60 protein-coding genes and 2 tRNA genes (1 of these 62 cut by a window edge) are annotated in these 56797 nt (G+C 59.2%); 57 read left to right on the forward strand and 5 right to left on the reverse strand.

Annotation, left to right across the window (positions count from 1 at the left end; all coding sequences use genetic code 11):
• The 44 genes from tuf (LU684_RS18450) to bfr all read left to right on the forward strand — a co-directional run.
• Nucleotides 1-1125, forward strand: a 1125-nt coding sequence (gene tuf / locus LU684_RS18450; RefSeq protein WP_232894891.1) for an elongation factor Tu, incomplete at its 5' end; no start/stop codon positions are given.
• A gap of 54 nt (nt 1126-1179) precedes the next feature.
• Nucleotides 1180-1255 (forward strand) — tRNA-Trp (locus LU684_RS18455).
• 44 nt (nt 1256-1299) lie between these two features.
• Nucleotides 1300-1668 (forward strand): preprotein translocase subunit SecE, encoded by a 369-nt coding sequence (secE, locus tag LU684_RS18460; protein ID WP_016484648.1) that lies wholly within the window; start codon nt 1300-1302, stop codon nt 1666-1668.
• A gap of 9 nt (nt 1669-1677) precedes the next feature.
• Nucleotides 1678-2211 carry a transcription termination/antitermination protein NusG gene (nusG, locus tag LU684_RS18465; RefSeq protein ID WP_003255501.1) on the forward strand — a complete coding sequence of 178 codons (534 nt, stop codon included), beginning with the start codon at nt 1678-1680 and terminating at the stop codon, nt 2209-2211.
• Nucleotides 2212-2330: 119 nt separating this feature from the next.
• Nucleotides 2331-2762, forward strand: coding sequence for a 50S ribosomal protein L11 (gene rplK, locus LU684_RS18470; RefSeq protein WP_003255500.1), 432 nt, complete (start codon nt 2331-2333; stop codon nt 2760-2762).
• On the forward strand, nt 2762-3457 hold the full coding sequence (rplA, locus tag LU684_RS18475) for a 50S ribosomal protein L1 (protein WP_016392127.1): 696 nt from the start codon (nt 2762-2764) through the stop codon (nt 3455-3457). The genes rplK and rplA overlap by 1 nt, the downstream gene beginning before the upstream one ends.
• Before the next feature lie 197 nt (nt 3458-3654).
• Complete coding sequence (rplJ, locus tag LU684_RS18480; RefSeq protein WP_016484649.1) at nt 3655-4155, forward strand: 50S ribosomal protein L10; 501 nt, start codon at nt 3655-3657, stop codon at nt 4153-4155.
• Nucleotides 4156-4232: 77 nt separating this feature from the next.
• Nucleotides 4233-4598: a 50S ribosomal protein L7/L12 gene (gene rplL, locus LU684_RS18485; protein ID WP_007957596.1), complete on the forward strand. Its 366-nt coding sequence runs from the start codon at nt 4233-4235 to the stop codon at nt 4596-4598.
• 220 nt (nt 4599-4818) lie between these two features.
• Nucleotides 4819-8892 (forward strand): DNA-directed RNA polymerase subunit beta, encoded by a 4074-nt coding sequence (gene rpoB, locus LU684_RS18490; RefSeq protein ID WP_016484650.1) that lies wholly within the window; start codon nt 4819-4821, stop codon nt 8890-8892.
• A gap of 64 nt (nt 8893-8956) precedes the next feature.
• A complete protein-coding gene (gene rpoC / locus LU684_RS18495) occupies nt 8957-13156 on the forward strand; it encodes a DNA-directed RNA polymerase subunit beta' (protein ID WP_016484651.1) in 4200 nt (1399 codons plus the stop codon).
• A gap of 211 nt (nt 13157-13367) precedes the next feature.
• Complete coding sequence (gene rpsL, locus LU684_RS18500; protein WP_003255492.1) at nt 13368-13739, forward strand: 30S ribosomal protein S12; 372 nt, start codon at nt 13368-13370, stop codon at nt 13737-13739.
• Between the two features lie 106 nt (nt 13740-13845).
• Nucleotides 13846-14316, forward strand: a complete 471-nt coding sequence (gene rpsG, locus LU684_RS18505) for a 30S ribosomal protein S7 (RefSeq protein WP_003246741.1) — start codon at nt 13846-13848, stop codon at nt 14314-14316.
• 30 nt (nt 14317-14346) lie between these two features.
• Nucleotides 14347-16491 (forward strand): elongation factor G, encoded by a 2145-nt coding sequence (fusA, locus tag LU684_RS18510; protein ID WP_016484652.1) that lies wholly within the window; start codon nt 14347-14349, stop codon nt 16489-16491.
• Nucleotides 16492-16518: 27 nt separating this feature from the next.
• On the forward strand, nt 16519-17712 hold the full coding sequence (gene tuf, locus LU684_RS18515) for an elongation factor Tu (RefSeq protein WP_232894892.1): 1194 nt from the start codon (nt 16519-16521) through the stop codon (nt 17710-17712).
• A gap of 142 nt (nt 17713-17854) precedes the next feature.
• Nucleotides 17855-18166 carry a 30S ribosomal protein S10 gene (gene rpsJ, locus LU684_RS18520; RefSeq protein WP_003186070.1) on the forward strand — a complete coding sequence of 104 codons (312 nt, stop codon included), beginning with the start codon at nt 17855-17857 and terminating at the stop codon, nt 18164-18166.
• 80 nt (nt 18167-18246) lie between these two features.
• The gene (gene rplC / locus LU684_RS18525; protein WP_003257089.1) at nt 18247-18882 is read left to right on the forward strand and encodes a 50S ribosomal protein L3; all 636 of its coding nucleotides are present in this window, start codon (nt 18247-18249) and stop codon (nt 18880-18882) included.
• A gap of 12 nt (nt 18883-18894) precedes the next feature.
• Entirely contained in the window at nt 18895-19497 is a 603-nt protein-coding gene (gene rplD, locus LU684_RS18530; protein ID WP_003255485.1) for a 50S ribosomal protein L4, read from the forward strand.
• The gene (gene rplW, locus LU684_RS18535) at nt 19494-19793 is read left to right on the forward strand and encodes a 50S ribosomal protein L23 (protein ID WP_003255484.1); all 300 of its coding nucleotides are present in this window, start codon (nt 19494-19496) and stop codon (nt 19791-19793) included. The genes rplD and rplW overlap by 4 nt, the downstream gene beginning before the upstream one ends.
• Before the next feature lie 14 nt (nt 19794-19807).
• Complete coding sequence (gene rplB, locus LU684_RS18540) at nt 19808-20632, forward strand: 50S ribosomal protein L2 (protein WP_008089816.1); 825 nt, start codon at nt 19808-19810, stop codon at nt 20630-20632.
• Nucleotides 20633-20648: 16 nt separating this feature from the next.
• Nucleotides 20649-20924, forward strand: coding sequence for a 30S ribosomal protein S19 (gene rpsS, locus LU684_RS18545; protein WP_003255482.1), 276 nt, complete (start codon nt 20649-20651; stop codon nt 20922-20924).
• Between the two features lie 11 nt (nt 20925-20935).
• On the forward strand, nt 20936-21268 hold the full coding sequence (gene rplV / locus LU684_RS18550; protein ID WP_003103908.1) for a 50S ribosomal protein L22: 333 nt from the start codon (nt 20936-20938) through the stop codon (nt 21266-21268).
• A gap of 13 nt (nt 21269-21281) precedes the next feature.
• Nucleotides 21282-21968 carry a 30S ribosomal protein S3 gene (gene rpsC, locus LU684_RS18555; RefSeq protein WP_003255481.1) on the forward strand — a complete coding sequence of 229 codons (687 nt, stop codon included), beginning with the start codon at nt 21282-21284 and terminating at the stop codon, nt 21966-21968.
• 12 nt (nt 21969-21980) lie between these two features.
• The gene (gene rplP / locus LU684_RS18560) at nt 21981-22394 is read left to right on the forward strand and encodes a 50S ribosomal protein L16 (protein WP_003255479.1); all 414 of its coding nucleotides are present in this window, start codon (nt 21981-21983) and stop codon (nt 22392-22394) included.
• On the forward strand, nt 22394-22585 hold the full coding sequence (rpmC, locus tag LU684_RS18565; RefSeq protein WP_002555481.1) for a 50S ribosomal protein L29: 192 nt from the start codon (nt 22394-22396) through the stop codon (nt 22583-22585). Before rplP ends, rpmC begins: the two co-directional genes overlap by 1 nt.
• A gap of 2 nt (nt 22586-22587) precedes the next feature.
• Nucleotides 22588-22854, forward strand: coding sequence for a 30S ribosomal protein S17 (gene rpsQ / locus LU684_RS18570; RefSeq protein WP_023534981.1), 267 nt, complete (start codon nt 22588-22590; stop codon nt 22852-22854).
• 23 nt (nt 22855-22877) lie between these two features.
• Entirely contained in the window at nt 22878-23246 is a 369-nt protein-coding gene (gene rplN / locus LU684_RS18575; protein ID WP_002555479.1) for a 50S ribosomal protein L14, read from the forward strand.
• Between the two features lie 11 nt (nt 23247-23257).
• The gene (rplX, locus tag LU684_RS18580; RefSeq protein WP_003255476.1) at nt 23258-23572 is read left to right on the forward strand and encodes a 50S ribosomal protein L24; all 315 of its coding nucleotides are present in this window, start codon (nt 23258-23260) and stop codon (nt 23570-23572) included.
• 20 nt (nt 23573-23592) lie between these two features.
• Nucleotides 23593-24132, forward strand: a complete 540-nt coding sequence (gene rplE, locus LU684_RS18585; protein ID WP_003255474.1) for a 50S ribosomal protein L5 — start codon at nt 23593-23595, stop codon at nt 24130-24132.
• 13 nt (nt 24133-24145) lie between these two features.
• Nucleotides 24146-24451, forward strand: coding sequence for a 30S ribosomal protein S14 (gene rpsN / locus LU684_RS18590; protein ID WP_009681970.1), 306 nt, complete (start codon nt 24146-24148; stop codon nt 24449-24451).
• Between the two features lie 209 nt (nt 24452-24660).
• Nucleotides 24661-25053 carry a 30S ribosomal protein S8 gene (gene rpsH, locus LU684_RS18595; RefSeq protein ID WP_003255471.1) on the forward strand — a complete coding sequence of 131 codons (393 nt, stop codon included), beginning with the start codon at nt 24661-24663 and terminating at the stop codon, nt 25051-25053.
• A gap of 12 nt (nt 25054-25065) precedes the next feature.
• Nucleotides 25066-25599 (forward strand): 50S ribosomal protein L6, encoded by a 534-nt coding sequence (rplF, locus tag LU684_RS18600; RefSeq protein WP_003255469.1) that lies wholly within the window; start codon nt 25066-25068, stop codon nt 25597-25599.
• A 10-nt stretch (nt 25600-25609) separates the two neighbouring features.
• Nucleotides 25610-25960 carry a 50S ribosomal protein L18 gene (rplR, locus tag LU684_RS18605; RefSeq protein WP_003255467.1) on the forward strand — a complete coding sequence of 117 codons (351 nt, stop codon included), beginning with the start codon at nt 25610-25612 and terminating at the stop codon, nt 25958-25960.
• A gap of 3 nt (nt 25961-25963) precedes the next feature.
• Nucleotides 25964-26464: a 30S ribosomal protein S5 gene (rpsE, locus tag LU684_RS18610; RefSeq protein ID WP_003255465.1), complete on the forward strand. Its 501-nt coding sequence runs from the start codon at nt 25964-25966 to the stop codon at nt 26462-26464.
• Nucleotides 26465-26466: 2 nt separating this feature from the next.
• Entirely contained in the window at nt 26467-26643 is a 177-nt protein-coding gene (gene rpmD / locus LU684_RS18615; RefSeq protein WP_016393393.1) for a 50S ribosomal protein L30, read from the forward strand.
• Nucleotides 26644-26646: 3 nt separating this feature from the next.
• Nucleotides 26647-27081 carry a 50S ribosomal protein L15 gene (gene rplO / locus LU684_RS18620; RefSeq protein ID WP_003255461.1) on the forward strand — a complete coding sequence of 145 codons (435 nt, stop codon included), beginning with the start codon at nt 26647-26649 and terminating at the stop codon, nt 27079-27081.
• Nucleotides 27082-28413, forward strand: a complete 1332-nt coding sequence (gene secY / locus LU684_RS18625; protein WP_003257108.1) for a preprotein translocase subunit SecY — start codon at nt 27082-27084, stop codon at nt 28411-28413.
• A 28-nt stretch (nt 28414-28441) separates the two neighbouring features.
• Entirely contained in the window at nt 28442-28558 is a 117-nt protein-coding gene (gene rpmJ / locus LU684_RS18630) for a 50S ribosomal protein L36 (protein ID WP_002555468.1), read from the forward strand.
• A 131-nt stretch (nt 28559-28689) separates the two neighbouring features.
• Nucleotides 28690-29046 (forward strand): 30S ribosomal protein S13, encoded by a 357-nt coding sequence (gene rpsM, locus LU684_RS18635; RefSeq protein WP_003255457.1) that lies wholly within the window; start codon nt 28690-28692, stop codon nt 29044-29046.
• 18 nt (nt 29047-29064) lie between these two features.
• Complete coding sequence (gene rpsK, locus LU684_RS18640) at nt 29065-29454, forward strand: 30S ribosomal protein S11 (RefSeq protein ID WP_003255454.1); 390 nt, start codon at nt 29065-29067, stop codon at nt 29452-29454.
• 15 nt (nt 29455-29469) lie between these two features.
• Nucleotides 29470-30090, forward strand: coding sequence for a 30S ribosomal protein S4 (gene rpsD / locus LU684_RS18645; protein WP_012270238.1), 621 nt, complete (start codon nt 29470-29472; stop codon nt 30088-30090).
• A gap of 22 nt (nt 30091-30112) precedes the next feature.
• Nucleotides 30113-31114 carry a DNA-directed RNA polymerase subunit alpha gene (locus LU684_RS18650; protein WP_232894893.1) on the forward strand — a complete coding sequence of 334 codons (1002 nt, stop codon included), beginning with the start codon at nt 30113-30115 and terminating at the stop codon, nt 31112-31114.
• Between the two features lie 42 nt (nt 31115-31156).
• Complete coding sequence (rplQ, locus tag LU684_RS18655; protein WP_003255451.1) at nt 31157-31543, forward strand: 50S ribosomal protein L17; 387 nt, start codon at nt 31157-31159, stop codon at nt 31541-31543.
• A 171-nt stretch (nt 31544-31714) separates the two neighbouring features.
• Entirely contained in the window at nt 31715-33154 is a 1440-nt protein-coding gene (locus LU684_RS18660) for a catalase (RefSeq protein WP_145913432.1), read from the forward strand.
• A gap of 163 nt (nt 33155-33317) precedes the next feature.
• Nucleotides 33318-33782, forward strand: coding sequence for a bacterioferritin (gene bfr, locus LU684_RS18665; protein ID WP_003255449.1), 465 nt, complete (start codon nt 33318-33320; stop codon nt 33780-33782).
• 74 nt (nt 33783-33856) lie between these two features.
• Here the strand turns inward: bfr and uvrA are convergent, their stop codons facing one another.
• Nucleotides 33857-36691 (reverse strand): excinuclease ABC subunit UvrA, encoded by a 2835-nt coding sequence (gene uvrA, locus LU684_RS18670; protein ID WP_232894894.1) that lies wholly within the window; start codon nt 36689-36691, stop codon nt 33857-33859.
• 129 nt (nt 36692-36820) lie between these two features.
• On the opposite strand from uvrA, the gene LU684_RS18675 reads away from it, so the two are divergent.
• A complete protein-coding gene (locus LU684_RS18675) occupies nt 36821-38215 on the forward strand; it encodes an MFS transporter (protein ID WP_232894895.1) in 1395 nt (464 codons plus the stop codon).
• 9 nt (nt 38216-38224) lie between these two features.
• Nucleotides 38225-38773, forward strand: a complete 549-nt coding sequence (locus LU684_RS18680; protein ID WP_016484656.1) for a single-stranded DNA-binding protein — start codon at nt 38225-38227, stop codon at nt 38771-38773.
• Between the two features lie 201 nt (nt 38774-38974).
• Here the strand turns inward: LU684_RS18680 and LU684_RS18685 are convergent, their stop codons facing one another.
• Nucleotides 38975-40369 carry an aminotransferase-like domain-containing protein gene (locus LU684_RS18685; RefSeq protein ID WP_060519293.1) on the reverse strand — a complete coding sequence of 465 codons (1395 nt, stop codon included), beginning with the start codon at nt 40367-40369 and terminating at the stop codon, nt 38975-38977.
• Between the two features lie 410 nt (nt 40370-40779).
• Here LU684_RS18685 and LU684_RS18690 point away from each other — a divergent pair, with 410 nt between their 5' ends.
• From LU684_RS18690 to LU684_RS18735, 10 genes are all read left to right on the forward strand, one after another.
• The gene (locus LU684_RS18690; protein WP_060519291.1) at nt 40780-41805 is read left to right on the forward strand and encodes a TauD/TfdA family dioxygenase; all 1026 of its coding nucleotides are present in this window, start codon (nt 40780-40782) and stop codon (nt 41803-41805) included.
• 31 nt (nt 41806-41836) lie between these two features.
• Nucleotides 41837-42622, forward strand: a complete 786-nt coding sequence (locus LU684_RS18695) for a sulfite exporter TauE/SafE family protein (RefSeq protein ID WP_232894896.1) — start codon at nt 41837-41839, stop codon at nt 42620-42622.
• Between the two features lie 24 nt (nt 42623-42646).
• On the forward strand, nt 42647-43408 hold the full coding sequence (locus tag LU684_RS18700; RefSeq protein ID WP_016484670.1) for an SDR family NAD(P)-dependent oxidoreductase: 762 nt from the start codon (nt 42647-42649) through the stop codon (nt 43406-43408).
• 128 nt (nt 43409-43536) lie between these two features.
• Nucleotides 43537-46605, forward strand: coding sequence for a formate dehydrogenase-N subunit alpha (gene fdnG, locus LU684_RS18705; RefSeq protein WP_139138803.1), 3069 nt, complete (start codon nt 43537-43539; stop codon nt 46603-46605).
• Entirely contained in the window at nt 46605-47555 is a 951-nt protein-coding gene (fdxH, locus tag LU684_RS18710) for a formate dehydrogenase subunit beta (protein ID WP_016484673.1), read from the forward strand. The genes fdnG and fdxH overlap by 1 nt, the downstream gene beginning before the upstream one ends.
• The gene (locus LU684_RS18715; RefSeq protein WP_016484674.1) at nt 47552-48208 is read left to right on the forward strand and encodes a formate dehydrogenase subunit gamma; all 657 of its coding nucleotides are present in this window, start codon (nt 47552-47554) and stop codon (nt 48206-48208) included. Before fdxH ends, LU684_RS18715 begins: the two co-directional genes overlap by 4 nt.
• 4 nt (nt 48209-48212) lie before the next feature.
• The gene (gene fdhE, locus LU684_RS18720; protein WP_023048323.1) at nt 48213-49139 is read left to right on the forward strand and encodes a formate dehydrogenase accessory protein FdhE; all 927 of its coding nucleotides are present in this window, start codon (nt 48213-48215) and stop codon (nt 49137-49139) included.
• A gap of 154 nt (nt 49140-49293) precedes the next feature.
• Entirely contained in the window at nt 49294-50721 is a 1428-nt protein-coding gene (gene selA / locus LU684_RS18725; RefSeq protein WP_060519289.1) for an L-seryl-tRNA(Sec) selenium transferase, read from the forward strand.
• Nucleotides 50718-52640: a selenocysteine-specific translation elongation factor gene (gene selB / locus LU684_RS18730; RefSeq protein WP_232894897.1), complete on the forward strand. Its 1923-nt coding sequence runs from the start codon at nt 50718-50720 to the stop codon at nt 52638-52640. The genes selA and selB overlap by 4 nt, the downstream gene beginning before the upstream one ends.
• A gap of 6 nt (nt 52641-52646) precedes the next feature.
• Nucleotides 52647-52742: transfer RNA gene (locus tag LU684_RS18735), tRNA-Sec, on the forward strand.
• A gap of 106 nt (nt 52743-52848) precedes the next feature.
• Here the strand turns inward: LU684_RS18735 and LU684_RS18740 are convergent.
• Both LU684_RS18740 and LU684_RS18745 read right to left on the reverse strand, forming a co-directional pair.
• Entirely contained in the window at nt 52849-53847 is a 999-nt protein-coding gene (locus LU684_RS18740) for an asparaginase (protein ID WP_016484678.1), read from the reverse strand.
• Between the two features lie 63 nt (nt 53848-53910).
• Nucleotides 53911-55353 carry an alanine/glycine:cation symporter family protein gene (locus LU684_RS18745; protein WP_060519285.1) on the reverse strand — a complete coding sequence of 481 codons (1443 nt, stop codon included), beginning with the start codon at nt 55351-55353 and terminating at the stop codon, nt 53911-53913.
• 178 nt (nt 55354-55531) lie between these two features.
• On the opposite strand from LU684_RS18745, the gene LU684_RS18750 reads away from it, so the two are divergent.
• Nucleotides 55532-56341, forward strand: a complete 810-nt coding sequence (locus LU684_RS18750; RefSeq protein ID WP_016484680.1) for a helix-turn-helix domain-containing protein — start codon at nt 55532-55534, stop codon at nt 56339-56341.
• Nucleotides 56342-56417: 76 nt separating this feature from the next.
• Here the strand turns inward: LU684_RS18750 and LU684_RS18755 are convergent, their stop codons facing one another.
• On the reverse strand, nt 56418-56797 hold the end of the coding sequence (locus LU684_RS18755; RefSeq protein WP_024717609.1) for a TSUP family transporter. 415 nt of this gene lie beyond the right edge of the window; 380 of the gene's 795 nt are visible here — the last part of the coding sequence; the start codon falls outside the window, past its right edge; its stop codon occupies nt 56418-56420.

Consider the following 56797-nt stretch of genomic DNA (forward strand, 5'->3'; position numbering starts at 1 on the left):
GGTAAGACCACTCTGACCGCAGCTCTGACTCGCGTCTGCTCCGAAGTTTTCGGTTCGGCAGTCGTTGAGTTCGACAAGATCGACTCGGCTCCGGAAGAAAAAGCGCGCGGTATCACCATCAACACCGCTCACGTCGAGTACAACTCGAACATTCGTCACTACGCTCACGTTGACTGCCCAGGTCACGCTGACTACGTGAAGAACATGATCACCGGTGCTGCCCAGATGGACGGCGCGATCCTGGTTTGCTCGGCCGCCGATGGTCCGATGCCACAAACCCGTGAGCACATCCTGCTGTCCCGTCAGGTTGGCGTTCCGTACATCGTGGTCTTCCTGAACAAGGCTGACCTGGTAGACGACGCTGAGCTGCTGGAACTGGTCGAGATGGAAGTTCGCGACCTGCTGTCCACCTATGACTTCCCAGGCGACGACACCCCGATCATCATCGGTTCGGCTCGTATGGCGCTGGAAGGCAAAGACGACAACGAGATGGGCACCTCCGCCGTCAAGAAGCTGGTTGAAACTCTGGACAGCTACATCCCAGAGCCAGAGCGTGCTATCGACAAGCCGTTCCTGATGCCAATCGAAGACGTATTCTCGATCTCGGGTCGTGGTACCGTTGTTACCGGTCGTATCGAGCGTGGTATCGTCCGCGTTCAGGATCCGCTGGAAATCGTTGGTCTGCGTGACACCACCACCACCACCTGCACCGGTGTTGAGATGTTCCGCAAGCTGCTGGACGAAGGTCGTGCTGGCGAGAACTGCGGCGTTCTGCTGCGTGGTACCAAGCGTGACGACGTTGAGCGTGGCCAGGTTCTGGTCAAGCCAGGTTCGGTCAAGCCGCACACCAAGTTCACCGCAGAAGTCTACGTCCTGTCGAAGGAAGAAGGCGGTCGTCACACTCCGTTCTTCAAAGGCTACCGTCCTCAGTTCTACTTCCGTACCACTGACGTGACCGGTAACTGCGAACTGCCGGAAGGCGTTGAAATGGTAATGCCAGGTGACAACATTCAGATGACTGTTACCCTGATCAAGACCATCGCAATGGAAGACGGTCTGCGCTTCGCTATCCGTGAAGGCGGTCGTACCGTCGGCGCCGGCGTCGTAGCAAAAATTATTGAATAAGTAGTTGATTTACTTGATCAGGCCGGTATAATGGCCGGCCTGATACAGCGTTACAGGTCAGTAGCTCAATTGGCAGAGCGACGGTCTCCAAAACCGTAGGTTGGGGGTTCGATTCCCTCCTGACCTGCCATTTCACTTCGGTGTGATGGCTTTCTTCTCACAGGATCCTCCTTGATGACTCCCAAAACTGAAGCCCAAGAATCGCGTTTTGATCTGTTCAAGTGGCTGGCTGTAGTTGCTTTGGTGGTTGTAGCTGTTGTGGGTAATCAATATTACTCCGCCTCTCCGATCCTGTATCGCGTTCTCGCACTTCTCGTCCTGGCTGCTGTCGCAGGCTTTGTAGCTCTGCAGACTGCGAAGGGCAAGTCGTTCTTTGCGTTGGCGAAGGAAGCTCGTACCGAAATCCGTAAAGTCGTGTGGCCGACCCGCCAGGAAACCACCCAGACCACGCTGATTGTCGTGGCTGTCGTGCTGGTTATGGCACTGCTGCTGTGGGGTCTTGATTCCCTGCTCGGCTGGGCGGTCTCCCTGATCGTTGGCTAAAGGTGTCCCGTGGCTAAGCGTTGGTATGTTGTGCATGCTTACTCGGGTTACGAGAAGCATGTAATGCGCTCCCTGATTGAGCGCGTCAAGCTGGCTGGCATGGAAGACGGTTTCGGCGAGATCTTGGTTCCGACCGAAGAAGTCGTCGAAATGCGCAACGGCCAGAAGCGCAAGAGTGAGCGTAAATTCTTCCCTGGCTATGTACTGGTCCAGATGGAGATGAACGAAGGGACTTGGCACTTGGTCAAGGACACCCCTCGTGTGATGGGCTTTATTGGCGGTACCGCAGACAAGCCTGCACCGATCACCGATAAAGAAGCTGAAGCTATCCTGCGTCGCGTTGCTGACGGTAGCGACAAGCCGAAGCCGAAGACACTGTTCGAGCCAGGTGAAGTGGTTCGTGTCATTGACGGTCCGTTCGCTGACTTCAATGGTAGTGTCGAAGAGGTTAACTACGAAAAGAGTCGCCTCCAGGTGGCGGTGCTCATTTTCGGTCGCTCTACTCCGGTGGAGCTCGAGTTCAGCCAGGTCGAAAAGGTCTAGGCGGACGAAGCATCCCAAACCCCGCAGCCCTGTGTGTTGCGGGGTTTTGTCGTCACTGGGATAAAACGCAAGTCATCCGGGGAGCCATCAGGCGTTCGTACCCGATTTTGGAGTAGCTCATGGCTAAGAAGATTCAGGCTTACATCAAGCTGCAAGTTAAGGCCGGCCAGGCCAACCCAAGCCCACCCGTTGGTCCAGCACTGGGCCAACACGGTGTGAACATCATGGAATTCTGCAAGGCCTTCAACGCCCGTACCCAGGGTCAAGAAGCCGGCCTGCCGACTCCTGTGATCATCACTGTCTACAGCGACCGTAGCTTCACCTTCGAGACCAAGAGCACCCCTGCCTCGGTTCTGCTGAAGAAAGCTGCTGGCCTGACCAGTGGTTCGGCTCGTCCGAACACCGTTAAAGTCGGTACCGTTACCCGTGCTCAGCTGGAAGATATCGCCAAGGCAAAACAGGCTGATCTGACCGCTGCTGACCTGGACGCTGCTGTACGCACCATCGCTGGCTCTGCCCGCAGCATGGGCCTGAACGTGGAGGGTGTGTAATGGCTAAGCTGACCAAACGCCAAAAGGCAATCGCCGAAAAAATCGAAGCAGGCAAGGCCTACAACTTCGAAGAAGCGGCAACTCTGCTGGCCTCGCTGCCTGCTGCCAAGTTCGTCGAGTCCTACGACATCGCCGTTAACCTCGGTGTTGACCCGCGTAAATCCGACCAGGTCGTTCGTAGCGCTACTGTGCTGCCACACGGCACTGGCAAGACCGTTCGCGTTGCTGTCTTCACCCAGGGTCCAGCTGCTGAAGCCGCTCTGGCTGCCGGCGCTGACCGCGTAGGTATGGACGATCTGGCTGCCGAAATGAAAGCCGGCGATCTGAACTATGACGTCGTCATCGCATCGCCTGATGCCATGCGCGTTGTAGGTCAGCTGGGTCAGGTTCTGGGTCCTCGCGGCCTGATGCCTAACCCGAAAGTTGGTACCGTTAGCCCAGACGTAGCCACTGCCGTGAAAAACGCCAAGGCTGGTCAGGTTCGCTACCGTACCGACAAAAACGGTATTATCCACACCTCCGTTGGCAAGGTCGGCTTTGAAGCTGGCAAGCTGAAGGAAAACGTTGAAGCCCTGATCGCTGATCTGAAGCGTATCAAACCAGCTTCGTCGAAAGGTATCTACGTCAAGCGCGTTACCCTGAGCACCACCATGGGCCCAGGTCTGGTCATCGATCAGAGCTCGCTGAACGTGTAAGAACATGGCGGTGCGATTCGTCTCGCCGCCAGCAAAAATTGGGGTCCCTGCCTGGCGGGGGCTATCCAAGACCGTAGGTGGCGCAAGCCTTAAAACACCAGCCCACGCAGATGGTGCTCCCGATTCGTTACCGAATCAGACACCAAAACGACATCCGGCTTCGGCCAGATGAAACGGTAAAAACCAGGAGTAAACCCGTGGCAATTAAACTCGAAGACAAGAAGGCCATCGTCGCTGAAGTCAACGAGGCTGCCAAAGTCGCTCTGTCCGCTGTTGTGGCTGATGCCCGTGGTGTGACTGTAAGCGCAATGACCGGACTCCGTAAAGAGGCCCGCGAGGCTGGCGTTTACGTACGTGTCGTACGTAACACCCTGCTCAAGCGCGCTGTTGAAGGCACCGAGTTTTCGGTCCTCAACGACGCGTTCAAAGGCCCGACCCTGATTGCTTTCTCCAACGAACACCCGGGCGCTGCTGCTCGTCTGTTCAAAGAGTTCGCCAAGGGTCAGGACAAGTTCGAGATCAAGGCAGCTGCGTTTGACGGCAATTTCATTGCAGCGAACCAGATCGACGTGTTGGCTACCCTGCCGACCCGCGACGAAGCTATTGCACGACTGATGAGCGTTATTCAAGGCGCCACCAGCAAGCTGGCTCGTACTCTGGCAGCCATTCGCGACCAGAAAGAAGCTACCGCTGCCTAAGGCACGCGAACTCTTTCAAAATCATTTGTTTAATTTGATGGCTGCGTAGGCCTTCACCCCAATACAGGATTTAAGTCATGTCCCTGACTAACGAGCAAATCATCGAAGCAATCGGCCAGAAAACCGTTCTGGAAGTTGTTGAGCTGATCAAAGCAATGGAAGAAACCTTCGGCGTGACCGCTGCTGTTGCCGCTGCTGGCCCAGCTGCTGCTGCCGCTGTTGTTGAAGAGCAGACCGAGTTCAACGTTGTTCTGGTTGAAGCCGGCGAGAAGAAAGTGAACGTGATTAAAGCCGTTCGCGAGCTGACCGGTCTGGGCCTGAAAGAAGCCAAAGAGAAAGTCGATGGCGCTCCTCAGGTTGTAGCTGAAGGCGTTTCGAAAGAAGCCGCTGAAGACGCTAAGAAGAAGCTGGAAGAAGCAGGCGCTAAAGTCGAGCTGAAGTAATTTCGACTTTGCGATGCCAGCCTGAGCGTTGAGCACAAGGCTGATGGCTGGTGGCTTATGCCACCGGCCTTTTTCCGTTATTGGCGGTCGGTCAAGCCGGCCCCGATAACAAGCTGCAAGACACCCACGTGGGTGGCGCAAACCAAGGGGTTTGCACGATTTTCTGGCTGCTCCCGCCGGGAGAAGCCAAACAAGCAGGTGACCAAGCTGGGGAACGCTGATGGCTTACTCATACACTGAGAAAAAACGTATCCGCAAGGACTTTAGCAAGTTGCCGGACGTCATGGATGTGCCTTACCTCCTGGCCATCCAGCTGGATTCGTATCGCGAATTCCTGCAAGCGGGAGCATCCAAGGATCAGTTCCGCGACGTCGGCCTGCACGCGGCCTTCAAATCGGTATTCCCGATCATCAGCTACTCCGGCAATGCTGCCCTGGAGTATGTAGGCTATCGCCTGGGCGAGCCTGCCTTCGATGTGAAGGAATGTGTCCTGCGTGGCGTGACCTTCGCGGTCCCACTGCGGGTCAAGGTGCGCCTGATCATCTTCGACAAGGAATCGTCGAACAAAGCGATCAAGGACATCAAAGAGCAAGAAGTCTACATGGGTGAAATCCCCCTGATGACTGAGAACGGTACCTTCGTTATCAACGGTACCGAGCGTGTGATCGTTTCCCAGCTGCACCGTTCGCCTGGTGTGTTCTTCGACCACGACCGTGGCAAGACTCACAGCTCCGGCAAGCTGCTGTACTCCGCTCGCATCATCCCTTACCGCGGTTCCTGGCTGGACTTCGAGTTCGACCCGAAAGACTGCGTGTTCGTACGTATCGACCGTCGCCGCAAACTGCCGGCGTCGGTGCTGTTGCGCGCCCTGGGTTACAGCACTGAAGAAGTGCTGAACACCTTCTACACCACCAACGTGTTCCACATTTCCGGCGAAAAACTCAGCCTGGAACTCGTGCCGCAGCGTCTGCGTGGTGAAGTTGCGGTCATGGACATCCATGACGAAACCGGCAAGGTCATTGTCGAGCAGGGCCGCCGTATTACTGCGCGCCACATCAACCAGCTCGAGAAGGCCGGCGTCAAGCAGCTGGACGTTCCAATGGAATACGTCCTGGGTCGCACCACTGCCAAGGCCATCGTGCACCCGGCTACTGGCGAGATCCTGGCTGAGTGCAATACCGAGCTGACCACTGATCTGCTGATCAAAGTCGCCAAGGCACAGGTCGTCCGTATCGAGACCCTGTACACCAACGACATTGATTGCGGTCCGTTCATCTCCGACACCCTGAAGATCGACACCACCAGCAACCAGCTGGAAGCCCTGGTCGAGATCTACCGCATGATGCGTCCAGGCGAGCCGCCGACCAAGGATGCCGCCGAGACCCTGTTCAACAACCTGTTCTTCAGCGCCGAGCGTTACGACCTGTCCGCTGTCGGTCGCATGAAGTTCAACCGTCGTATCGGTCGTACCGAGATCGAAGGTTCAGGCGTGCTGAGCAAGGAAGACATCGTCGAGGTCCTCAAGACCCTGGTCGATATCCGTAACGGCAAAGGCATCGTCGACGACATCGACCACCTGGGTAACCGTCGCGTACGTTGCGTCGGCGAGATGGCCGAGAACCAGTTCCGCGTTGGCCTGGTGCGTGTAGAGCGCGCGGTCAAGGAACGCCTGTCGATGGCGGAAAGCGAAGGCTTGATGCCGCAGGACCTGATCAACGCCAAGCCGGTTGCGGCGGCGGTGAAAGAGTTCTTCGGTTCCAGCCAGCTGTCCCAGTTCATGGACCAGAACAACCCGCTCTCCGAGATCACCCACAAGCGCCGCGTCTCTGCGCTCGGCCCGGGCGGTCTGACCCGTGAGCGTGCTGGCTTCGAAGTCCGTGACGTACACCCGACTCACTACGGCCGTGTGTGCCCGATCGAGACCCCTGAAGGTCCGAACATCGGTCTGATCAACTCCCTGGCGGCCTATGCCCGCACCAACCAGTACGGCTTCCTGGAAAGCCCGTACCGTGTGGTGAAGGAAGGCGTTGTCAGCGACGACATCGTGTTCCTGTCGGCAATCGAAGAAGCGGATCACGTCATCGCCCAGGCTTCGGCCGCGATGAACGACAAGAAGCAACTGATCGATGAGCTGGTAGCTGTTCGTCACCTGAACGAATTCACCGTCAAGGCGCCGGAAGACGTCACCCTGATGGACGTTTCGCCGAAGCAGGTAGTTTCCGTTGCTGCGTCGCTGATTCCGTTCCTCGAGCACGACGACGCCAACCGTGCGTTGATGGGTTCGAACATGCAGCGTCAGGCTGTACCGACCCTGCGTGCTGACAAGCCGCTGGTAGGTACCGGCATGGAGCGCAACGTTGCCCGTGACTCCGGTGTCTGCGTGGTTGCTCGCCGTGGTGGCGTGATCGACTCGGTCGACGCCAGCCGTATCGTTGTTCGCGTCAACGACGACGAGGTGGAAACCGGCGAAGCAGGTGTAGATATCTACAACCTGACCAAGTACACCCGCTCGAACCAGAACACCTGCATCAACCAGCGTCCGCTGGTCAGCAAGGGTGACAAGGTTCAGCGTAGCGACATCATGGCCGACGGCCCGTCCACCGACATGGGTGAGCTGGCACTGGGTCAGAACATGCGCATCGCGTTCATGGCGTGGAACGGCTTCAACTTCGAAGACTCCATCTGCCTGTCCGAGCGTGTGGTCCAGGAAGATCGCTTCACCACCATCCACATTCAGGAACTGACCTGTGTGGCGCGTGACACCAAGCTTGGCCCAGAGGAAATCACTGCGGACATCCCGAACGTGGGTGAAGCTGCACTGAACAAACTGGACGAAGCCGGTATTGTCTACGTGGGTGCTGAAGTCGGCGCTGGTGACATCCTGGTTGGCAAGGTCACGCCAAAAGGCGAAACCCAGCTGACTCCGGAAGAAAAACTGCTGCGCGCAATCTTCGGTGAGAAGGCGAGCGACGTTAAAGACACCTCCCTGCGCGTGCCAACTGGCACCAAGGGCACTGTCATTGACGTACAGGTCTTCACCCGTGATGGCGTCGAGCGCGATAGCCGCGCTCTGGCCATCGAGAAGATGCAGCTGGACGAGATTCGCAAGGACCTCAACGAAGAGTTCCGCATCGTCGAAGGTGCAACCTTCGAGCGTCTGCGTTCTGCCCTGAACGGCCAGGTGGTCGACGGTGGCGCGGGCCTGAAGAAAGGCACCGTGGTCACCGACGAAGTGCTGGACGGTCTGGAGCACGGCCAGTGGTTCAAACTGCGCATGGCTGAAGATGCACTGAATGAGCAGCTGGAAAAGGCTCAACAGTACATCGTCGACCGTCGCCGTCTGCTGGACGACAAGTTCGAAGACAAGAAGCGCAAGCTGCAGCAGGGCGATGACCTGGCTCCGGGCGTACTGAAGATCGTCAAGGTCTACCTGGCAATTCGCCGTCGCATCCAGCCGGGTGACAAGATGGCTGGTCGTCACGGTAACAAGGGTGTTGTCTCGGTCATCATGCCGGTTGAAGACATGCCGCACGATGCCAACGGTACTCCGGTCGACGTCGTACTGAACCCGCTGGGTGTACCTTCGCGTATGAACGTTGGTCAGATCCTTGAAACCCACCTGGGCCTCGCGGCCAAGGGCCTGGGCGAAAAGATCGACCGCATGATCGAAGAGCAACGCAAGGCTGCTGAGCTGCGCGTATTCCTGACCGAGGTCTACAACGAGATCGGCGGTCGTCAGGAAAACCTCGCCGAGTTCACCGACGAAGAGATCCTGGCCCTGGCACACAACCTGAAGAAGGGCGTGCCGATGGCTACTCCGGTCTTCGATGGTGCCAAGGAAAGCGAGATCAAGGCCATGCTGAAGCTGGCTGATCTGCCAGAGAGCGGCCAGATGGTGCTGTTCGATGGCCGCACCGGCAACAAGTTCGAGCGTCCGGTGACCGTTGGTTACATGTACATGCTCAAGCTGAACCACTTGGTGGACGACAAGATGCACGCGCGTTCCACTGGTTCCTACAGCCTGGTTACCCAGCAGCCGCTGGGTGGTAAGGCGCAGTTCGGTGGTCAGCGTTTCGGGGAGATGGAAGTGTGGGCGCTGGAAGCATATGGCGCGGCATACACCCTGCAAGAAATGCTCACAGTGAAGTCGGACGACGTGAACGGCCGTACCAAGATGTACAAGAACATCGTGGATGGCGATCACCGTATGGAGCCGGGCATGCCCGAGTCCTTCAACGTGTTGATCAAAGAGATCCGTTCGCTCGGTATCGATATCGATCTGGAAACCGAATAACACGTGACGCGAAGGGGGGTGGGGCAGGTAATGCCCGCTCCCTGCTCCGCCAGGAGGAAAGGCCTTGAAAGACCTACTGAATTTGCTGAAAAACCAGGGTCAAGTCGAAGAGTTCGACGCCATCCGTATCGGTCTGGCGTCGCCTGAAATGATCCGTTCGTGGTCGTTCGGTGAAGTTAAGAAGCCGGAAACCATCAACTACCGTACGTTCAAACCTGAGCGTGACGGCCTGTTCTGCGCCAAGATCTTTGGCCCAGTCAAGGACTACGAGTGCCTGTGCGGCAAGTACAAGCGCCTCAAGCACCGCGGCGTGATCTGCGAGAAGTGCGGCGTTGAAGTTGCCCTGGCCAAGGTTCGTCGTGAGCGCATGGCGCACATCGAACTGGCCTCGCCGGTCGCCCACATCTGGTTCCTGAAGTCGCTGCCGTCCCGTATCGGCCTGCTGATGGACATGACCCTGCGTGATATCGAACGCGTGCTCTACTTCGAGAGCTATGTCGTTATCGACCCAGGCATGACCACCCTGGAAAAGGGCCAGCTGCTGAACGACGAGCAGTACTTCGAAGCGCTGGAAGAGTTCGGTGACGATTTCGATGCCCGCATGGGTGCTGAAGCTGTCCGCGAACTGCTGCACGCTATCGACCTGGAGCACGAGATCGGTCGCCTGCGCGAAGAGATTCCGCAGACCAACTCGGAAACCAAGATCAAGAAGCTGTCCAAGCGCCTGAAGCTGATGGAAGCTTTCCAGGGCTCGGGCAACCTGCCTGAGTGGATGGTCCTGACCGTCCTGCCAGTACTGCCACCGGACCTGCGTCCGCTGGTCCCGCTGGATGGCGGCCGCTTCGCGACCTCCGACCTGAACGACCTGTATCGTCGGGTGATCAACCGTAACAACCGTCTGAAGCGCCTGCTGGATCTGTCGGCGCCAGACATCATCGTGCGCAACGAAAAGCGCATGCTGCAGGAGGCGGTCGACGCCCTGCTGGACAACGGCCGTCGCGGTCGCGCCATCACTGGCTCGAACAAGCGTCCGCTGAAGTCGCTGGCTGACATGATCAAAGGTAAGCAAGGTCGCTTCCGTCAGAACTTGCTCGGTAAGCGTGTGGACTACTCTGGCCGTTCGGTAATTACCGTAGGCCCGACCCTGCGTCTGCACCAGTGCGGTCTGCCGAAGAAGATGGCCCTCGAGCTGTTCAAACCGTTCATTTTCGGCAAGCTGGAAATGCGTGGTCTGGCGACCACCATCAAGGCTGCCAAGAAGATGGTCGAGCGCGAGCTGCCAGAGGTGTGGGACGTTCTCGCCGAAGTGATTCGCGAACACCCCGTACTGCTCAACCGTGCACCGACCCTGCACCGTCTGGGTATCCAGGCTTTTGAACCGGTTCTGATCGAAGGTAAGGCTATCCAGCTGCACCCACTGGTCTGTGCCGCGTACAACGCCGACTTCGACGGTGACCAGATGGCCGTTCACGTGCCGCTGACGCTGGAAGCCCAGCTCGAAGCGCGCGCGCTGATGATGTCGACCAACAACATCCTGTCGCCAGCCAACGGTGAGCCAATCATCGTACCGTCGCAGGACGTGGTACTGGGTCTGTATTACATGACCCGTGAAGCCATCAACGCCAAGGGCGAAGGTCGCGTATTTGCCGACCTGCAGGAAGTCGACCGCGTATTCCGCGCCGGCGAAGCTGCGCTGCACGCGAAAATCAAGGTTCGTATCAACGAAACCGTGAAAGATCGCGACGGCAGCGTTACCAAGAACACCCGTATTGTCGACACCACGGTCGGCCGTGCGCTGCTGTTCCAGGTTGTACCGGCAGGCCTGCCGTACGACGTGGTCAACCAGCCGATGAAGAAGAAGGCGATCTCCAAGCTGATCAACCAGTGCTACCGCGTGGTTGGTCTGAAAGAGACCGTTATCTTCGCTGACCAGCTGATGTACACCGGTTTCGCTTACTCCACCATCTCTGGCGTGTCCATTGGTGTGAACGACTTTGTCATCCCTGATGAGAAAGCGCGCATCATCAACAGCGCTACCGATGAAGTGAAAGAAATCGAAAGCCAGTACGCCTCCGGCCTGGTAACCCAGGGCGAGAAGTACAACAAGGTCATCGACTTGTGGTCGAAGGCGAACGACGAAGTGTCCAAGGCGATGATGGCCAACCTCTCGAAAGAGAAGGTCATCGACCGCGAAGGCAAAGAAGTCGAGCAAGAGTCCTTCAACTCGATGTACATGATGGCTGACTCTGGTGCGCGGGGTTCCGCAGCCCAGATCCGTCAGCTGGCCGGTATGCGTGGCCTGATGGCCAAGCCGGACGGCTCGATCATCGAGACGCCGATCACTGCGAACTTCCGTGAAGGTCTGAGCGTACTCCAGTACTTCATCTCGACTCACGGTGCTCGTAAAGGTCTGGCGGATACCGCGTTGAAGACTGCGAACTCCGGTTACCTGACCCGTCGTCTGGTAGACGTTGCGCAAGACCTGGTTGTAACCGAGATCGATTGCGGTACCGACCATGGCTTGCTGATGACTCCGCACATTGAAGGCGGTGACGTTGTAGAGCCGCTGGGTGAGCGTGTACTGGGCCGTGTCATTGCCCGTGACGTGTTCAAGCCAGGCACCGAGGACGTCATCGTTCCGGCCGGTACGCTGGTAGACGAGCAGTGGGTCGAGTTCATCGAGCTGAACAGCATCGACGAAGTTATCGTGCGTTCGCCGATCAACTGCGAAACCCGCTACGGCATCTGCGCCAAGTGCTACGGTCGTGACCTGGCGCGTGGTCACCAGGTGAACATCGGTGAAGCTGTCGGCGTTATCGCTGCTCAGTCGATCGGTGAGCCGGGTACCCAGCTGACCATGCGTACGTTCCACATCGGTGGTGCTGCGAGCCGTACTTCGGCTGCCGACAGCGTCCAGGTGAAGAACGGCGGTATGGTACGTCTGCACAACCTGAAGCAGGTCGTGCGTGCCGATGGCAATCTGGTTGCTGTGTCGCGTTCTGGCGAGCTGGCCATTGCTGACGAATTCGGTCGTGAGCGTGAGCGTTACAAGCTGCCTTACGGTGCGGTAATTTCGGTCAAGGAAGGTGAGAAGGTCGAAGCTGGCGCCATCGTCGCCAAGTGGGACCCGCACACCCACCCGATCGTTACCGAGCTGAAAGGTACCGTGACCTTCGTGGGCATGGAAGAAAACATCACCATCAAGCGCCAGACCGACGAACTGACCGGCCTGACCAACATTGAAGTACTGGACGTCAAGGATCGCCCTGCCGCAGGCAAGGAAATCCGTCCGGCAATCAAGATGGTCGACGCCAATGGCAAGGACCTGTACCTGCCAGGTACCGATGTACCGGCGCAGTACTTCCTGCCAGCCAACGCCTTGGTTGGTGTTGCTGACGGTGCCCAGATCGGTGTTGGTGACGTTATCGCGCGTATCCCGCAAGAAACGTCGAAGACCCGTGACATCACCGGTGGTCTGCCACGCGTAGCTGACTTGTTCGAAGCGCGTCGTCCGAAAGAAGCCTCGATTCTGGCTGAAGTCAGCGGCACCATCGCGTTCGGTAAAGAGACCAAGGGCAAGCGTCGCCTGGTCATCACGCCGACCGACGGCAGCGATCCGTACGAAGAGCTGATTCCGAAGTGGCGCCACCTGAACGTCTTCGAAGGTGAACAGGTAAACCGCGGCGAAGTTATCTCCGACGGCCCGAGCGATCCGCACGACATCCTGCGTCTGCTGGGTGTGAGCGCGCTGGCGAAGTACATCGTCAACGAGATCCAAGACGTTTACCGTCTGCAAGGCGTGAAGATCAACGACAAGCACATCGAGACCATCCTGCGTCAGATGCTGCGCAAGGTCGAGATCTCCGAGTCGGGCGATTCCAGCTTCATCAAGGGCGACCAGATGGAACTGACTCACGTACTGGTCGAGAACGAGCGTCTCGCCAGCGAAGACAAGTTCATCTCGAAGTTCACTCGCGTGTTGTTGGGTATCACCAAGGCGTCGCTGTCGACCGAATCGTTCATCTCCGCGGCTTCCTTCCAGGAAACCACCCGCGTACTGACCGAAGCGGCGGTAACCGGCAAGCGCGATTACCTGCGCGGCCTGAAAGAGAACGTGGTCGTGGGTCGTCTGATCCCGGCCGGTACCGGTCTGGCCTACCACAGCGAGCGCAAGCGTCGCCGTGAAGCCGACAAACCGCTGCGTGTAAGCGCCAGTGAGGTGGAAGCCGCACTGACCGAAGCGCTGAATTCCAGCGGTAACTAAGTACAGGGCAGGGCCCCGGCAAGCTTCGATCGACCATCGGCGACATGAAATGTTGCCGATGATCGGGCGAGGAGGGCCGGGGCCTTGTCTTGACTGGGTGCAAGATCCTCCGTAGACTTTTGTACCCTTAAATTTGGTGAGGCTCCGTCTCGCCAATTTTTGGCTTTCTTGCAAGACAATAGAGTCGCAAGACAATCAGTGGAGCTAGTAGATGGCAACTATCAACCAGCTGGTACGTCAGCCGCGTAAGCGTTCGGTCGAGAAGTCCGACGTTCCTGCGCTGCAGAACTGCCCGCAACGTCGTGGCGTGTGCACCCGTGTGTACACCACCACGCCGAAAAAACCTAACTCGGCACTGCGTAAAGTATGCCGTGTGCGTCTGACCAACGGTTTCGAGGTTTCCTCGTACATCGGCGGTGAAGGCCACAACCTGCAAGAGCACAGCGTCGTCCTGATCCGTGGCGGCCGTGTAAAAGACTTGCCAGGTGTTCGTTACCACACCGTTCGCGGCTCTCTGGATACTTCGGGCGTCAAAGGCCGTAACCAGGGTCGTTCGAAGTACGGTACCAAGCGTCCGAAGTAATCGGCCGTTTGCACATATCCATTTTTTTGAGTCGATAAGAGTAAGGTCGGGCAGGGGTCGAAGACCCACGTCCCGGGCTAACCTGAAGACCGTTTGAGGGCTTATCATGCCAAGACGTCGTGTAGCAGCAAAACGTGAGATTCTGGACGATCCTAAATACGGATCCCAAATCCTCGCCAAGTTCATGAACCACGTGATGGAAAGCGGCAAGAAGGCTGTAGCCGAGCGCATCGTTTACGGTGCCCTGGATACCGTCAAAGCACGCAAGAACAGCGACCCCCTGGAAATCTTCGAGAAAGCTCTCGACGCCATCGCTCCGCTGGTCGAAGTAAAGTCCCGCCGTGTCGGCGGTGCCACTTACCAGGTCCCGGTTGAAGTTCGTCCATCCCGTCGTAATGCTCTGGCAATGCGCTGGCTCGTAGACTACGCCCGCAAGCGTGGCGAGAAGTCGATGGCTCTGCGCCTGGCTGGCGAGCTGCTGGATGCTGCTGAAGGCAAAGGTGCTGCAGTCAAGAAGCGTGAAGACGTTCACCGTATGGCTGAAGCCAACAAAGCGTTCTCGCACTACCGCTTCTAATTCAAGCATCAATCATTTTGCGAGGGCTTTATGGCTCGTACTACAGCAATTAACCGCTATCGTAACATTGGTATCTGTGCCCACGTTGACGCGGGCAAGACCACCACTACCGAGCGGATCCTGTTCTACACAGGTCTGAGCCACAAGATGGGCGAGGTGCATGATGGCGCCGCGACCACCGACTGGATGGTGCAGGAGCAGGAGCGGGGTATCACCATTACCTCCGCTGCCGTTACCACCTTCTGGAAAGGCTCTGTTGGTCAGTATGACAACTACCGTGTAAACGTCATCGATACCCCTGGCCACGTTGACTTCACTATTGAAGTAGAGCGTTCGCTGCGCGTACTCGACGGCGCTGTCGTTGTGTTCTGCGGTACCTCCGGCGTTGAGCCTCAGTCCGAAACCGTATGGCGTCAGGCCAACAAGTACGGCGTTCCACGTGTTGTCTACGTGAACAAGATGGACCGTGCCGGTGCAAACTTCCTGCGCGTCGTAGGTCAGATCAAGAACCGTCTGGGTCACACCCCGGTTCCTGTTCAGCTGGCCATCGGTTCGGAAGATAACTTCCAGGGTCAGGTTGACCTGATCAAGATGAAGGCTATCTACTGGAACGACGACGACAAAGGCACCACTTATCGCGAGGAAGAAATTCCTGCCGATATGCTGGAGCTGGCTCAAGAGTGGCGCTCCAACATGGTTGAAGCGGCTGCCGAGTCCAGCGAAGAGCTGATGAACAAGTACCTGGAAGGCGAAGAGCTGACCGTCGAAGAGATCAAAGCCGGTCTGCGCGCGCGCACCCTGGCCAGCGAAATCGTTCCGGCTGTCTGCGGTTCGTCGTTCAAGAACAAGGGTGTTCCCCTGGTTCTCGACGCCGTCATCGACTACCTGCCAGCTCCGACCGAGATTCCTGCGATCCAGGGTATCAACCCGGATGACAAGGAACTGGACAAAGAAGATCCGGCTGTTCGTAAAGACGTGCGTCACGCTGACGACGACGAGCCGTTCTCGGCTCTGGCGTTCAAGATCGCGACTGACCCGTTCGTGGGTACTCTGACCTTCGTTCGCGTCTACTCGGGTGTTCTGACCTCCGGTGACTCCGTCATCAACTCGGTCAAGGGCAAGAAAGAGCGCGTTGGTCGTATGGTGCAGATGCACGCCAACCAGCGTGAAGAAATCAAGGAAGTGCGCGCTGGCGACATCGCTGCACTGATCGGCATGAAGGACGTGACCACGGGCGAAACCCTGTGCAACGCCGACAAGCCAATCATCCTTGAGCGTATGGACTTCCCTGAGCCGGTCATTTCGCTCTCCGTAGAGCCGAAAACCAAGGCTGACCAGGAGAAGATGGGTATTGCACTGGGCAAGCTGGCCCAGGAAGACCCGTCGTTCCGCGTCAAGACCGACGAAGAGACTGGCCAGACCATCATCTCGGGTATGGGTGAGCTGCACCTGGACATCCTCGTTGACCGCATGAAGCGCGAGTTCAACGTCGAAGCCAACATCGGCAAGCCGCAGGTTTCGTACCGCGAGAAGATCACCAAGTCCAACGTCGAGATCGAAGGCAAGTTCGTTCGTCAGTCGGGCGGTCGTGGTCAGTTCGGTCACTGCTGGATCCGTTTCTCGGAGCCGGATCAGGACGAAAAAGGCAACATCACCGAAGGTCTGGTGTTCTCCAACGAAGTCGTTGGTGGTGTGATTCCTAAGGAATTCATCGCCCCGATCCAGAAGGGTATCGAAGAGCAGATGAAGAACGGCGTTGTTGCCGGCTATCCTCTGATCGGCCTGAAGGCCGCGGTATTCGATGGTTCGTATCACGACGTCGACTCCAACGAAATGGCGTTCAAAATCGCCGCTTCGATGGCGACCAAGCAACTGGCCCAGAAGGGCGGTGGCGTGGTTCTCGAGCCGATCATGAAGGTTGAAGTTGTAACCCCGGAAGACTACCTGGGTGACGTGATGGGTGACCTGAACCGTCGTCGTGGTCTGGTCCAGGGTATGGATGAATCGGTCTCTGGCCGTGTCGTCCGCGCTGAAGTACCGCTCGGAGAGATGTTCGGTTACGCAACCGACGTTCGTTCCATGTCTCAGGGTCGCGCAAGCTACTCCATGGAATTCTCCAAATACGCCGAAGCTCCGTCGAACATCGTCGAAGCACTCGTTAAAAAACAAGGCTAATCCCCTTTAGGCAAGAGGTTCACTGTCGTGGCTAAAGAAAAATTTGATCGTTCCCTTCCCCACGTTAACGTCGGCACTATCGGCCACGTTGACCACGGTAAGACCACTCTGACCGCAGCTCTGACTCGCGTCTGCTCCGAAGTTTTCGGTTCGGCAGTCGTTGAGTTCGACAAGATCGACTCGGCTCCGGAAGAAAAAGCGCGCGGTATCACCATCAACACCGCTCACGTCGAGTACAACTCGAACATTCGTCACTACGCTCACGTTGACTGCCCAGGTCACGCTGACTACGTGAAGAACATGATCACCGGTGCTGCCCAGATGGACGGCGCGATCCTGGTTTGCTCGGCCGCCGATGGTCCGATGCCACAAACCCGTGAGCACATCCTGCTGTCCCGTCAGGTTGGCGTTCCGTACATCGTGGTCTTCCTGAACAAGGCTGACCTGGTAGACGACGCTGAGCTGCTGGAACTGGTCGAGATGGAAGTTCGCGAGCTGCTGTCCACCTATGACTTCCCAGGCGACGACACCCCGATCATCATCGGTTCGGCTCGTATGGCGCTGGAAGGCAAAGACGACAACGAGATGGGCACCTCCGCCGTCAAGAAGCTGGTTGAAACTCTGGACAGCTACATCCCAGAGCCAGAGCGTGCTATCGACAAGCCGTTCCTGATGCCAATCGAAGACGTATTCTCGATCTCGGGTCGTGGTACCGTTGTTACCGGTCGTATCGAGCGTGGTATCGTCCGCGTTCAGGATCCGCTGGAAATCGTTGGTCTGCGTGACACCACCACCACCACCTGCACCGGTGTTGAGATGTTCCGCAAGCTGCTGGACGAAGGTCGTGCTGGCGAGAACTGCGGCGTTCTGCTGCGTGGTACCAAGCGTGACGACGTTGAGCGTGGCCAGGTTCTGGTCAAGCCAGGTTCGGTCAAGCCGCACACCAAGTTCACCGCAGAAGTCTACGTCCTGTCGAAGGAAGAAGGCGGTCGTCACACTCCGTTCTTCAAAGGCTACCGTCCTCAGTTCTACTTCCGTACCACTGACGTGACCGGTAACTGCGAACTGCCGGAAGGCGTTGAAATGGTAATGCCAGGTGACAACATTCAGATGACTGTTACCCTGATCAAGACCATCGCAATGGAAGACGGTCTGCGCTTCGCTATCCGTGAAGGCGGTCGTACCGTCGGCGCCGGCGTCGTGGCCAAAATCATCGAGTAATCACTCGACCGATTGAAAAAGGCCTCCGCTCAGCGGGGGCTTTTTTTATTGGGTTGACACTAAATTGGGGCGTCTATAGAATCACGCCTCCTTTTAGCGGGCGTAGTGCGTCCGTTGGGAACAGCCTGGAGTCTGAAATCCAATGCAAAATCAGCAAATCCGTATCAGGTTGAAGGCTTTCGACCATCGCCTGATCGACCAATCCACCCAGGAAATCGTGGAAACCGCGAAACGTACTGGTGCACAAGTGCGTGGTCCGATTCCACTGCCTACCCGCAAAGAGCGTTTCACCGTTCTGGTCTCCCCGCACGTCAACAAAGACGCGCGTGACCAGTACGAGATTCGCACTCATAAGCGTGTTCTGGACATCGTCCAGCCAACGGATAAAACCGTTGACGCGCTGATGAAGCTTGATCTGGCGGCAGGTGTGGAAGTTCAGATCAGCCTCGGCTAAGACTTCGGTCTAGTCGTGTAACGCTCTGAAATGGGCGGCCATAGCGGGTGAAAGCCCCGTACACTCATGAGGTTTACAACATGACTATTGGTGTAATCGGTCGCAAATGCGGTATGACCCGCATTTTCACCGAAGAAGGTGTCTCCATTCCGGTCACGGTCATTGAGATCGAGCCGAATCGCGTCACCCAGTTCAAAACTGAGGAAACCGATGGCTACCGTGCAGTGCAAGTCACTGTCGGCGAGCGTCGTGCTTCGCGTGTGACTGCCGCTCAGGCAGGCCACTTCGCCAAAGCTAACGTTGCCGCTGGTCGCGGTGTTTGGGAGTTCCGTCTTGAAGAAGGCGATTTCCAGGCTGGCGATCTGATCAAAGCTGAACTCTTCACTGCAGGCCAGCTGGTAGACGTTACTGGTCAGTCCAAAGGTAAAGGCTTCGCCGGTACCATCAAGCGCTGGAACTTCCGTGGTCAGGACAACACCCACGGTAACTCCGTGTCGCACCGTGTGCCTGGTTCCATCGGCCAGTGCCAGACTCCTGGTCGTGTGTTCAAGGGCAAGAAAATGTCCGGTCACATGGGCGCCGAGCGCGTGACTGTTCAGTCCCTGGAAGTAGTTCGCGTAGACGCTGAACGCAACCTGCTGCTCGTCAAGGGTGCCGTTCCTGGCGCTACTGGCGGCGACGTGGTTGTACGTCCAGCTGTCAAGGCTCGCGGTTAAGGGGAAACTGACATGCAACTCAATGTAAATGACGCTCAGGCGATCGAAGTTTCCGAACTGACTTTCGGTGGCGAATTCAACGAGACGCTGGTACACCAAGCAGTCGTGGCCTACATGGCCGGCGGCCGTCAGGGCACCAAGCAGCAAAAGACCCGTTCCGACGTGGCTGGTGGCGGTAAGCGCCCATGGCGTCAGAAGGGTACTGGCCGTGCTCGTGCTGGTACCACTCGTGGTCCGATCTGGCGTGGCGGTGGTGTAACCTTCGCAGCTCGCCCTCAAGATCACTCGCAAAAGCTCAACAAGAAGATGTATCGCGCAGCTCTGCGCTCCATCCTCGCTGAGCTGGTGCGTAGCGACCGTCTGGTCGTGGTTCAGGACTTCGCTGTTGAAGCACCGAAAACCAAAGATCTGCTGAACAAGCTGAACGGCATGGGTCTGAGCGACGTACTGATCGTTTCCGACGCTGTTGATCAGAACCTGTACCTGGCTGCTCGCAACCTGCCGCACGTCGACGTACGTGACGTACAAGGTTCCGACCCGGTCAGTCTGATCGCATACGAGAAAGTGTTGATCACTGTCTCGGCCGTGAAGAAATTCGAGGAGCTGCTGGGATGAACCAGGAACGCGTATTTAAAGTCCTCCTTGGCCCGCACGTTTCCGAGAAGGCTACCGTTCTGGCTGAGAAAAAAGGCCAGTTCGTATTCAAGGTTGCTACCGATGCAACCAAGCTGGAAATCAAGAAAGCTGTCGAAGGCCTGTTCAACGTAAAAGTTGAAAACGTGTCGACTGTTAACGTTCTGGGTAAAACCAAGCGTACCGCACGTGGTCTGGGCAAGCGTAATGACTGGAAGAAGGCGATCGTCTCCCTTCAGCCAGGCCAAGATCTCGATTTCAGCAGCAGTGCTGAGTAAGGAAGGGGTGCATCATGGCAATCGTTAAATGCAAACCGACTTCCCCTGGCCGCCGTTTCGTGGTCAAGGTGGTCAACAAGGAGCTGCACAAAGGCGCTCCTCACGCACCGCTGCTCGAGAAGAAATCGAAGTCTGGTGGTCGTAACAACAATGGCCGCATTACCACTCGTCACGTTGGTGGTGGTCATAAGCAGCATTACCGTCTGGTTGACTTCCGTCGCAACGACAAAGATGGCATTCCAGCCACTGTCGAGCGTATCGAATACGACCCGAACCGTACTGCTCACATCGCCCTGCTGTGCTACGCAGACGGTGAGCGTCGCTACATCATCGCCCCTAAAGGCGTGAGCGCTGGCGACCAGCTGATCGCAGGTGCCCTGGCCCCAATCAAGGCCGGTAACTCCCTGCAGCTGCGCAACATCCCAGTAGGTAGCACCATTCACGGCGTCGAACTGAAGCCGGGTAAAGGTGCTCAGATCGCTCGTTCCGCTGGTGCTTCGGCTCAGCTGATCGCTCGTGACGGCGTATACGTGACTCTGCGTCTGCGTTCCGGTGAAATGCGTAAAGTACTGGCTGAGTGCCGTGCGACCCTGGGCGAAGTCTCGAACTCCGAGCACAGCCTGCGTTCGCTGGGTAAAGCGGGTGCCAAACGCTGGCGCGGCGTTCGCCCAACCGTTCGTGGTGTTGCCATGAACCCGGTTGACCACCCACATGGTGGTGGTGAAGGTCGTACCTCCGGTGGTCGTCATCCGGTATCGCCATGGGGCTTCCCAACCAAGGGTGCTAAAACCCGTGGTAATAAGCGTACCGACAACATGATCGTCCGTCGTCGCAAGTAACTAGAGGGATACGACAGTGCCACGTTCTCTGAAAAAAGGTCCTTTTATCGATCTTCACCTGTTGAAGAAGGTCGAAGTGGCGGTGGAGAAGAACGATCGCAAGCCAGTTAAAACCTGGTCGCGTCGCTCGATGATCCTGCCACAAATGGTCGGTCTGACCATCGCGGTTCACAACGGTCGCCAGCATGTTCCAGTTCTCGTGAACGAAGACATGGTCGGCCACAAACTGGGCGAGTTCGCCGGTACCCGCACCTATCGCGGGCACGTGGCTGACAAGAAAGCCAAGCGTTAAGGGGTAAGGAAATGGAAGTAGCCGCTAAGTTGTCGGGCGCTCGCATCTCCGCCCAGAAAGCCCGCTTGGTCGCCGACCAGATCCGCGGGAAGAAGGTGGGCGAAGCGCTCAACCTGTTGGCCTTCAGCAGCAAAAAAGCCGCTGAAATCATGAAGAAAGTCCTCGAGTCGGCCGTAGCCAACGCCGAACACAACGAAGGCGCAGACGTTGATGACCTGAAGGTCTCCACCGTCTTCGTCAACGAAGGGCGTTCGCTGAAGCGTATCATGCCACGTGCCAAAGGCCGTGCTGATCGCATCGTCAAGCGGTCTTGCCATATCACTGTCAAGGTTGCGGACAAGTAACGGAGTCGATCAGATGGGTCAGAAAGTACATCCCACTGGCATTCGCCTGGGAATCGTCAAGGAGCACACCTCCGTCTGGTACGCAGACGGTGCTACTTACGCAGATTACCTGTTGAAGGATCTGAAAACGCGTGAGTACCTCCAAGACAAACTAAAAAGCGCGTCCGTAAGCCGTATCGATATTCATCGTCCGGCTCAAACTGCACGCATCACCATCCACACCGCTCGTCCCGGTATCGTTATCGGTAAGAAAGGTGAAGATGTTGAGAAGCTGCGTCAGGACCTGACCAAGCAGATGGGTGTGCCTGTGCACATCAACATCGAAGAGATCCGCAAGCCGGAACTCGACGCTATGCTGGTTGCGCAGAGCGTAGCTCAGCAGCTGGAACGCCGCGTAATGTTCCGTCGCGCCATGAAGCGCGCCGTACAGAACGCCATGCGTATTGGTGCCAAGGGCATCAAGATCCAGGTGAGCGGTCGTCTCGGCGGTGCCGAGATTGCTCGTACCGAGTGGTATCGCGAAGGTCGTGTGCCTCTGCACACCCTGCGTGCCGATATCGACTACAACACCTACGAAGCTCACACCACTTACGGTGTGATCGGTGTGAAGGTTTGGATCTTCAAAGGCGAAGTTATTGGTGGTCGCCAAGAAGAACTGAAACCACAAGCACCAGCGCCTCGTAAAAAAGCTGCTAAGTAAGGGGTACGCCAAATGTTGCAACCAAAGCGTACAAAATTCCGCAAGCAGATGACCGGCCACAACCGTGGTCTGGCACTGCGCGGTAGCAAGGTCAGCTTCGGCGAATTCGCCCTGAAAGCTGTTGCTCGCGGTCGCCTCACCGCTCGCCAGATCGAGTCCGCACGTCGTGCGCTGACCCGTCACGTTAAACGTGGCGGCAAGATCTGGATCCGTGTGTTCCCGGACAAGCCGATCTCCAAGAAGCCTCTCGAGGTTCGTATGGGTAAAGGTAAGGGCTCCGTGGAATACTGGGTTGCCCAGATCCAGCCAGGCAAAGTCCTGTACGAGATCGAGGGTGTTTCTGAAGAGCTGGCGCGCGAAGCTTTCGCCCTGGCTGCTGCAAAGCTGCCTCTCGCCACCTCCTTTGTTAAGCGGACGGTGATGTGATGAAAGCGAATGAACTTCGTGAAAAATCGGCACAGCAGCTGAACGAGCAACTGCTCGGCTTGCTGCGTGACCAGTTCAATCTGCGTATGCAGAAAGCAACTGGCCAGTTGGGGCAGTCGCACCTGCTCTCGCAAGTTAAGCGTGACATCGCTCGCGTGAAAACTGTGCTCAACCAGCAGGCAGGTAAGTGATCATGGCTGAAGCTGAAAAAACCGTCCGTACGCTGACTGGCCGTGTCGTCAGCGACAAAATGGACAAGACCATCACCGTTCTGATCGAGCGTCGCGTAAAGCACCCGATCTACGGTAAATACGTTAAGCGTTCGACTAAGCTGCACGCGCACGACGAAACCAACCAGTGCAAGATCGGCGACAAGGTTTCGATTACCGAAACCCGTCCGCTGGCCAAGACCAAGTCCTGGGCACTGGTTGAAGTCCTCGAACGCGCTGTTGAAGTCTAAGGGCTAGGGGTCGGAGAAATTTTATGATTCAGACTCAATCCATGCTCGATGTGGCCGATAACAGCGGCGCTCGTCGCGTCATGTGCATCAAGGTGCTCGGCGGCTCGCACCGTCGTTACGCCGGCATCGGTGACATCATCAAGGTTACTGTCAAGGAAGCAATTCCGCGCGGTAAGGTCAAAAAAGGCCAAGTGATGACCGCTGTTGTCGTGCGCACCCGTCACGGTGTTCGTCGCGCTGACGGTTCCATCATTCGTTTCGACGGCAACGCTGCTGTTCTGCTGAACAACAAGCAAGAGCCGATCGGCACTCGCATCTTCGGGCCAGTGACCCGTGAACTTCGTACTGAGAAGTTCATGAAGATCGTCTCGCTCGCCCCTGAAGTGCTGTAAGGAGATCCGACATGCAAAAGATTCGTCGTGACGACGAGATCATCGTGATCGCCGGCAAAGACAAAGGTAAGCGCGGTAAGGTGCTGAAGGTTCTGGCTGATGACCGTCTGGTCATCGGTGGCGTGAACCTGGTCAAGCGTCATACCAAGCCTAACCCGATGGCGGGCGTTCAGGGCGGTATCGTCGAGAAAGAAGCGCCTCTGCACGCTTCCAACGTTGCCATCTTCAACGGCGAAACCAACAAGGCTGACCGCGTTGGTTTCAAAGTAGAAGACGGTAAGAAAATTCGTGTCTTCAAGTCGACCCAAAAAGCGGTTGATGCTTGAACACTGCTAGGTAGAAGACCATGGCACGACTGAAAGAGATTTACCGGAACGAAATCGCTCCTAAGCTTAAGGAAGAACTTAAGCTGTCGAACGTGATGGAAGTTCCGCGCGTTACCAAAATCACCCTGAACATGGGTCTGGGCGAAGCGATCGGCGACAAGAAAGTCATCGAGCACGCAGTAGCTGACCTGGAAAAGATCACCGGTCAAAAGCCGGTCGTGACTTTCGCTCGTAAATCCATCGCTGGCTTCAAAGTCCGCGAAGGATGGCCGATCGGTGTCAAGGTGACCCTGCGTAGCGACAAGATGTACGAATTCCTGGACCGCCTGCTGGCGATCTCCCTGCCTCGGGTTCGCGACTTCCGCGGCCTGAATGCCAAGTCCTTCGATGGCCGTGGCAACTACAGCATGGGCGTGAAAGAGCAGATCATCTTCCCGGAAATCGATTACGACAAGATCGATGCTCTGCGCGGTTTGGACATCACCCTGACCACCACTGCTCGTTCGGACGACGAAGGCCGCGCTCTGCTGCGTGCTTTCAAGTTCCCGTTCCGCAACTGATTGGAGTAGGAAAATGGCTAAGAAGAGCATGAAAAACCGTGAGCTGAAGCGTCAGCTGACGGTAGCCAAGTTCGCTAAGAAGCGTGCTGAGCTGAAAGCGACCATCGTCAACGTTAACGCCTCTCCAGAAGAGCGTTTCGCTGCCGTTGTCGCTCTGCAGAAGCAGCCACGCGACGCTAGCGCCTCGCGCCTGCGCAACCGTTGCCGCCTGACCGGTCGTCCTCACGGTGTATACCGTAAGTTCGGCCTGGGCCGTAACATGCTGCGTCAAGCTGCAATGCGCGGCGACGTACCAGGTCTGGTCAAGGCCTCCTGGTAATCGCTGTCGGTGTGATGCCGGCGCAAGGGGAGCAATCTTCCGACCGCCGGTGATCTCGCCAAGAAACAAGCCCCTATATGGGGCTTGTTTCGTTTCTGCCTTGTGTCTAGAATGACCGGCTCACCCGAGCCTGGGTTTTTTACCCAATCCGCTCAGGTGGTTGTCATAGCCGCAAGGCTAATAATTCTTGTATCAGGAGCATCTAGCCCATGAGTATGCAGGACCCGTTAGCGGACATGCTAACTCGCATCCGTAATGCCCAGATGGCTGAAAAGTCCGTCGTAAGCATGCCTTCTTCTACCCTGAAGGTCGCGGTTGCCAAAGTTCTGAAGGACGAAGGTTACATCGCTGGCTACCAGGTAACTGGTGAAGCCAAGCCTTCCCTGTCGATCGAACTGAAGTACTTCGAAGGCCGTCCGGTCATCGAGGAACTGAAGCGCTCCAGCCGTCCAGGCCTGCGCCAGTACAAGGCCGTCACCGATCTGCCGAAAGTACGTGGCGGTCTGGGCGTGTCTATTGTCTCCACCAACAAAGGTGTGATGACTGATCGCGCTGCGCGCGCTGCCGGTGTCGGCGGCGAAGTTCTGTGCACAGTGTTCTAAGGGGGGATAGACATGTCTCGCGTCGCTAAGAACCCCGTTAAGCTGCCGTCCGGTGTCGAAGTCAAATTCGCAGGTCAGCAGCTTTCGGTGAAGGGTGCCAAGGGCACTCTCGAACTGAACGTTCACTCGTCTGTTGAAGTTACCGAAGAGTCTGGTGAGCTGCGTTTCGTTGCTCGCAATGGTGACCAGCAAGCTCGTGCCATGGCCGGTACCACCCGCGCTCTGGTGAACAACATGGTCCAGGGCGTAAGCCAAGGCTTCGAGCGTAAGCTCCAGCTGGTCGGTGTTGGTTACAAGGCACAGGCTAAAGGCACCGTCCTGAACCTGGCCCTGGGCTTCTCGCACCCAGTGGACTACGAACTGCCAGCCGGTATCACCGCTGAAACGCCTAGCCAGACCGACATCCTGATCAAGGGTATCGACAAGCAGCTGGTAGGTCAGGTGGCCGCTGAAATCCGCGACTTCCGTCCGCCAGAGCCTTACAAAGGCAAAGGTGTGCGTTACGCGGACGAAGTAGTCCGTCGTAAAGAAGCCAAGAAGAAGTAGGGCCTAGTAAATGACCGACAAAAAAGTTATTCGACTGCGTCGCGCTCGCAAAGCACGTCTCAAGATGCACGAACTCGAAGTCGTGCGCCTGTGCGTGTTCCGCTCCTCGCAGCACATCTACGCCCAGGTCATTTCGGCCGACGGCAGCAAGGTTCTGGCAAGCGCCTCGACCTTGGACAAAGACCTGCGTGATGGCGCCACTGGCAACATCGACGCGGCCACTAAGGTTGGCAAGCTGGTAGCTGAGCGTGCGAAAGCCGCCGGTGTATCTCAAGTTGCCTTTGACCGTTCCGGCTTCAAGTACCATGGCCGCGTCAAAGCGCTGGCTGATGCTGCTCGTGAAGGCGGGCTGGAGTTCTAAGTTATGGCAAATAACGATCAAAAGCGCGACGAAGGCTACATCGAGAAGCTGGTTCAGGTTAACCGCGTTGCCAAGACCGTAAAAGGCGGCCGTATCTTCACCTTCACCGCGTTGACCGTGGTAGGTGATGGTAAAGGTCGTGTCGGCTTCGGCCGTGGCAAATCGCGCGAAGTACCTGCTGCGATTCAGAAAGCCATGGAAGCTGCTCGCCGCAACATGATCCAGGTTGACCTGAAGGGCACCACCCTGCAGTACGCCACCAAGGCTGCCCACGGCGCCTCGAAGGTTTACATGCAGCCTGCCTCGGAAGGTACCGGTATCATCGCCGGTGGCGCAATGCGTGCTGTCCTGGAAGTTGCTGGCGTTCAGAACGTTCTGGCCAAGTGCTACGGTTCGACCAACCCAGTGAACGTGGTTTACGCCACTTTCAAGGGTCTGAAAGCCATGCAATCTCCTGAATCCATTGCTGCCAAGCGCGGCAAGAGCGTCGAGGAGATCTTCTAATCATGGCAACCGTAAAAGTAACGCTGATCAAGAGCGTCTCGGGCCGTCTGCCTAACCACAAACTGTGTGTTAAGGGCCTGGGTCTGCGTCGCATCGGTCACACTGTAGAAGTCCAGGATACTCCCGAGAATCGCGGGATGATCAACAAGGCTTACTACATGCTGCGCGTCGAGGGTTAATCGATGAAACTCAATGATCTGAGTCCAGCGCCGGGTTCCCGTCGCGAGAAGCATCGTCCGGGTCGTGGTATCGGTAGCGGTCTGGGTAAAACCGGCGGCCGTGGCCACAAAGGTCAGACCTCCCGTTCGGGTGGTTCGATCGCTCCGGGCTTCGAAGGCGGTCAACAGCCGCTGCACCGTCGTCTGCCGAAATTCGGCTTCGTTTCCCTGAAAGCCATGGATCGCGCCGAAGTGCGTCTGTCCGAGCTGGCCAAAGTGGAAGGCGACGTGATCTCCGTGCAATCCTTGAAGGATGCCAACGTGATCAACCAGCACATTCAGCGTGTGAAAATCATGCTGTCTGGCGAAGTTACTCGCGCAGTCACCATCAAGGGCATCGCAGCCACCAAGGGTGCGCGTGCGGCTATCGAAGCAGCTGGCGGCAAATTCGAGGAATAAATGGCTAAGCAAGGTGCTCTCTCTTCGCTCGGTAAGGGCGGGATGTCGGAACTCTGGGCTCGTCTGCGCTTTCTGTTCATGGCGATTATCGTCTATCGGATAGGTGCACATATCCCGGTTCCAGGCATCAATCCGGACCGTCTGGCGGATCTGTTTCGGCAGAATGAGGGGACCATTCTTAGCTTGTTCAACATGTTTTCCGGTGGCGCGCTTGAGCGCATGAGCATCTTTGCACTGGGGATCATGCCGTACATTTCGGCATCGATCATCATGCAGCTGATGACGGCGGTCAGCCCGCAACTGGAGCAGTTGAAGAAGGAAGGTGAAGCTGGCCGTCGCAAGATCAGCCAGTACACCCGCTACGGCACCGTTATCCTGGCACTGGTTCAAGCCATTGGCATGTCCATTGGCCTGGCCAACCAGGGCGTGGCGTTTTCTGTGGGCCTGGGCTTCCATGTCGTTGCCGTCTCCACGTTCGTGGCAGGCGCGATGTTCATGATGTGGCTGGGCGAGCAGATCACCGAGCGCGGTGTGGGCAACGGTATCTCGATGTTGATCTTCGCAGGTATCGTTGCCGGTCTTCCGAGAGCAATCGGGCAGTCTTTCGAGTCTGCACGCACAGGCGATATCAACATTTTCGCCCTGGTCGCTATCGGTTTGCTGGCAGTAGCGATTATCGGTTTTGTGGTGTTCATTGAGCGTGGTCAGCGTCGTATCGCTGTTCACTACGCCAAGCGTCAGCAGGGCCGCAAGGTCTTTGCTGCGCAGACCAGCCACTTGCCGTTGAAGGTGAACATGGCGGGGGTTATCCCGGCCATTTTCGCCAGCAGCATTTTGCTGTTCCCGGCTTCGCTGGGTGCCTGGTTCGGTCAGTCCGAAGGTATGGGCTGGCTGCAGGACATCTCGCAGTCGATCGCTCCTGGTCAGCCGTTGAACATTTTGCTGTTTAGTGCAGGGATCATTTTCTTCTGCTTCTTCTACACAGCGTTGATGTTCAACCCGAAAGACGTAGCGGAAAACCTGAAGAAGTCCGGTGCCTTTATTCCGGGTATCCGTCCTGGTGAGCAGTCTGCGCGCTACATTGATGGCGTTCTGACCCGTTTGACCATGTTCGGTGCTCTTTACATGATGGCCGTCTGCCTTCTGCCCCAGTTCCTGGTGGTGGCAGCAAATGTGCCGTTCTACCTTGGCGGGACCTCGTTGCTGATTGTGGTAGTGGTTGTGATGGACTTCATGTCCCAAGTACAATCGCACCTCGTTTCGCACCAGTACGAATCCCTGATGAAGAAAGCCAACCTGAAAGGCTACGGTGGCAGCGGTCTGCTGCGCTGATACGCCCCTAAGGTTCGAGGAGTCGGTAATGAAAGTTCGTGCATCGGTGAAAAAGCTGTGCCGCAACTGCAAGATCATCCGTCGCGAAGGCGTCGTTCGAGTGATCTGCAGCGCGGAACCGCGTCACAAACAGCGCCAAGGCTGAGTGTGATCTGCGCTTCAAACCCAGCAGCTAGTGTGCTGCTGGGTTGATTATTCGTTTCTACAGCGATATTATCTCGCGCCCTATTTCTTGGCTTCCGGGGCGTAGGTAGCTGTCAATTGGAGTCCCACTGAATGGCCCGTATTGCAGGCGTCAACATTCCAGATAACAAGCATACTGTTATCTCGCTGACCTACATCTATGGTGTCGGTCGCACAACTGCACAGAAGATCTGTGCAGACGCTGGTGTAAACCCAGCCGCTAAGATCAAGGATCTGAGCGACGAGCAAATCGAAACCCTGCGTGGCGAAGTTGCGAAGTTCACCACCGAAGGTGACCTGCGTCGTGACATCAACATGAAGATCAAGCGCTTGATGGACCTGGGTTGCTACCGCGGCCTGCGTCATCGTAAAGGTCTGCCGGTTCGCGGTCAGCGCACCAAGACCAACGCACGCACCCGTAAGGGCCCGCGTAAGCCGATCCGCAAGTAACCGCCCAGGAATATAGACATGGCAAAACCTGCTGCTCGTCCTCGTAAGAAAGTCAAAAAGACAGTGGTTGATGGCATCGCCCACATCCACGCTTCTTTCAACAACACCATCGTGACCATCACCGACCGTCAGGGCAATGCTTTGTCCTGGGCGACCTCCGGTGGTTCGGGTTTCCGTGGTTCGCGCAAATCCACCCCGTTCGCAGCCCAGATTGCTGCTGAGCGTGCTGGTCAAGCTGCGCTGGAATACGGCCTGAAGAACCTCGACGTAAACGTCAAGGGTCCAGGTCCGGGTCGTGAATCCGCCGTTCGTGCACTGAACAGCTGCGGCTACAAGATCGCCAGCATCACCGACGTGACGCCAATCCCGCATAACGGGTGCCGTCCGCCGAAGAAGCGTCGCGTGTAATCAGGAGACAGAAGAATGGCACGTTACATTGGTCCAAAATGCAAACTGTCTCGTCGTGAAGGCACCGATCTGTTCCTGAAGAGCGGCGTTCGCGCTCTGGAATCGAAGTGCAACATCGAAGCAGCCCCAGGTATCCACGGCCAGCGCCGTGGCCGTCAGTCCGACTACGGTACCCAGCTGCGCGAGAAACAAAAAGTTCGTCGTATCTACGGTGTTCTGGAGCGTCAGTTCCGCGGTTACTACCAAGCTGCTGCCTCGAAAAAAGGCGCAACCGGTGAGAACCTGCTGCAACTGCTCGAGTGCCGTCTGGATAACGTCGTCTACCGTATGGGCTTCGGTTCGACTCGTTCCGAATCCCGTCAGCTGGTTTCGCACAAAGCGATCAGCGTCAACGGTAAGACTGTAAACATTCCATCCTACCAAGTTCGTCCGGGTGACGTGGTCGCGGTCCGCGAGAAGTCGCTGGCCCAGCTGCGCATTGTTCAAGCCCTTGAACTCTGCGCCCAGCGTGGCCGCGTTGAGTGGGTTGACGTGGATGCTGCTAAAAAGTCGGGCGTTTTCAAGAACGTTCCTGCTCGCAGCGACCTGTCTGCCGACATCAACGAAAACCTGATTGTCGAGCTCTACTCCAAGTAAGGGCTAGAAAATAGGTGCATCCATGCAGATTTCGGTAAATGAGTTCCTGACTCCCCGCCACATTGATGTGCAGGTAGTCAGTCCGACCCGCGCCAAGATTACGCTCGAGCCTCTCGAGCGTGGTTTCGGCCATACCCTGGGCAACGCGCTGCGCCGCATCCTGTTGTCCTCCATGCCTGGCTGTGCAGTAGTCGAGGCCGAGATCGATGGCGTACTCCACGAGTACTCCGCGATCGAAGGTGTACAGGAAGACGTAATTGAAATCCTGTTGAACCTGAAAGGCCTGGCTATCAAACTGCACGGTCGTGACGAAGTTACGCTGACCTTGTCGAAAAAGGGTTCGGGGGTGGTTACCGCTGCCGATATTCAGCTGGATCACGATGTCGAGATCGTCAACCCCGATCACGTAATCGCGAACCTGGCGTCGAACGGCGCCCTGAACATGAAGCTCACTGTAGCTCGTAGTCGCGGTTACGAGCCGGCCGACTCCCGTCAAACCGACGAAGACGAAAGCCGTAGCATTGGCCGTCTGCAGTTGGACGCTTCGTTCAGCCCGGTGCGTCGTATCGCCTATGTGGTCGAAAACGCCCGTGTTGAACAGCGTACCAACCTGGACAAGCTGGTCATTGATCTGGAAACCAACGGCACCCTGGATCCTGAAGAGGCTATCCGCCGCGCTGCGACCATCCTGCAACAGCAGCTGGCCGCGTTCGTCGACCTCAAAGGTGACAGTGAGCCTGTCGTAGTCGAGCAGGAAGACGAGATCGATCCGATCCTGCTGCGTCCGGTTGACGACCTGGAACTGACTGTACGTTCGGCCAACTGCCTCAAGGCGGAGAACATCTACTACATCGGCGACCTGATTCAGCGTACCGAAGTAGAGCTGTTGAAGACTCCTAACCTGGGCAAGAAGTCCCTGACTGAAATCAAGGACGTCCTGGCCTCTCGTGGTCTGTCTCTCGGCATGCGCCTCGACAACTGGCCGCCTGCAAGTCTTAAGAAAGACGACAAGGCGACCGCCTGATCGTCGTAATCACCGAACGTTGTGTTTGGTAAGGAATGAATCATGCGTCATCGTAAAAGTGGACGTCACCTGAGCCGTACCAGCTCTCACCGCAAGGCTATGTTCCAGAACATGGCAGTGTCGTTGATCGAGCACGAGCTGATCAAAACCACCCTGCCGAAAGCCAAGGAACTGCGCCGCGTTGCCGAGCCGCTGATCACCCTGGCCAAGGAAGACAGCGTTGCTAACCGCCGTCTGGCCTTCGACCGTACCCGTTCGAAGTCCGCTGTTGGCAAACTGTTCAACGACCTGGGCAAGCGTTACGCCACCCGTCAGGGCGGCTACCTGCGCATCCTGAAGTGCGGTTTCCGCGCTGGCGACAACGCGCCTATGGCGTACGTCGAGCTGGTTGATCGTCCGGTCGGCGGTGCTGTAGAAGCTGCTGAGTAAGACGTTCTGTCTGCTACAAAGAACCGGGCCTAGTGCCCGGTTTTTTGTGTCTGTTTGTATTGTTAATTTCTATTGATACAAGTCATGTAATGAATTTGTCCCTGTAACCTTGCTCGTCGATACTCTCTCCAAGCCGATTAGCCGGCGCTTGAAGACCGATAAGGAGAGCCCATGAGCAAGATTCTTACCACCGCCAGCGGTGCACCCGTAGCCGACAACCAGAACTCCCGTTCCGCCGGCCCGCGTGGCCCGTTGTTGCTCGACGACTTCCACCTGATCGAGAAGCTCGCCCATTTCAACCGCGAGAACATTCCTGAGCGCCGTGTGCACGCCAAAGGCTCGGGCGCCTACGGCACCTTTACCGTCAATCGCGACATCACCCGCTACACCTGCGCCAAGCTGTTTGAGCAGGTCGGCAAGCAAACAGAAACCTTCCTGCGCTTCTCCACTGTCGGTGGCGAACGTGGCTCTGCAGACACCGAACGCGACCCTCGTGGCTTTGCCGTCAAGTTCTACACCGAAGAAGGCAACTGGGACATTGTGGGTAATAACACGCCAGTGTTCTTTATTCGCGATCCGCTGAAATTCCCCGACTTTATCCACACCCAGAAGCGCCATCCGCAGTCCAACCTGAAGAACGCCCAGATGATGTGGGATTTTTGGTCGCACTCGCCCGAAGCGCTGCACCAGGTCACCATCCTGTTCTCGGACCGTGGTATTCCGGACGGCTATCGGCATATGCACGGCTTCGGCAGCCACACGTACAGTTTGATCAACGCCAAGGGCGAGCGTACCTGGGTCAAGTGGCATTTCAAGACCCAGCAAGGTATCAAGAACCTCGCGCCGGCAGATGCTGCACGCCTGGCGGGTACTGACCCGGACTACGCCCAGCGCGACCTGTTCGAAGCCATTGAACGTGGCGACTACCCGCGTTGGACCGTATGCATTCAGGTGATGAGCGAAGCCGAGGCTGCCAGCCGAGACGAGAACCCCTTCGACGTCACCAAGACCTGGTCGCAGAAGGATTATCCGTTGATAGAGGTGGGCGTGCTGGAGCTCAACCGTAACCCGCTCAACTACTTCGCCGAAGTCGAGCAGGCTGCGTTCGGGCCGAGCAACATGGTGCCAGGGGTTGGCCTGTCGCCTGACCGCATGCTGCAGGGCCGTGTATTCGCCTACGCAGACGCGCACCGCTACCGTGTGGGCACCAACCACCAGCACTTGCCTGTGAATGCGCCACGCTGCGCAGTCAACAGCTACCAGCGCGATGGCTCCATGGCCACGGGCAGCTATGGGAGTGCCCCTAACTACGAGCCCAACAGCTACGCTGAGGCGCCGAAGCAGTCACCACGCCATGCCGAGCCACCCCTGGCTCTGAACGGTTCGGCAGACCGTTACGATCACCGTGAGGACACCGACTACTTCAGCCATGCCGGCGCGCTGTTCCGCCTGATGAGCGAAGGGCAGAAGGCGTTGCTGATCAGCAATATCGCCGGGACCATGGCAGGTGTCAGCGAAGACGTGATCCAGCGCCAGTTGCAGTACTTCTTCAAGGCTGACCCGGCCTATGGCGAAGGCATTGCCAAGGCGTTGGGCATCAACCTGGCCTGACTCTAAGTGATAAGCAGAACCGCCCTCATTTGGGCGGTTTTTCAATGAATATCACTACTGTTTAACCGTTTTTTTGCGTCGGATTGCGCCTTTTTCAGTGACCGCAGGCAAAAGCTGGTTCACACTATGTGGCATAGACGTTTTCACATGGAGAACCATGGCGATGCAAGGCCACCCAGACGTAATCAACTATCTCGTCACGCTGCTGAAGGGCGAACTGGCGGCACGCGACCAGTATTTCATCCATTCGCGCATGTACGAAGACTGGGGCCTTTCCAAGCTCTACGAGCGCATCAATCACGAGATGGAAGAAGAGACGCAGCACGCCGATGCCCTGATGCGTCGCATCCTCATGCTCGAAGGCACCCCTGACATGCGCGCGGACGACCTGGAAGTCGGCAGCACCGTGCCGGAAATGATCGAGGCTGACCTCAAACTTGAATACAAGGTGCGTGGCGCCCTGTGCAAAGGCATTGAGCTGTGCGAGCTGCACAAGGACTACGTCAGCCGTGACATTCTTCGAGCGCAGTTGGCTGACACCGAGGAAGATCACACCTACTGGCTGGAAAAGCAGCAAGGGCTGATCAAGGCCATTGGTCTGGAGAACTACCTGCAATCGCAGATGTAATTAATCCACAGTTTCAACAAAAAAAAGCCCCTGGCACCGACGGTACCAGGGGCTTTTCATTGCATCGGGAACATTCAGGCCCGATCACGTGCCAGCAGCGGCTTCAGGTAATGCCCGGTATACGACTGTTTCATCTCACACAGCTCTTCGGGTGTACCGCAGGCAATGATCTGGCCACCTTTGGAACCACCCTCAGGCCCCAGGTCCACCAGCCAGTCGGCGGTCTTGATCACATCCAGGTTGTGCTCGATCACCACCACGGTGTTGCCGTGGTCGCGCAGGCGATGCAGTACGTCCAGCAACTGCTGGATATCAGCAAAGTGCAGGCCTGTGGTAGGTTCGTCGAGGATGTACAGGGTCTTGCCGGTATCGCGCTTGGACAGCTCGCGTGACAACTTCACCCGCTGCGCTTCACCGCCAGACAGCGTGGTGGCCGACTGGCCCAGTTTGATGTACGACAGGCCCACATCCATCAACGTTTGCAGCTTGCGCGCCAGCGCGGGTACTGCGTCGAAGAACTCACGGGCATCCTCGATGGTCATTTCCAGCACCTCGTGGATGTTCTTGCCCTTGTACTTGATCTCCAGGGTTTCGCGGTTGTAGCGCTTGCTCTTGCACACGTCGCACGGCACGTAGATGTCCGGCAGGAAGTGCATCTCTACCTTGATCAAACCGTCGCCCTGGCAAGCCTCGCAGCGGCCGCCCTTGACGTTGAACGAGAAGCGCCCCGGCCCGTAGCCGCGTGAGCGCGATTCCGGCACGCCGGAGAAAAGCTCGCGGATCGGCGTGAAGATGCCGGTGTAGGTCGCCGGGTTCGAGCGCGGGGTGCGGCCGATCGGGCTCTGGTCGATATCCACCACCTTGTCCAGGTGCTGCAAGCCGTCCATGCTGCTGTGCGGGGCCGCTTCCAGGGTGCTTGCACCATTGAGGGCAGTGGCTGCCAGCGGGAACAGGGTGTTGTTGATCAGCGTCGACTTGCCCGAGCCGGATACCCCGGTCACACAGGTCAGCAGGCCGATCGGGATTTCCAGATCGACGTTCTGCAGATTGTTGCCGCGCGCGCCCTTGAGCTTGAGCTGCAGTTTTTTGTTGCGGGGCGTGCGCTTGCCGGGTACGACGATCTTCTTGCGGCCGGACAGGTATTTACCGGTCAATGAGTCGGGGTGGTCCATGACCTGCTGCGGCGTGCCTTCGGCGACGATCTGCCCACCGTGCACACCGGCCCCAGGGCCAATGTCGACCACGTAGTCGGCCAGGCGAATGGCGTCCTCGTCATGCTCCACCACGATCACTGTATTACCCAGGTCTCGCAGATGGTTTAGGGTAGCCAACAGGCGGTCGTTATCGCGCTGATGGAGGCCGATAGACGGTTCATCGAGGATGTACATCACCCCGACCAGGCCGGCGCCGATCTGGCTGGCCAGGCGGATACGCTGCGCTTCGCCCCCGGAGAGGGTATCGGCGCTGCGGTCGAGGGTCAGGTAGTCGAGGCCGACGTTGACCAGGAACTGCAGGCGTTCGCAGATTTCCTTGAGAATCTTCGAAGCAATCTCACCGCGGCGCCCGGTCAGGGTCAGTTCGCCAAAGTAGCTACTGGCCTCACCGATGGGCAGGTTGGTCACTGCCGGCAGGGTTTTTTCGCCTACCCAGACATGGCGTGCCTCACGGCGCAGGCGGGTGCCCCGGCAATCCGGGCAGGGCTGGGTGCCGAGGAATTTGGCCAGTTCCTCGCGCACGGTGGCCGACTCGGTCTCGCGGTAGCGGCGCTCCAGGTTCGGCACGATGCCTTCGAACGGGTGCGAGCGCTTGACGATATCGCCACGGTCGTTGAGGTACTTGAAGTCGACAGTCTGTTTGCCACTGCCTTGCAGGATGACCTTCTGGTGTTCGGCCGACAGCTCGCCGAACGGTTCCTCCAGGCTGAAGCCGTAGTGCGCGGCCAGCAAACCCAGCATCTGGAAGTAGTACACGTTGCGCCGGTCCCAGCCGCGTATGGCGCCTTCGGCCAAGGTGAGTTCGGCATTGACCAGGCGCTTGGTGTCGAAGAACTGCTTGACCCCCAGGCCATCACAGGTCGGGCAGGCGCCAGCCGGGTTGTTGAAGGAGAACAGTTTCGGTTCCAGCTCACTGATGGCATGTCCGCAGACCGGGCAGGCGAAGCGGGCGGAGAAAATCATCTCTTCACCTTGCTCGTCGTCCATTGGCGCCACCAGGGCGATGCCGTCGGCCAGTTTGAGTGCGGTCTCGAACGATTCGGCCAGGCGCTGCTGCAGGTCGGCACGGACTTTGAAGCGGTCCACTACCACATCGATGCTGTGCTTCTTCTGCTTGTCCAGCTTGGGCAGTTCATCAAGTTCGTAGAGCTTGCCGTTTACCCGGGCCCGCACAAAGCCCTGGGCGCGCAGTTCGTCGAACACCGCCAGATGCTCACCTTTGCGCTCGCGCACGACCGGTGCCAGCAGCATCAGCTTGGTGCCTTCCGGGCGCTCCAGCACCAGGTCGACCATCTGGCTGATCGTTTGCGCCTCCAGCGGAATATCGTGATCTGGGCAACGTGGCGTGCCGACGCGGGCATATAGCAGGCGCAGGTAGTCGTAGATTTCGGTGATGGTGCCAACCGTGGAGCGAGGGTTGTGCGAGGTCGACTTCTGCTCGATGGAAATGGCCGGCGACAGGCCTTCGATGGTGTCGACGTCTGGCTTTTCCATCATCGACAGGAACTGCCGGGCATAGGCCGACAACGATTCCACGTAGCGGCGCTGGCCTTCGGCGTACAGGGTGTCGAACGCCAGGGACGACTTGCCGGAACCGGACAGGCCGGTGATCACGATCAGCTTGTCCCGGGGCAGGGTCAGGTCGATGTTCTTCAGGTTGTGGGTACGTGCCCCACGAATCAGGATCTTGTCCACTGCGGCCTCGCTCGGCGGGCATAAACAAAGAAGTATACGGCGCCCTGCCAGTACGCGGCAAAGCGTCGCGTAGATGCCGTCAAGCTGTCGGACTGATAGAATCGCCGCCGGTTCACATGAGGTTAATCCATGCACGACACCCACAACGAGCGCATGAGTGGCGGCGAAACCCGCGCCGCTGGCGGCCTTGCCCTGGTCTTTGCCTTTCGTATGCTGGGCATGTTCATGGTCTTGCCGGTACTGGCCACCTACGGCATGGACCTGGCCGGCGCCACGCCAGCGCTGATCGGCCTGGCCATCGGTGCCTATGGCTTGACCCAGGCGGTACTGCAGATCCCGTTCGGCATGATTTCCGACCGCATCGGCCGTCGGCCGGTGATTTACCTGGGGCTGGTGATCTTTGCCCTGGGCAGCGTGCTGGCGGCACAGGCCGACTCCATCTGGGGGGTGATCGCCGGGCGTATCCTGCAGGGCGCCGGGGCGATTTCTGCCGCAGTCATGGCGCTGCTGTCCGACCTCACCCGCGAGCAACACCGGACCAAGGCCATGGCCATGATCGGCATGAGCATCGGCCTGTCGTTCGCTGTCGCCATGGTCGTCGGCCCATTGCTGACAAGTGCCTTCGGTTTGTCAGGATTGTTCCTGGCCACGGCCGGGCTTGCCTTGGTCGGCATCCTGCTGGTCGCTTTTGTCGTGCCCAACACGCATAGCATTTTGCAGCACCGTGAGTCGGGTGTGGCACGCCAGGCCATCGGCCCGACCCTGCGCCATCCGGACCTTCTGCGCCTGGACCTGGGCATCTTCGTGCTGCACGCCATCCTCATGGCCAGCTTCGTCGCATTGCCCCTGGCCTTCGTCGAGCGCGGGGGGCTGCCCAAGGAGGAGCACTGGTGGGTATACCTGACCGCGCTGTTCATCTCATTTTTTGCAATGGTCCCGTTCATCATCTACGGCGAAAAAAAGCGCAAGATGAAACGCGTGTTGGCTGGCGCGGTCAGTGTCCTGCTGCTGACAGAGATATACTTCTGGGAGTGGGCTGACGGTTTGCGCGGACTGGTGATTGGCACCGTGGTATTCTTTACCGCATTCAACCTGCTGGAGGCTTCGCTGCCTTCGCTGGTCAGCAAGGTGTCGCCTGCCGGTGGCAAGGGGACGGCAATGGGGGTTTATTCCACCAGCCAGTTCCTCGGCGCTGCCTTGGGAGGAATCCTCGGTGGCTGGTTATTCCAGCACGGCGGGCTGAACATGGTGTTCCTCGGTTGCGCGGTACTGTGTGCCATCTGGCTGGTCGTCGCGTTGCGCATGAACGAGCCGCCCTATGTGACCAGCCTGCGCATGCCGCTGACGCCAGAGGCAGTCCGGGAAGCCGGCCTGACCGAGCGCCTGATGGCCGTGCCGGGTGTAACCGACGCCATTGTGGTGGAAGACGAAGCCGCCATCTATATCAAACTGGATACGAAAATTTTGGACCGTACGACCCTCGAGCGCCTGGTTAACCCGGCCTCTTCGGCGTGCGAAGCCTAGGAGAACGTTATGGCCCGTGGGGTTAACAAAGTCATTCTGGTCGGCACCTGTGGCCAGGATCCCGAAGTCCGCTACCTGCCCAACGGTAACGCCGTGACCAACCTGAGCCTGGCCACCAGCGAGCAGTGGACCGACAAGCAGTCGGGCCAGAAGGTCGAGCGTACCGAATGGCACCGTGTGTCGCTGTTCGGCAAGGTTGCCGAAATCGCCGGCGAGTACCTGCGCAAAGGTTCGCAGTGCTACATCGAAGGCAAGCTGCAGACCCGCGAGTGGGAAAAAGACGGCATCAAGCGCTACACCACCGAGATCATCGTCGACATCAACGGCACCATGCAGCTGCTTGGCGGCCGTCCACAGGGTCAGCAGCAGGGCGGCGACCCGTACAACCAGGGTGGCGGCAACTACAACCAGGGTGGCCAGCCCCAGCAATACAACCAGGCACCGCCTCGCCAACAGGCTCAGCGCCCGCAACAGGCCCCTCAGCGCCCGGCGCCGCAACAGCCCGCGCCTCAGCCGGCTGCGGACTTTGACAGCTTTGATGACGATATTCCGTTCTGACACGACCGGTAACGCGTCCGCTACATCGAAAACCCAGGGCATTTCCCTGGGTTTTTTTATGCGCGCCCCCTCCGATACTGAGGGAGCGCCGCGCCCCGCCGCGTAGCCAAGCTGCATGTTGAGGACTCGGCGTTGCGCCACTGATGCCAATGCCGCCGGCGTGTCAGCGGATTCGTGAGCACCCTTCAGCCTCGCTCATTGCTAGTAGAAAAGCCGTGGTTCGGATGAATCCAGCAAGCTGGCGAGTTTGGTCAAGGCAAAGCTGAGTTCGGCACGGCTTGGCGTCATCAGGGCGATACGCACGCCACAGCTGGCGGGTGTGCGCTCAGGCAGAAACTGGCTGCCGCTGACCACGGTGACGCCATTGTTGCGCGCCAGGTTGGCGAATTCATCGCTGGTCCATGGTTCAGGGAGTTCCAGCCAGATATGGAAACTGTTGGGCTGGCTGCGAATCTTGTACCTGCCCAGGAGTTCCTGTGCCATGAGCTGCCGTGCGGCGGCTTCTTCCTGCTGCTCCCGCACCAGCTGATCGGCCATACCGCTGTTGATCAGGTTGCTGGCCAACTGGGCCATCAGCGGGGAGGGCATCCAGACGCTGCTGCGCACCATGGACGACAACCGTGAAAGCGTTTGTGGCGGCGCGTAGAGGTAGCCGATACGCAGGGCCGGCAGCACGCTTTTGGACAGGCTGGTCAGGTACACCGAGCGCTCAGGTGCATAGGCGGCCAAGGGTTTGTAGTCAGGCGCCGGTTCGAGGAAACCGTAGATATCGTCATCCACGATGAACAGGTCGAACTCGCGGGCAATCTGCGCGATAGCCTCGCGACGCGCGTGCGGCATTACCGAATTGGTCGGGTTCTGGTGAGTGGTCACACATACCAGCAGCGACGGTCGGTGCTCCTGGCAGGCGGCCCGCAAGGCCTCCGGAATAAGGCCGTGCTCGTCCATGGCTACCCCGCGCAAACGGCGGCCCATGCTGTGGGCAAGGGAGATGATGCCGGGGTAGCAGAGCGACTCGCAGAGGATCACATCATCGCTTTTCGACAAGCTGCTGATGGCCACCAGCAGCCCATGTTGAGCGCCGGAGGTCAGCACCACCTGTTGCGCGCGAGCGTCGGGCAGCCAGCGCTGAATCCAGCTGGCGCCAGCCTGCTTGTGCGTCGCATGGCCACCGTCAGTAACGTAGTCGAGCACTTGGTCAAGGTCGGGGGATGAGGCCAGCTCGGTAATTGCTCTGCGCAGCCAGTCGGCCATGTGCGCGTCGTTGGGCTTGATGATCGAAAGGTCAATCTGGCCGCTTTCATGTTTGGGCGGTGCTGGCCGCAAAGATGCGGTGGGGGCAGGGGCACGCGCCGGCCGTTGCTGCAGGACGAAAGTCCCCCGACCAACCTCGCCAACCACCAAACCCCTTTTGGCGGCTTCGTCATAGGCGCGTCCGATAGTGCCAGGCGTCACCTGTAATGACTCGGCGAGATCCTTGAGTGTTGGCAGGCGGTCGCCTGGCGCCAGACGGCCATTGCCAATGTCCTGTTCAAGAGCATCGGCAATCATCAGGTAGACCGGCTGCGCCAGGTCGCTGTAGTGAGGAACCCACATGGAAATGGCACCAGAATCTGCAAGAACGCGGAAGCCTAGCACGAAAGCTCTTATCGGGGTAATCGCGTTTCCGATGTGTGAATTAACTCTATTGGTGCGAATCGGCGCGTATCACTGCGGGCTCGCCTTGGCCCGGTGCGCACGCGCGTGATCACGCGTTAAAAGCGCTGCTAAAAGAAATCTTTTGAAATCAATAACTTGATTGAGTCGATTCAATGATGGTGGCAATCGGCCAATCAAAGTAATTGAATCGAGTTTATTTTTGTAATTACAATGATTGAGTCGATGCAATGTGGTGGTGCCTGGAGCGGCACCTCTCGCTCGTATCGCTCAAGTGTGAACGGTTTCAAAAACCGCCGCGTCTGCCCGGCATAGCAAGACACCGAATGGCCAATGGAATAGCACCTGAAATGGAAAGCGCACACCTGCAACAAGCAGCCGAGCCTCAAACCTCACTGGAAATCCGCCTGCCCTGGGTGGTCTCCAGCGCCTGGCAAACCTTGCTGAGCAATACGCCGCTCGATTTCGAAACCAGCAAAGAGCTTTACCCGCAACTCAAGGAGCAGGCGCAAGAGGTCCTGGGCAAAGCACTGTGCCAGCAAATCCGGGGTTTCGTTGAGGATCCGCAACTGACCAGCATGATTGTGCGTAATTGCCCACGCGATCGCGATGTGCCTCCGACCCCTTACTCTGGTGTGCTCAGCCCGCGCAGCACGCCGATTGCCTGTCTTGTCAGCCTGACCATGCAGCATCTGATGGGCATCAACCCGGTTGTCTACGAGGGTGAAAATGACGGGCGTCTGTTTCGCCATGTAATCCCTGCCCGTACTTCATCCAGCCAAAAGAGTTCACATGGCTCGCGGCTGCGCTTCTCCTATCACGTCGACAATCCGGACCTGCCATTGTCCTCCGAGCCGCTGGGTAGTGTTTCCTGCTGCCCGGAATACCTGTCGTTCTTCGGTATGCGCTGTGACCCGCGTATCAGTACCACCTTGGTCAACCTTGACGCAGTGATCGCGTCGCTGCCCTTGGCCACCGTGCGTGAACTGTGCGAAGCGCAGTTCGAAATCCGCCGCCCTGATTCGTTCACCGGTAACCGCCGTTGCACCGCTGAGTTGCCGGTACTGGTGCGCGGCCATTCAGGCGAGTGGCTGTGCCGCTTCGACAGCGAGAACACCCACGGGCTGAACCTGCGAGCCGAGCAGGCCCTGGCCACCCTGCGCGGTCTGTTGGAAACCCGGCGTTTCGATGAGCCTCACCTGCTGCTGCCAGGCGATTTCATGATCTTCAAGAACCAGCGCGTGCTGCATGCCCGTGATGGTTTCGAGCCGCAGAACGACGGTGCTGACCGTTGGCTGCTACGGGTGTTCGCGGTCAACGACCTGAACCGGGTGCGCTTTGCCCGGGCCGATCACCTTTACGAAGTGCTCTCCTGATTTCTCTTCATTTATCGACGGAATTACTGCTATGGAACTGTTAGGCGCTTACTGGGCGGAACACTGGCTGCTGGCGATCCTGCTGCTGGGCGCCATTGCCTTTGTCGCGGGCTTTGTGGACAGCATTGCCGGGGGCGGCGGGTTGTTTCTGGTGCCAGGGTTTTTGCTGGTGGGCATGCCGCCTCAGGTAGCGCTGGGGCAGGAGAAACTGGTCAGTACGCTGGGTACGCTGGCCGCGATCCGCAACTTCCTGGCCAACAGCAAGATGGTCTGGCAGGTGGCACTGGTTGGCGTACCTTTCTCACTGCTCGGCGCCTACCTGGGAGCGCACCTGATTGTCTCGATCTCTCAGGAAACCGTGGGCAAGATCATCCTTGCATTGATCCCTTTCGGCATTCTGATTTTCCTCACCCCCACGGACCGCCCGATAGAGGAGCGAGTGCTGTCGGCGCGGATGCTCTACACCGTCGTGCCGTTGACCTGTCTGGCCATCGGCTTTTACGACGGCTTCTTCGGCCCAGGTACCGGCAGCATGTTCATCATCGCGTTTCACTACCTGCTGCGCATGGACCTGGTTTCCAGCTCGGCCAACTCCAAGACCTTCAACTTCGCCTCCAATATCGGTGCGCTGGTCGCCTTCATCATGGCCGGCAAGGTTGTCTATCTGCTGGCGTTGCCGCTGGTGGCATGCAACATCCTCGGCAATCACATGGGCAGTGCATTAGCACTGCGCAAAGGGAATGACGTGGTACGCAAGGTGTTGGTGTTTTCCATGCTGTGCCTGTTCACCAGCCTGGGCGTGAAGTACCTGGTCTGACAATACCTCTGGGAGACAAACCTGATGAAAACTGCATTCGTGACTGGCGCCTCCTCAGGCTTTGGCCGAGCCATATGCCGCACCTTGGTTGCCAAGGGCTACCGTGTGATCGGTGGTGCCCGCCGTATGGACAAGCTGCAGGCACTGGAGCATGAGCTTGGCGACAACTTCATTCCACTGGCGCTGGATGTGACTGATGGGCAGTCGATCAGCGCAGCAGTGGCGCAGATCAACGAAGCTGCGTCGAGCATCAATGTGCTGGTCAACAACGCAGGCCTGGCGCTGGGTATCGAGCGGGCTCAGGCCTGCAGCGCCGAGAACTGGCAGCGCATGATCGACACAAACATAACCGGCCTGGCCATGGTCACCCATGCGGTGTTGCCACAGATGGTCGAAGCCGACAGTGGGATGATCATCAACATGGGTTCGATTGCCGGCACTTACCCCTACCCGGGTGGCAATGTTTATGGCGCAAGCAAGGCATTCGTGCGTCAGTTCAGCCTGAACCTGCGCGCCGATCTGGCAGGCACCCGCGTGCGGGTCAGCAACATCGAGCCTGGGCTGTGTTCCGGGACCGATTTCTCGGTGGTACGCCTGAACGGCGACCTGAATGCGGTGGATGCGTTGTACCGTGATGTGCAGGCAATCCTGCCCGAGGACATTGCCGCCATGGTTGCCTGGATCGCCGAACAGCCGCCACACGTAAACATCAATACGCTCGAAATCATGCCGGTGGCGCAGAGCAGTGCGGCCTTGAACGTGGCGCGCAATCTGCCGCGGTGCTGACCGGGATCAATCGCACTTTTGCCATTCTTGACTAGTCTTAACGGTTGGCGGCATCACTTTGCCGCCACCGTGATGACCCGAGGTGCCGGCAATGCCCCGAGCGCCCGAAACCTGATCAGGAGTGCACGATGGACCTCAACCGTCGGCAATTCTTCAAGGTCGCCGCAGTCGGCCTTGGAGGCTCGAGCCTGGCAGCGTTGGGCATGGCCCCGACGCCGGCCTTCGCCGAGCAGGTGCGCCACTTCAAACTGGCGCATACCAAAGAAGCCCGTAACACTTGTCCTTACTGCTCGGTCGGCTGCGGCTTGATCCTGTACAGCCAGGGCGATGCGGGCAAAAACGTTAAACAGAGCATCATCCACATCGAAGGTGACGCCGACCATCCCGTCAACCGTGGCACGCTCTGCCCGAAAGGTGCCGGCCTGCTGGACTTTATCCACAGCCCAAGCCGCCTGCAGTACCCCGAGGTGCGCAAGCCTGGCAGCAAGGAGTGGGTGCGGGTGAGCTGGGATGAGGCGCTCGACCGCGTCGCCGGCCTGATGAAGCAGGACCGCGACGCCAACTTCATCGAGAAGAACGCCCAGGGGCAAACTGTAAACCGCTGGCTTACCACCGGTTTTCTTGCTGCCTCCGCCGCCTCTAGCGAGGCTGGCTACCTGACCCACAAGGTCGTCCGCGCAACAGGCATGCTGGGGTTCGATAACCAGGCACGTGTCTGACATGGCCCGACGGTGGCAAGTCTTGCCCCGACATACGGCCGTGGCGCCATGACCAACCACTGGTCCGATATCGCCAACGCGAATCTGGTCCTGGTGATGGGTGGCAACGCAGCAGAAGCGCATCCGTGCGGCTTCAAATGGGTGACCGAGGCCAAGGCGCACAACAAGGCGCGGCTGATCGTGGTCGACCCACGCTTTACCCGTACCGCTTCGGTCGCGGATTACTACGCGCCGATCCGTACCGGTACCGACATCGCCTTCATGGGCGGGCTGATCAATTACCTGCTGAGTACTGACAAGATCCAGCACGAGTACGTGCGCAACTACACCGACGTGTCGTTCATCGTCAAAGAGAGCTATGGCTTCGAGGATGGGCTGTTCAGCGGCTACGACGAGACCAAGCGTGTGTATGCCGACAAGTCCGGCTGGGGTTACGAGCTGGGTGAGGACGGTTTTGCCAAAGTCGACCCGACCCTGCAGCACCCTCGCTGTGTGTTCCAGCTGATGAAGCAGCATTACAGCCGCTACACCCCGGAACTGGCCAGCATGATCTGTGGCATGCCGCAGGATGCCATGATGAAGGTCTGGGAAGAGATCGCCACATGCTCGGTACCGGGCAAGACCATGACGATTCTCTATGCGCTGGGCTGGACGCAACACTCGATCGGTGCGCAGATCATTCGCAGCGCGGCCATGGTCCAGCTTCTGTTGGGTAACGTCGGCATGCCGGGTGGCGGGGTCAACGCCTTGCGCGGGCACTCCAACATCCAGGGGCTGACCGACCTCGGCCTGCTGTCCAACTCGCTGCCGGGTTACCTGACCCTGGCTGGCGATGCCGAGCAGGACTACGCCAGCTACATCGACAAGCGCGCTTCCAAGCCATTGCGCCCTGGGCAGCTGTCGTACTGGCAGAACTATGGCAAGTTCCACGTCAGCCTGATGAAGGCCTGGTACGGCGCCAACGCCACGGCAGACAACAACTGGGGTTACGACTGGCTGCCCAAGCTCGACGTGCCTGCCTATGACGTGCTGCGCATGTTCGAGATGATGAGCCAAGGCAAGGTTAACGGCTACGTATGCCAGGGCTTCAACCCGATTGCTGCGCTGCCGGACAAGAACCGCGTGACTGCGGCGTTGGGCAAGCTCAAGTGGCTGGTGATCATGGACCCGCTGGCTACCGAGACCTCGGAGTTCTGGCGCAATGCCGGGCCGTTCAACGACGTCGACACGGCCAGTATCCAGACCGAAGTGATCCGCCTGCCCACCACCTGCTTCGCCGAGGAAGACGGCTCGCTGGTCAACAGCAGCCGTTGGCTGCAGTGGCACTGGAAGGGCGCCGACGGCCCTGGCGAGACCCGCACCGACGTGCAGATCATGAGCGAGCTGTTCCTGCGCCTGCGTCAACGCTACCAGACCGAGGGCGGCGCCTACCCCGACCCGCTGATGAACATCAGCTGGCCGTACAAGATCCCTGAAGAGCCCTCCCCGGAGGAGCTGGCCAAGGAGATGAACGGCTGGGCAGTCACCGACGTTACCGACGCCACCGGCGCCATGCTCAAAGCTGGCCAGCAGCTGTCGGGCTTCGGGCAACTGAAGGACGATGGCAGCACCGCGTCTGGCTGCTGGATCTTCGCCGGCAGCTGGACCGAGCAGGGCAACCAGATGGCCCGTCGCGACAACAGCGACCCCTACGGCATGCATCAGGTGCAGAACTGGGCCTGGGCCTGGCCGGCCAACCGCCGCATCCTCTACAACCGTGCCTCCAGCGACCCACAAGGCAAGCCGTGGGACCCGGAGAAAAAGCGCCTGGTGTGGTGGAACGGCAAGGCCTGGACCGGCACCGACGTGCCGGACTTCAAGGTCGACTCGCCACCGGAAGCGGGGATGAACCCGTTCATCATGAACCCCGAGGGCGTGGCGCGTTTCTTCGCCATCGACAAAATGGCCGAAGGCCCGTTCCCCGAGCACTACGAGCCATTCGAAACACCGATTGGCATCAACCCGCTGCACCCGCAGAACAAGAAGGTGGTCAGCAACCCGGCCGGGCGCATTTTCGACTCGGTGTGGGACACCCTCGGCACGCACGACGAGTTCCCCTATGCGGCGACCACGTACCGGCTGACCGAGCACTTCCACTTCTGGAGCAAGCATTGCCGGCTCAACGCCATTGCCCAGCCCGAGCAGTTCGTCGAGATAGGCGAGGTGCTGGCCAATGAGAAAGGCATCAAGGCCGGCGACCGGGTGCGGGTGTCGAGCAAGCGCGGGCATATCGATGCGGTGGCGGTAGTGACCAAGCGGATTCGCCCGCTGCAGGTCAACAACCAGACCGTGCACCAGATCGGCATCCCGTTGCATTGGGGCTTCACCGGCGCAACGCGGCATGGCTACCTGACCAATACCCTGGTGCCATTCCTTGGTGACGGCAACACGCAGACGCCGGAGTCCAAGTCGTTCCTCGTCAAAGTGGAGAAACTCTGATGGCCAGCCAAGACATCATCGCCCGCTCGGCCACCACCACCGTACCGTCTTCGGTACGTCAGCAGCAGGAAGTCGCCAAGCTGATCGACACCACCAAGTGCATCGGCTGCAAGGCCTGCCAGGTGGCGTGCTCGGAGTGGAACGAACTGCGTGACGAGGTCGGCCACAACCACGGTACCTACGACAACCCCCAGGACCTCACCGCCGAGACCTGGACCCTGATGCGCTTCACCGAGCACGAGCGCGACGACGGCAACCTGGAGTGGCTCATCCGCAAGGATGGTTGCATGCACTGCGCCGACCCCGGTTGCCTGAAGGCCTGCCCCAGCCCGGGGGCGATCATCAAGCACGCCAACGGTATCGTCGACTTCAACCAGGACCACTGCATTGGTTGCGGTTACTGCATCACCGGCTGCCCGTTCAACATCCCGCGCATCTCGCAAAAGGACCACAAGGCGTACAAGTGCACCCTGTGTTCCGACCGCGTCAGCGTGGGCCTGGAGCCGGCCTGTGTGAAAACCTGCCCGACCGGTGCGATCGTGTTCGGCAGCAAGGACGAGATGAAGGTGCACGCTGCCGAGCGCATCGTCGACCTGAAGTCACGGGGCTACGACAAGGCGGGGTTGTACGACCCGGACGGCGTCGGTGGCACCCACGTGATGTACGTGCTGCATCATGCCGACACGCCGAGGCTGTACGCCGGCCTGCCGGACCAGCCGGTGATCAGCCCGCTGGTGGGGCTGTGGAAAGGCTTCACCAAGCCGCTGGCGCTGCTGGCCATGGGCGCAGCGGTGCTGGCGGGGTTCTTCCACTACGTGCGGGTTGGCCCGCAGCGGGTAGAGGAAGACGAACACCCGACGCCGCCCGATGACAGCGTGCACCAAGTGGACCCCGCGGTGCATGTCTACGATCCGAAGCAGCCCGGTGGGCAAGGGGAGCAGCGGCCATGAACGACAACAAACCCATCCTGCGCTACACCGCCAACGAGCGGACCAACCACTGGATCGTCGCCATTCTGTTCTTCATGGCCGGGCTTTCCGGGCTGGCGCTGTTTCACCCGGCGCTGTTCTGGTTAAGCCATCTGTTCGGCGGCGGGCCGTGGACACGCATCCTGCACCCGTTCATGGGCGTGGCGATGTTCGTGTTTTTCCTCGGGTTGGTGGTGCGCTTCTGGCGCGCCAACTTCATCACCGCCAACGACCGCCTGTGGTTGCGCCGCATTGATCGGGTGATGGTCAACCGCGAGGACGGCGTACCCCCCATCGGCAAGTACAACGCAGGGCAGAAGTTGCTGTTCTGGACCCTGTTGCTGTGCATGCTGGTGTTGTTGGTTAGCGGCGTGGTGATCTGGCGGGCGTATTTCAGCCATTTCTTCGACATCGGCGCGATTCGCCTGGCGTCGCTGGCTCACGCGCTGGCGGGCTTCGTGCTGATTCTCAGCATCATCGTGCACATTTACGCCGGCATCTGGATCAAGGGCTCGATCGGCGCCATGCTGCACGGCTGGGTCAGCCGTGCCTGGGCGCGCAAGCACCATGCGTTGTGGTACCGCGAAGTCACCGGTGACAAGACACCGGGCAATCACGGACGAAAAGAAGGATAAGCGCTTGAGCACGATACTCGAACCCGGGCAGATTGAAGCGTCGGCAGTAGCGCCGCCGTTTTTGCACCTGCCCCCCGCCAATCTGTTCGAGCTGCGTGCCGCACGCCTTGAGCAACTGGCCGAAGGCAATGCCCTTGGTGACTACCTGCAGTTGATTGCACGGTTATGCCGCATCCAGCAGCAGCTTGTGGATAACCCCCCCGCCGGCATGCCGGTGGCCGAGGAGCGCCAGCGCCTGTGCATAAGCCATGGTTTGCCGCCGCTGGCGGCCGACAGCCTGGTGCGTGAAGGGCCGTGGCTTGTCTGGTTGCAAGCCCTGCTAGAGCACTTCAGCGGCGCAACAACCGGCCCGATGGGGGAGGCGTTGCAGGCGCTGCGCGGCAGTGATGACCACCAGCGCAAAGGCTGGGGCATTGCCTTGCTGGCTGGCCAGTACGATGCGGTGCCTGCAGCACTGGTGCCGTTCCTGGGGGCTGCGCTGCAGGCAGCCTGGTCCAGTTGGTTGCTGGCGCTGCCGGCGCCTGAACTCAAGCCCGCCGGTAGCCTGGCCCAGTGCCCGGCGTGCGGTTCGCCGGCTATGGCCGGGGTGGTGCGCAACCGTGGCAAGCACAATGGTTTGCGTTATCTGGCCTGTTCGCTGTGCGCCTGTGAATGGCATGTGGTGAGGGTCAAATGCGTGTACTGCGAGTCGAGCAAGGACTTGCGCTACACCAGCCTGGAGGATGACCGCCACGCGCCGGGCAAGGCGCCGCTGCGCGCCGAATGCTGCCCGGGGTGCAACAGCTACCTGAAGCAGAACTACCTGGAGAACGACGCGGCGGCCGAACCGCTGGCCGATGACCTGGCCAGCCTGGCGCTGGATATGCGCCTGGACGAGGAGGGCTTTCATCGCCTGGCGCCCAACCTGATGCTCGCCCCGGGTGGTGGGTGAGTGTCTACACTGAAACACCGAGTCGCCTTCTTCGCGGGTAAACCCGCTCCCACAGGTACAGTACCTGCTTTGACATCGGTGCAATACCTGTGGGAGCGGGCTTGCCCCGCGAAGAGGCCAGAACAGACAACGGCCCAGCTCAAGGTAGTACCTGATGTCTTCAAGCCTCGCCGATAACACCCCACGCCTGCCTTCCATCGACACCCTCCTGCGCCACCCGGCCTGCCTCCCGTTGATCGATCGCCACGGCCGCGAGGGCGTGCTGAATACGCTGCGCCAACTGCTAGACGACCTGCGCGAACCCGCCCGGCAAGGCCAACTCACCCCCGCCGAACTGGCCCCCGAAATCCTCTTGGGTCGCACCGGCGAGCGCCTGGCCACCCAGCAACGAAGCCAGGTCCGCCGCGTGTTCAACCTCACCGGCACCGTGCTGCACACCAACCTGGGCCGCGCCTTGCTACCGGAAGAAGCCATTGAGGCCATGCAAACCGCCGCCCGCTATCCGCTCAACCTGGAGTTCGACCTGGCCACCGGCAAACGTGGCGACCGCGATGACTTGATCGAAGGCCTGATCCGCGAGCTGACCGGTGCCGAAGCCGTCACCGTGGTCAACAACAATGCTGCCGCTGTGTTGCTGGCGCTCAATAGCTTGGGTGCACGCAAAGAAGGCATCATTTCGCGGGGAGAACTGATCGAGATTGGCGGCGCATTCCGTATCCCCGACATCATGGCCCGTGCTGGCGTAAAGTTGCACGAGATCGGCACCACCAACCGCACCCACGCCCGCGACTACGAGGCTGCCATCGGCCCGCGCACCGGCTTGCTGATGCGCGTGCATTGCAGCAACTACAGCATCCAGGGCTTCACCACCCATGTACCCACGGCCGAGCTGGCGCGCATCGCCCACCAGCATGAACTGCCGCTGCTCGAAGACTTGGGCAGTGGCAGCCTGTTGGACCTCACCCGCTGGGGCTTGCCCGCCGAGCCCACGGTGCGTCAGGCGTTGGCCGACGGTGCCGACATCGTCACCTTCAGCGGCGACAAACTGCTGGGCGGGCCGCAAGCCGGGATTATCGTCGGTCGCAAGGACTTGATCGCCAGGATCAAGAAAAACCCACTCAAGCGTGCGCTGCGCGTCGACAAGATCACCCTCGCTGCACTCGAAGCGGTGCTGGCGCTGTACCGCAACCCTGACCGCCTGGCCGAGCGCCTGCCCAGCCTGCGTCTGTTGACCCGTAGCCAGGCCGATATACAGGCCCAGGCCGAACGCCTGGCCCCTGAGCTCAAGGCTCGCCTCGGTGAGCAATGGGCTGTCAGCGTGGAGCCGGCGCTGGGCATGATCGGCAGTGGCAGTCAGCCGGTGGCGCGCTTGCCCAGTGCAGCCCTGTGCCTGCGCCCGCAGGTATCGAAGAAGTTGCGAGGGCGCAGCCTGCATGTGCTGGAGCGGGCGCTGCGCGGCCTGCCGGTACCGGTGCTCGGCCGTATCGATGACGACGCTCTGTGGCTGGACCTGCGCCAACTGGATGACGAAGCCGAGTGGCTGGCGCAGTTACCCACCCTGCAACTGGGGCCGGTGCAGTGATCGTCGGCACCGCCGGCCATATCGACCATGGCAAGACCGCACTGCTGCAGGCGCTGACCGGGCAGGCCGGCGACCAGCGTCAGGAGGAGCGTGCACGCGGCATGACCATTGACCTGGGCTATCGCTACGCGGCGCTGGTTGAAGGTGCACCGCTGACCGGCTTCATCGATGTGCCGGGTCACGAGCGTTTTATCCACAACATGCTGGCTGGTGCCCAGGGTATCGACCTGGTGTTGCTGGTGGTGGCTGCCGACGACGGGGTCATGCCGCAGACCCGCGAGCATCTGGCGATCATCGAGCTGTTGGGCATTCCCCAGGCTTTGGTGGCGATCAGCAAATGCGACCGCGTCGAGCCCTTGCGCGTGGCCGAAGTTAAGCTGCAAGTCGAAGAGCTGCTGGCGCGCGGGCCCTATGCCGGGGCGCAGCAGTTTCCATTGTCGAGCCTCAGTGGGGAAGGCGTAGCTGCGCTGCGTCAGGCCTTGCTGGAGGCCGAAGCCACGGTGCGGCAGCGCAGCGATAGCGGCGGTTTTCGTCTTGCTGTGGACCGTGCTTTCGCGGTTACCGGTGCCGGCGTGGTGGTAACCGGCACGGCGCTGGCGGGGCGCGTCAGTGCCGGTGACACCTTGTTGCTGGGCAAGGCCGGCAAACCGGTGCGGGTACGAGGCCTGCATGCGCAGAACCAGGCCGCGCTGGTGGCTGAGGCGGGCCAACGGGTGGCGTTGAATATCACGGCCGAACGCCTGGCGCTGGACCACGTGCATCGGGGTGACTGGCTGGTGCCTGAGTGGCTGCATGCGCCCAGCGTGCGGGTGGATATCGAGCTGAACCTGCTGCCGGGCGAGCCCCGCACGTTTGAGCATTTCAGCGCTGTACACGTGCACCTCGGCACCCAGGATGTAACCGCCCGCGTGGCCTTGCTCGAAGGCGAGTCCCTGGTGGCGGGCCAGCGCATGTTCGCCCAGCTGCTGCTCAATGCGCCGTTGCAGGCCGTGCACGGCGATCGCCTGGTGCTGCGTGACCAGCGTGCCCAGCGCACTTTGGGGGGCGGCAAAGTACTGGACCCGTTCGCGCCAAGCCGGCAGCGCCGCAGCGATGAGCGCCTGCGCCAGTTGCAGGTACTACGAGATACCGAGGATCTGGAGCAGGCCTTGCCAGCACTGCTCGCTACCGCGCCCGGTGGTATTGACCCCCAGCGGCTCGAGCGGCAGTTCAATCGCCCGCGTGCAACATGGCAGCTGCCGGAGGATGTATGGGTGGTGGCCACGCGGCAGGGGCAACTGCTGTTTGCCAACCGCCAGTGGCTGGCGCTGAAGCAACAGGTGGTGGAGCAGTTGGCGCGGTTCCATGAGCAGGAGCCTGACCAGCTCGGGCCGGACCGAGACCGCCTGCGCCGCTTTGCGGCCTTGCCCCTTGAGCGGCCGGCATTCGTCAGCCTGCTGGATGAACTGCTCGATGACGGCGCCATCGCCAGCAGCGGGCCCTGGATGCACTTGCCCGATCACAAGGTGCAATTGAGCGAAGCCGACAGTGCTTTGTGGGCGCGTTTGCAGCCGAAGTTGCTGGCGGGGCAGTACGATCCGCCCTGGGTCAGGACCCTGGCAAATGAGGAGAACTGCGCCGAAGCCGAAGTGCGCCTGCTGCTGCGCAAGCTGGCTCGGCTCGGTGTGGTGCATCAGGTGGTGCGTGACCTGTTCTACCCTGAGGCAACATTACAGCGCATGGCAGAGCTGTTGCTGGGGCAGGCCAACGAAACGCCGATAGTGCAGGTGGCCGCGTTTCGCGATATGTTGGGCATCGGTCGCAAGCGCAGTGTGCAGATTCTGGAATATTTCGACCGCATCGGCCTGACCCGGAGGGTGGCCGACCAGCGTCACATCCGCGCCGACAGCGCCCTGGCCCAGCAACAGGCCAGGCACTGAGTTCAAGGAAGGCAATCGCGCCCGGTGGCGCGGCCGGGCTTCAAACCCGGTTGGGGACGGCAGCCGTTCCCGGGCAGGTTCGACTCCCGCTGCCTTCCGCCATTTTCATTCGCCTGTCGGGGCTCTACGGGGCGCTTCACAGCTCTTGGGACTTGCACGGTACCTGTGGGAGCGGGTTCACCCGCGAAGAGGCCCTGAAGGGTGAAGCCTAAGCCCGCTCCCCACACAGATCCAGGGCAAACCACTGTTCTGCAGTATCCACATCCAACCCCGCCCCCAGCAGCGCAACCATCTTGCCCAGCGCCGCTTCACGGGTCATGCCACCGCCACTGACCAGCCCGGCCCCACGCAAGCGGTTACCCGCCGCATAGGTATCGAATACCACCGAACCCTCAGGGCACTGGCTGATAGCCGCCAGCATCACGCCGTGCTGGCGTGCTGCGCTCAGCACACTCAGCAGCGCCTGGTCATCTGACGGCCCGGTACCGCTGCCGTAGCACTCCAGCAGCAAGCCCTGCACACCACTGTCGATCAAGGCTTGCAGGTGCGCGGCCTGCAGCCCGGGGAACACCGGCACGATCGCCAGGTTGACCGGCTGACGCGGATGCTTGTAGCCAAGTTCGGCAGGGATAACATGGGCCCGCTCGCCGTCACGATGGCGCGGCAGCGCAGCAAAGGCATCGAACGCCTCGCTGCGCAACTTTGATGCCCGGCAGCCATGCAGCAACTGGCCATGGAAGTACAGCTGCACGCCATCCTCCAGGCCGGATTCGAACTGGTGCAACGCGCCGCACAGGTTGGCCCAGGCATCGCTGTCTGTGGCACCTGCCGGCAGCATCGAGCCGGTCAGCAGCACCGGCACTGGCAAACCCAGCAGCAAGAACGATAACGCCGCAGCGCTGTAAGCCATGCTGTCGGTACCGTGCAGCACCAGCACGCCATCATGGCCTGCCACCTCCACGGCTTCGACGATGGCATCGCGCATCGCCAGCCAGTTGTGCTGGTGCATGTTGGCGCTGTCGAGCAGCGGGTTCAGTTCCTGCAAGGTCCATTGCAGCCGGGGCGCATCGGCCATGTGGGCGAAGTGTTCGCGCATCCGCGCTTCGAAGCCACCGGCCGGCGCCAGGCCTTCCGGGGTTTCGAGCATGCCGATGGTGCCACCGGTGTAGAGAACGAGAAGATTCTTGACTGCACGCATGGAAAACATCCGTAGCGGTGAGCGGAGAAAGAAAAGCCGCCCGCGGAAGGGGCGGCTGGGCAGGGGAGGATATCAGCGCTGCGGCTGAGCCTGGACGGCTGCTTTGTCAGCGGCTGTTTCCACCTGCGGATTGGCAGGCCAGGCATTGCGGTCCAGGTCCAGGTCGGCGAACTTGGACGAATCGAACACAGGCTGGCCGATGCCGGCTTTGCGCTGGTCGTCGTAGTCACGCATGACGCGCAGGCCGACCTTGAACAGCAGGGCCAGGGCCACCAGGTTGACGAAAGCCAGGCAGGTCATGGTGATGTCGGCGAAGGCGAACACGGTCGACAGGTCCTGCATCGAGCCCCACACCACCAGTGCCAGCACCAGGCCACGGAACACCATCAGCACCACACGGTTGCGGGTGAGGAACTGCAGGCTGTTTTCGCCCAGATAGTAGTTGTAGAGAATGCAGGTGAACACGAACAGCGACAGCGCCACGCTGACGAACACACGGCCCCAGTCACCGACCACGGCAGCCAGCGAGTTCTGGGTCAGGACAATGCCGTCACCCTCGAAGCCTGGGGTGTAGAAGCCCGACAGCAGGATCAGCAGCGCGGTGCAGGTGCAGATCACGAAGGTATCGAGGAACACACTGAAGGCCTGGACCACGCCCTGGGCGCCCGGGTGTTTGACGGCGGCCACGGCGGCCACGTTCGGTGCGCTGCCCAGGCCCGCTTCGTTGGCAAACACGCCACGCTTCACGCCCATGACGATGGCGCTGCCGAGCAGGCCGCCGAACGCCGGGTCGAGGCCGAAGGCGCTCTTGAAGATGGTTTCGAGCATGGCCGGCACGTGTTCGATCTGGGTGCCGATCACGTACAGGGTCACGCCGATGTAGGCCAGGGTCTTGATCGGGACCAGCAGGTCCGACACGGCGGCGATGCGCTTGATGCCGCCGATGAAGGTGATGGCCAGCAGCACTGCCAGGACGATGCCGGTCTGGCTTGGGGCAAAGTTGAAGGCGTTCTGCAGCGAATGGGTCACGGTGTACGACTGCAGGCCGATGAAGGCGAAGCCGTAGGTGACCAGCAGCAGGATCGAGAACACGATGGCCATGCTTTTGCGCTTCAGGCCGTGCTGGATGTAGTACGCCGGGCCGCCACGGTACAGGCCGTCGCCGTCTGCACGCTTGTAGACCTGTGCCAGGGTGCACTCGAAGAAGCTGCTGGACATGCCCACCAGTGCGGTGACCCACATCCAGAACACGGCGCCCGGGCCACCCAGGGTCACGGCAATACCGACACCGGCAATGTTACCGGCACCTACGCGGCCGGCCAGGCTGAGCATCAGAGCCTGGAAGGAGCTCAGCTGGCCTGCCTGGCCACGCAGCGATTCCTTGAAAACGGTGAACATGTGGCCGAAATGGCGGAACTGCACGAAACGCGAACGGATAGTGAAGTAGCTACCCAGCCCTACGATCAGCACGATGAGGAGTTTCCCCGAAAGGAAATCGTTGAGTACTTCGAGCATTGGAAAATGACCTCGATTCTTATTCTTCGTGTGGAAAGACCAGCGGACGGCAGGCGCACCGCTTTGCGTTGGGGGGAATGGTTGGCCATGACAAGAGTGGTTACAATTTCGCGGGTTGCTCTGAGTTGATGCTAGTTGATGCTACAATGGCGCCATTCGCGTCACCTGGGTTCCGCACATGAGTGAGCATTTCGCCACCAACCTCAAACTGGCCTGCAGCCACTACCGCTCTATCTCCGAAGTTTGCCGGCAGCTCTCGATCAACCGCGCTCAGTTCAACAAGTACCTGAGCGGGCAGAGCCGTCCGACGGCTTTCAACCTCAAGCGCATTGGCGATTTCTTCGGGGTCGAGGATTACGAGTTGAACCTGCCGGCCGAGCAGTTCGCCCGGCTGATCGGTGCGCGGGTGTCGACCCCTGCCGAGCAGCCCAGCGACCCGATCAGCGAACTGTTCCGCCCGCTGCATGACCATGCGGGCAACCTGTCGCGCTATTGCGGTTATTACTTCGAGTATTCCAACTGCATGTCGGTGCCGGGCACGATCCTGGTCTCGCTGGTGCACCTGTGGGAGGAGCGCGGCCGTTTCCTGTTCGAGCGCCAGGAGCGCCAGGAACGTTCCAGTGCCACGGACCAGCATGCCGAGGTGCGCTGCCGCTACCTGGGCGCGGCGTTCCAGCTGCAGGACCGGGTGTTCCTCATCGACTACGAGTCGCTCACCTTCAACGAAATGAGCCAGACCATTCTCATCCCCAGCTTCAAAAGCCGCATCACCCGCCTGAACGGCCTCAAGGCCGGGGTTTCCAGCGGCGACCGGCGCAACCCGGCCTGCACCCGGGTGGTGTGGGAGTACCTGGGCGAGGAGATCAATCGCATCAATGCATATCGGCAGGTGAAACTGTACCGCCCGGATGATCCGCGAATAGATGATGATGTGCGTGAGCGGTTGAGTGTGGGGCCGTTGCGCAACAGCTTGTTTGAGATTGAATAGATTGAGTGCCTGTACGGGTCTTGTTGCCGGGGCCTCACCTGTTGGAAAGGGGCGGTGCTCCCGGCTCAATGACTGTTCAGAAAAGACTAAGTTGCCGCAACCACTCCCCAGCCGGACGCCCCTCATCGAGTAAAAGCTTCAAGGACATCAAGCAGCAAACAGTGATCAGCAGTGGCTTGATTAGCCGTGGTCCGAAGTAGATAGCGCAACGTGCGCCGAGTTGGGCGCCAACAATGGCACAAAGCGCCATTGCCAGGGCTAAAGGCCAGATGATTGCGCCGCTAAAGGCAAAGACTGAAAGGGCGCCTAGGTTGCAGGATGCATTGAGCAATTTGCTGTTGCAGATCGCCTGCATAAGATGCTGACCCAAGAGTAAGGTGAAAGCGACCATGAAAAACGAACCCGTGCCTGGTCCAAAGATCCCGTCGTAGAAACCAATGACTGGCGCAACTGCCA

Source organism: Pseudomonas sp. NMI542_15 (assembly GCF_021283425.1).
Taxonomy (GTDB): Bacteria; Pseudomonadota; Gammaproteobacteria; order Pseudomonadales; family Pseudomonadaceae; genus Aquipseudomonas; species Aquipseudomonas fortuita.

Coding starts and splice junctions, on each gene's coding strand:
- secE (WP_016484648.1), top strand. CDS start 1,300: ATGACTCCCAAAACTGAAGCCCAAGAATCGCGTTTTGATCTGTTCAAG.
- rplK (WP_003255500.1), top strand. CDS start 2,331: ATGGCTAAGAAGATTCAGGCTTACATCAAGCTGCAAGTTAAGGCCGGC.
- rplA (WP_016392127.1), top strand. CDS start 2,762: ATGGCTAAGCTGACCAAACGCCAAAAGGCAATCGCCGAAAAAATCGAA.
- rplL (WP_007957596.1), top strand. CDS start 4,233: ATGTCCCTGACTAACGAGCAAATCATCGAAGCAATCGGCCAGAAAACC.
- rpoB (WP_016484650.1), top strand. CDS start 4,819: ATGGCTTACTCATACACTGAGAAAAAACGTATCCGCAAGGACTTTAGC.
- rpsL (WP_003255492.1), top strand. CDS start 13,368: ATGGCAACTATCAACCAGCTGGTACGTCAGCCGCGTAAGCGTTCGGTC.
- rpsG (WP_003246741.1), top strand. CDS start 13,846: ATGCCAAGACGTCGTGTAGCAGCAAAACGTGAGATTCTGGACGATCCT.
- fusA (WP_016484652.1), top strand. CDS start 14,347: ATGGCTCGTACTACAGCAATTAACCGCTATCGTAACATTGGTATCTGT.
- rpsJ (WP_003186070.1), top strand. CDS start 17,855: ATGCAAAATCAGCAAATCCGTATCAGGTTGAAGGCTTTCGACCATCGC.
- rplC (WP_003257089.1), top strand. CDS start 18,247: ATGACTATTGGTGTAATCGGTCGCAAATGCGGTATGACCCGCATTTTC.
- rplD (WP_003255485.1), top strand. CDS start 18,895: ATGCAACTCAATGTAAATGACGCTCAGGCGATCGAAGTTTCCGAACTG.
- rplW (WP_003255484.1), top strand. CDS start 19,494: ATGAACCAGGAACGCGTATTTAAAGTCCTCCTTGGCCCGCACGTTTCC.
- rplB (WP_008089816.1), top strand. CDS start 19,808: ATGGCAATCGTTAAATGCAAACCGACTTCCCCTGGCCGCCGTTTCGTG.
- rplV (WP_003103908.1), top strand. CDS start 20,936: ATGGAAGTAGCCGCTAAGTTGTCGGGCGCTCGCATCTCCGCCCAGAAA.
- rpsC (WP_003255481.1), top strand. CDS start 21,282: ATGGGTCAGAAAGTACATCCCACTGGCATTCGCCTGGGAATCGTCAAG.
- rplP (WP_003255479.1), top strand. CDS start 21,981: ATGTTGCAACCAAAGCGTACAAAATTCCGCAAGCAGATGACCGGCCAC.
- rpmC (WP_002555481.1), top strand. CDS start 22,394: ATGAAAGCGAATGAACTTCGTGAAAAATCGGCACAGCAGCTGAACGAG.
- rpsQ (WP_023534981.1), top strand. CDS start 22,588: ATGGCTGAAGCTGAAAAAACCGTCCGTACGCTGACTGGCCGTGTCGTC.
- rplN (WP_002555479.1), top strand. CDS start 22,878: ATGATTCAGACTCAATCCATGCTCGATGTGGCCGATAACAGCGGCGCT.
- rplX (WP_003255476.1), top strand. CDS start 23,258: ATGCAAAAGATTCGTCGTGACGACGAGATCATCGTGATCGCCGGCAAA.
- rplE (WP_003255474.1), top strand. CDS start 23,593: ATGGCACGACTGAAAGAGATTTACCGGAACGAAATCGCTCCTAAGCTT.
- rpsN (WP_009681970.1), top strand. CDS start 24,146: ATGGCTAAGAAGAGCATGAAAAACCGTGAGCTGAAGCGTCAGCTGACG.
- rpsH (WP_003255471.1), top strand. CDS start 24,661: ATGAGTATGCAGGACCCGTTAGCGGACATGCTAACTCGCATCCGTAAT.
- rplF (WP_003255469.1), top strand. CDS start 25,066: ATGTCTCGCGTCGCTAAGAACCCCGTTAAGCTGCCGTCCGGTGTCGAA.
- rplR (WP_003255467.1), top strand. CDS start 25,610: ATGACCGACAAAAAAGTTATTCGACTGCGTCGCGCTCGCAAAGCACGT.
- rpsE (WP_003255465.1), top strand. CDS start 25,964: ATGGCAAATAACGATCAAAAGCGCGACGAAGGCTACATCGAGAAGCTG.
- rpmD (WP_016393393.1), top strand. CDS start 26,467: ATGGCAACCGTAAAAGTAACGCTGATCAAGAGCGTCTCGGGCCGTCTG.
- rplO (WP_003255461.1), top strand. CDS start 26,647: ATGAAACTCAATGATCTGAGTCCAGCGCCGGGTTCCCGTCGCGAGAAG.
- secY (WP_003257108.1), top strand. CDS start 27,082: ATGGCTAAGCAAGGTGCTCTCTCTTCGCTCGGTAAGGGCGGGATGTCG.
- rpmJ (WP_002555468.1), top strand. CDS start 28,442: ATGAAAGTTCGTGCATCGGTGAAAAAGCTGTGCCGCAACTGCAAGATC.
- rpsM (WP_003255457.1), top strand. CDS start 28,690: ATGGCCCGTATTGCAGGCGTCAACATTCCAGATAACAAGCATACTGTT.
- rpsK (WP_003255454.1), top strand. CDS start 29,065: ATGGCAAAACCTGCTGCTCGTCCTCGTAAGAAAGTCAAAAAGACAGTG.
- rpsD (WP_012270238.1), top strand. CDS start 29,470: ATGGCACGTTACATTGGTCCAAAATGCAAACTGTCTCGTCGTGAAGGC.
- LU684_RS18650 (WP_232894893.1), top strand. CDS start 30,113: ATGCAGATTTCGGTAAATGAGTTCCTGACTCCCCGCCACATTGATGTG.
- rplQ (WP_003255451.1), top strand. CDS start 31,157: ATGCGTCATCGTAAAAGTGGACGTCACCTGAGCCGTACCAGCTCTCAC.
- LU684_RS18660 (WP_145913432.1), top strand. CDS start 31,715: ATGAGCAAGATTCTTACCACCGCCAGCGGTGCACCCGTAGCCGACAAC.
- bfr (WP_003255449.1), top strand. CDS start 33,318: ATGCAAGGCCACCCAGACGTAATCAACTATCTCGTCACGCTGCTGAAG.
- LU684_RS18675 (WP_232894895.1), top strand. CDS start 36,821: ATGCACGACACCCACAACGAGCGCATGAGTGGCGGCGAAACCCGCGCC.
- LU684_RS18680 (WP_016484656.1), top strand. CDS start 38,225: ATGGCCCGTGGGGTTAACAAAGTCATTCTGGTCGGCACCTGTGGCCAG.
- LU684_RS18685 (WP_060519293.1), bottom strand. CDS start 40,369: ATGTGGGTTCCTCACTACAGCGACCTGGCGCAGCCGGTCTACCTGATG.
- LU684_RS18690 (WP_060519291.1), top strand. CDS start 40,780: ATGGAAAGCGCACACCTGCAACAAGCAGCCGAGCCTCAAACCTCACTG.
- LU684_RS18695 (WP_232894896.1), top strand. CDS start 41,837: ATGGAACTGTTAGGCGCTTACTGGGCGGAACACTGGCTGCTGGCGATC.
- LU684_RS18700 (WP_016484670.1), top strand. CDS start 42,647: ATGAAAACTGCATTCGTGACTGGCGCCTCCTCAGGCTTTGGCCGAGCC.
- fdxH (WP_016484673.1), top strand. CDS start 46,605: ATGGCCAGCCAAGACATCATCGCCCGCTCGGCCACCACCACCGTACCG.
- LU684_RS18715 (WP_016484674.1), top strand. CDS start 47,552: ATGAACGACAACAAACCCATCCTGCGCTACACCGCCAACGAGCGGACC.
- selA (WP_060519289.1), top strand. CDS start 49,294: ATGTCTTCAAGCCTCGCCGATAACACCCCACGCCTGCCTTCCATCGAC.
- LU684_RS18740 (WP_016484678.1), bottom strand. CDS start 53,847: ATGTTTTCCATGCGTGCAGTCAAGAATCTTCTCGTTCTCTACACCGGT.
- LU684_RS18745 (WP_060519285.1), bottom strand. CDS start 55,353: ATGCTCGAAGTACTCAACGATTTCCTTTCGGGGAAACTCCTCATCGTG.
- LU684_RS18750 (WP_016484680.1), top strand. CDS start 55,532: ATGAGTGAGCATTTCGCCACCAACCTCAAACTGGCCTGCAGCCACTAC.